This is a genomic window from Inquilinus sp. Marseille-Q2685, assembly GCF_916619195.1.
Classification (GTDB): domain Bacteria; phylum Pseudomonadota; class Alphaproteobacteria; order DSM-16000; family Inquilinaceae; genus Inquilinus.
Genome location: NZ_CAKAKL010000012.1, coordinates 55,762 through 111,000 on the forward strand (window position 1 = coordinate 55,762; position 55,239 = coordinate 111,000).

General features: G+C 71.0%; 57 protein-coding genes (2 of these 57 cut by a window edge). 38 read left to right on the top strand and 19 right to left on the bottom strand.

Going from position 1 to position 55,239, the window contains the following annotated elements:
• The 4 genes in view from LG391_RS31945 to LG391_RS31960 are tightly spaced (at most 59 nt apart) and all read right to left on the bottom strand, a layout consistent with a single transcriptional unit that may run on beyond the window.
• Positions 1–123, bottom strand: partial view of a carbohydrate ABC transporter permease gene (locus LG391_RS31945; RefSeq protein ID WP_225772742.1) — the beginning only. The gene continues 741 nt to the left of window position 1, outside the view; only the first 123 of its 864 coding nucleotides appear in the window; it begins with the start codon at positions 121–123; its stop codon lies beyond the left edge, outside the window.
• The gene (locus tag LG391_RS31950; RefSeq protein ID WP_225772744.1) at positions 116–1,048 is read right to left on the bottom strand and encodes a carbohydrate ABC transporter permease; all 933 of its coding nucleotides are present in this window, start codon (positions 1,046–1,048) and stop codon (positions 116–118) included. The genes LG391_RS31945 and LG391_RS31950 overlap by 8 nt, the downstream gene beginning before the upstream one ends.
• Before the next feature lie 4 nt (positions 1,049–1,052).
• On the bottom strand, positions 1,053–2,348 hold the full coding sequence (locus tag LG391_RS31955) for an ABC transporter substrate-binding protein (protein ID WP_225772746.1): 1,296 nt from the start codon (positions 2,346–2,348) through the stop codon (positions 1,053–1,055).
• A 59-nt stretch (positions 2,349–2,407) separates the two neighbouring features.
• Positions 2,408–2,611, bottom strand: a complete 204-nt coding sequence (locus LG391_RS31960) for a hypothetical protein (RefSeq protein ID WP_225772747.1) — start codon at positions 2,609–2,611, stop codon at positions 2,408–2,410.
• A 208-nt stretch (positions 2,612–2,819) separates the two neighbouring features.
• On the opposite strand from LG391_RS31960, the gene LG391_RS31965 reads away from it, so the two are divergent.
• From LG391_RS31965 to LG391_RS31995, 7 genes are all read left to right on the top strand, one after another.
• A complete protein-coding gene (locus tag LG391_RS31965; RefSeq protein WP_225772749.1) occupies positions 2,820–3,500 on the top strand; it encodes a TetR/AcrR family transcriptional regulator in 681 nt (226 codons plus the stop codon).
• Between the two features lie 106 nt (positions 3,501–3,606).
• Positions 3,607–4,758 (top strand): Gfo/Idh/MocA family protein, encoded by a 1,152-nt coding sequence (locus LG391_RS31970; RefSeq protein WP_225772751.1) that lies wholly within the window; start codon positions 3,607–3,609, stop codon positions 4,756–4,758.
• A 3-nt stretch (positions 4,759–4,761) separates the two neighbouring features.
• Entirely contained in the window at positions 4,762–5,931 is a 1,170-nt protein-coding gene (locus LG391_RS31975; RefSeq protein WP_225772753.1) for a dihydrodipicolinate synthase family protein, read from the top strand.
• Positions 5,932–5,937: 6 nt separating this feature from the next.
• Entirely contained in the window at positions 5,938–7,353 is a 1,416-nt protein-coding gene (locus LG391_RS31980) for a mandelate racemase (protein WP_225772755.1), read from the top strand.
• 2 nt (positions 7,354–7,355) lie between these two features.
• Complete coding sequence (locus LG391_RS31985) at positions 7,356–8,183, top strand: sugar phosphate isomerase/epimerase (protein WP_225772757.1); 828 nt, start codon at positions 7,356–7,358, stop codon at positions 8,181–8,183.
• A gap of 32 nt (positions 8,184–8,215) precedes the next feature.
• The gene (locus tag LG391_RS31990; protein ID WP_225772759.1) at positions 8,216–9,439 is read left to right on the top strand and encodes a Gfo/Idh/MocA family protein; all 1,224 of its coding nucleotides are present in this window, start codon (positions 8,216–8,218) and stop codon (positions 9,437–9,439) included.
• Between the two features lie 102 nt (positions 9,440–9,541).
• Complete coding sequence (locus LG391_RS31995) at positions 9,542–10,462, top strand: DMT family transporter (protein WP_225772761.1); 921 nt, start codon at positions 9,542–9,544, stop codon at positions 10,460–10,462.
• A gap of 12 nt (positions 10,463–10,474) precedes the next feature.
• Here LG391_RS31995 and LG391_RS32000 read toward each other — a convergent pair whose 3' ends face one another.
• From LG391_RS32000 to LG391_RS32010, 3 genes are all read right to left on the bottom strand, one after another.
• Positions 10,475–11,311, bottom strand: a complete 837-nt coding sequence (locus tag LG391_RS32000) for a hypothetical protein (RefSeq protein ID WP_225772763.1) — start codon at positions 11,309–11,311, stop codon at positions 10,475–10,477.
• 467 nt (positions 11,312–11,778) lie between these two features.
• Positions 11,779–13,782, bottom strand: a complete 2,004-nt coding sequence (locus tag LG391_RS32005; protein ID WP_225772765.1) for a calcium-binding protein — start codon at positions 13,780–13,782, stop codon at positions 11,779–11,781.
• Positions 13,783–13,879: 97 nt separating this feature from the next.
• Positions 13,880–14,785: a LysR family transcriptional regulator gene (locus LG391_RS32010; RefSeq protein ID WP_225772767.1), complete on the bottom strand. Its 906-nt coding sequence runs from the start codon at positions 14,783–14,785 to the stop codon at positions 13,880–13,882.
• A gap of 96 nt (positions 14,786–14,881) precedes the next feature.
• On the opposite strand from LG391_RS32010, the gene LG391_RS32015 reads away from it, so the two are divergent.
• The 6 genes from LG391_RS32015 (at position 14,882) to LG391_RS32040 (ending at position 20,058) form a co-directional block, all read left to right on the top strand.
• Complete coding sequence (locus LG391_RS32015; protein WP_225772769.1) at positions 14,882–15,598, top strand: NAD(P)H-dependent oxidoreductase; 717 nt, start codon at positions 14,882–14,884, stop codon at positions 15,596–15,598.
• Positions 15,595–16,170: a short chain dehydrogenase gene (locus LG391_RS32020; protein WP_225772772.1), complete on the top strand. Its 576-nt coding sequence runs from the start codon at positions 15,595–15,597 to the stop codon at positions 16,168–16,170. Before LG391_RS32015 ends, LG391_RS32020 begins: the two co-directional genes overlap by 4 nt.
• Positions 16,171–16,218: 48 nt before the next feature.
• Positions 16,219–16,911 carry a YafY family protein gene (locus tag LG391_RS32025; RefSeq protein WP_225772774.1) on the top strand — a complete coding sequence of 231 codons (693 nt, stop codon included), beginning with the start codon at positions 16,219–16,221 and terminating at the stop codon, positions 16,909–16,911.
• A 62-nt stretch (positions 16,912–16,973) separates the two neighbouring features.
• Complete coding sequence (locus tag LG391_RS32030; RefSeq protein ID WP_225772776.1) at positions 16,974–17,342, top strand: VOC family protein; 369 nt, start codon at positions 16,974–16,976, stop codon at positions 17,340–17,342.
• Positions 17,343–17,535: 193 nt separating this feature from the next.
• The gene (locus LG391_RS32035) at positions 17,536–18,903 is read left to right on the top strand and encodes an amidase (RefSeq protein ID WP_225772778.1); all 1,368 of its coding nucleotides are present in this window, start codon (positions 17,536–17,538) and stop codon (positions 18,901–18,903) included.
• A 192-nt stretch (positions 18,904–19,095) separates the two neighbouring features.
• Positions 19,096–20,058 (top strand): aliphatic sulfonate ABC transporter substrate-binding protein, encoded by a 963-nt coding sequence (locus tag LG391_RS32040; RefSeq protein WP_225772780.1) that lies wholly within the window; start codon positions 19,096–19,098, stop codon positions 20,056–20,058.
• A gap of 204 nt (positions 20,059–20,262) precedes the next feature.
• Here LG391_RS32040 and LG391_RS32045 read toward each other — a convergent pair whose 3' ends face one another.
• Positions 20,263–20,859, bottom strand: coding sequence for a nitroreductase family protein (locus LG391_RS32045; protein WP_225772782.1), 597 nt, complete (start codon positions 20,857–20,859; stop codon positions 20,263–20,265).
• A gap of 316 nt (positions 20,860–21,175) precedes the next feature.
• On the opposite strand from LG391_RS32045, the gene LG391_RS32050 reads away from it, so the two are divergent.
• From LG391_RS32050 to LG391_RS32100, 11 genes are all read left to right on the top strand, one after another.
• On the top strand, positions 21,176–21,973 hold the full coding sequence (locus tag LG391_RS32050; RefSeq protein ID WP_225772785.1) for an ABC transporter permease subunit: 798 nt from the start codon (positions 21,176–21,178) through the stop codon (positions 21,971–21,973).
• A 79-nt stretch (positions 21,974–22,052) separates the two neighbouring features.
• The gene (locus LG391_RS32055) at positions 22,053–22,826 is read left to right on the top strand and encodes an ABC transporter ATP-binding protein (RefSeq protein ID WP_225772955.1); all 774 of its coding nucleotides are present in this window, start codon (positions 22,053–22,055) and stop codon (positions 22,824–22,826) included.
• 4 nt (positions 22,827–22,830) lie between these two features.
• The gene (locus LG391_RS32060; RefSeq protein ID WP_225772787.1) at positions 22,831–24,015 is read left to right on the top strand and encodes an acyl-CoA dehydrogenase family protein; all 1,185 of its coding nucleotides are present in this window, start codon (positions 22,831–22,833) and stop codon (positions 24,013–24,015) included.
• A gap of 17 nt (positions 24,016–24,032) precedes the next feature.
• On the top strand, positions 24,033–25,124 hold the full coding sequence (locus tag LG391_RS32065; protein WP_225772789.1) for an LLM class flavin-dependent oxidoreductase: 1,092 nt from the start codon (positions 24,033–24,035) through the stop codon (positions 25,122–25,124).
• A 173-nt stretch (positions 25,125–25,297) separates the two neighbouring features.
• Positions 25,298–26,242, top strand: a complete 945-nt coding sequence (locus LG391_RS32070; RefSeq protein WP_225772791.1) for an ABC transporter substrate-binding protein — start codon at positions 25,298–25,300, stop codon at positions 26,240–26,242.
• Positions 26,239–26,796 carry a flavin reductase family protein gene (locus tag LG391_RS32075; protein WP_225772793.1) on the top strand — a complete coding sequence of 186 codons (558 nt, stop codon included), beginning with the start codon at positions 26,239–26,241 and terminating at the stop codon, positions 26,794–26,796. Before LG391_RS32070 ends, LG391_RS32075 begins: the two co-directional genes overlap by 4 nt.
• A 93-nt stretch (positions 26,797–26,889) precedes the next feature.
• Positions 26,890–27,594 (top strand): SDR family NAD(P)-dependent oxidoreductase, encoded by a 705-nt coding sequence (locus tag LG391_RS32080; protein WP_225772795.1) that lies wholly within the window; start codon positions 26,890–26,892, stop codon positions 27,592–27,594.
• Positions 27,595–27,616: 22 nt separating this feature from the next.
• Entirely contained in the window at positions 27,617–27,769 is a 153-nt protein-coding gene (locus tag LG391_RS32085; RefSeq protein ID WP_225772797.1) for a hypothetical protein, read from the top strand.
• 14 nt (positions 27,770–27,783) lie between these two features.
• Positions 27,784–28,746 (top strand): alpha/beta hydrolase, encoded by a 963-nt coding sequence (locus LG391_RS32090; protein ID WP_225772799.1) that lies wholly within the window; start codon positions 27,784–27,786, stop codon positions 28,744–28,746.
• A 99-nt stretch (positions 28,747–28,845) separates the two neighbouring features.
• Positions 28,846–30,273 carry an NADP-dependent phosphogluconate dehydrogenase gene (gene gndA, locus LG391_RS32095; protein WP_225772801.1) on the top strand — a complete coding sequence of 476 codons (1,428 nt, stop codon included), beginning with the start codon at positions 28,846–28,848 and terminating at the stop codon, positions 30,271–30,273.
• 22 nt (positions 30,274–30,295) lie between these two features.
• The gene (locus tag LG391_RS32100; RefSeq protein WP_225772803.1) at positions 30,296–31,066 is read left to right on the top strand and encodes a hypothetical protein; all 771 of its coding nucleotides are present in this window, start codon (positions 30,296–30,298) and stop codon (positions 31,064–31,066) included.
• Here the strand turns inward: LG391_RS32100 and LG391_RS32105 are convergent, their stop codons facing one another.
• The 7 genes from LG391_RS32105 to LG391_RS32135 all read right to left on the bottom strand — a co-directional run bounded on the left by LG391_RS32105 (position 31,067) and on the right by LG391_RS32135 (position 38,281).
• Entirely contained in the window at positions 31,067–31,759 is a 693-nt protein-coding gene (locus LG391_RS32105; RefSeq protein WP_225772805.1) for a CDP-alcohol phosphatidyltransferase family protein, read from the bottom strand.
• Between the two features lie 53 nt (positions 31,760–31,812).
• A complete protein-coding gene (locus LG391_RS32110) occupies positions 31,813–32,388 on the bottom strand; it encodes a cytochrome b (RefSeq protein WP_225772807.1) in 576 nt (191 codons plus the stop codon).
• A 256-nt stretch (positions 32,389–32,644) separates the two neighbouring features.
• Positions 32,645–33,664 (bottom strand): ABC transporter ATP-binding protein, encoded by a 1,020-nt coding sequence (locus LG391_RS32115; protein ID WP_225772809.1) that lies wholly within the window; start codon positions 33,662–33,664, stop codon positions 32,645–32,647.
• The gene (locus LG391_RS32120) at positions 33,661–34,689 is read right to left on the bottom strand and encodes an ABC transporter ATP-binding protein (protein ID WP_225772811.1); all 1,029 of its coding nucleotides are present in this window, start codon (positions 34,687–34,689) and stop codon (positions 33,661–33,663) included. Before LG391_RS32120 ends, LG391_RS32115 begins: the two co-directional genes overlap by 4 nt.
• Positions 34,689–35,438: a copper homeostasis protein CutC gene (locus tag LG391_RS32125; protein ID WP_225772813.1), complete on the bottom strand. Its 750-nt coding sequence runs from the start codon at positions 35,436–35,438 to the stop codon at positions 34,689–34,691. Before LG391_RS32125 ends, LG391_RS32120 begins: the two co-directional genes overlap by 1 nt.
• Positions 35,439–35,664: 226 nt before the next feature.
• Positions 35,665–37,128 carry a M81 family metallopeptidase gene (locus LG391_RS32130; RefSeq protein ID WP_225772815.1) on the bottom strand — a complete coding sequence of 488 codons (1,464 nt, stop codon included), beginning with the start codon at positions 37,126–37,128 and terminating at the stop codon, positions 35,665–35,667.
• A gap of 4 nt (positions 37,129–37,132) precedes the next feature.
• Positions 37,133–38,281: an ROK family transcriptional regulator gene (locus LG391_RS32135; protein WP_225772817.1), complete on the bottom strand. Its 1,149-nt coding sequence runs from the start codon at positions 38,279–38,281 to the stop codon at positions 37,133–37,135.
• Positions 38,282–38,396: 115 nt separating this feature from the next.
• On the opposite strand from LG391_RS32135, the gene LG391_RS32140 reads away from it, so the two are divergent.
• From LG391_RS32140 to LG391_RS32150, 3 genes are all read left to right on the top strand, one after another.
• Entirely contained in the window at positions 38,397–39,947 is a 1,551-nt protein-coding gene (locus LG391_RS32140; RefSeq protein WP_225772819.1) for an ABC transporter substrate-binding protein, read from the top strand.
• Positions 39,948–40,156: 209 nt separating this feature from the next.
• The gene (locus LG391_RS32145; protein WP_225772957.1) at positions 40,157–41,098 is read left to right on the top strand and encodes an ABC transporter permease; all 942 of its coding nucleotides are present in this window, start codon (positions 40,157–40,159) and stop codon (positions 41,096–41,098) included.
• A 4-nt stretch (positions 41,099–41,102) separates the two neighbouring features.
• The gene (locus LG391_RS32150) at positions 41,103–41,975 is read left to right on the top strand and encodes an ABC transporter permease (RefSeq protein ID WP_225772821.1); all 873 of its coding nucleotides are present in this window, start codon (positions 41,103–41,105) and stop codon (positions 41,973–41,975) included.
• Here LG391_RS32150 and LG391_RS32155 read toward each other — a convergent pair.
• A complete protein-coding gene (locus LG391_RS32155) occupies positions 41,972–42,892 on the bottom strand; it encodes a hypothetical protein (protein ID WP_225772823.1) in 921 nt (306 codons plus the stop codon). The genes LG391_RS32150 and LG391_RS32155 overlap by 4 nt on opposite strands.
• 185 nt (positions 42,893–43,077) lie before the next feature.
• Positions 43,078–43,704, bottom strand: coding sequence for a LysE family translocator (locus LG391_RS32160; RefSeq protein ID WP_225772824.1), 627 nt, complete (start codon positions 43,702–43,704; stop codon positions 43,078–43,080).
• A 147-nt stretch (positions 43,705–43,851) separates the two neighbouring features.
• Between LG391_RS32160 and LG391_RS32165 the strand changes: the two genes are divergently transcribed.
• From LG391_RS32165 to mtnC, 8 genes are all read left to right on the top strand, one after another.
• Positions 43,852–44,346 carry a ferritin-like domain-containing protein gene (locus tag LG391_RS32165; protein WP_225772826.1) on the top strand — a complete coding sequence of 165 codons (495 nt, stop codon included), beginning with the start codon at positions 43,852–43,854 and terminating at the stop codon, positions 44,344–44,346.
• 382 nt (positions 44,347–44,728) lie between these two features.
• On the top strand, positions 44,729–45,394 hold the full coding sequence (locus LG391_RS32170; RefSeq protein WP_225772828.1) for a methylthioribulose 1-phosphate dehydratase: 666 nt from the start codon (positions 44,729–44,731) through the stop codon (positions 45,392–45,394).
• A complete protein-coding gene (locus LG391_RS32175; RefSeq protein ID WP_225772830.1) occupies positions 45,391–45,936 on the top strand; it encodes an acireductone dioxygenase in 546 nt (181 codons plus the stop codon). Before LG391_RS32170 ends, LG391_RS32175 begins: the two co-directional genes overlap by 4 nt.
• Before the next feature lie 215 nt (positions 45,937–46,151).
• On the top strand, positions 46,152–47,480 hold the full coding sequence (locus tag LG391_RS32180; RefSeq protein ID WP_225772832.1) for a sugar ABC transporter substrate-binding protein: 1,329 nt from the start codon (positions 46,152–46,154) through the stop codon (positions 47,478–47,480).
• Entirely contained in the window at positions 47,456–48,409 is a 954-nt protein-coding gene (locus tag LG391_RS32185) for a carbohydrate ABC transporter permease (protein WP_225772834.1), read from the top strand. Before LG391_RS32180 ends, LG391_RS32185 begins: the two co-directional genes overlap by 25 nt.
• Positions 48,406–49,248, top strand: coding sequence for a carbohydrate ABC transporter permease (locus LG391_RS32190; protein ID WP_225772836.1), 843 nt, complete (start codon positions 48,406–48,408; stop codon positions 49,246–49,248). Before LG391_RS32185 ends, LG391_RS32190 begins: the two co-directional genes overlap by 4 nt.
• Positions 49,245–50,489, top strand: a complete 1,245-nt coding sequence (gene mtnK, locus LG391_RS32195) for an S-methyl-5-thioribose kinase (RefSeq protein ID WP_225772838.1) — start codon at positions 49,245–49,247, stop codon at positions 50,487–50,489. Before LG391_RS32190 ends, mtnK begins: the two co-directional genes overlap by 4 nt.
• Positions 50,490–50,498: 9 nt before the next feature.
• On the top strand, positions 50,499–51,206 hold the full coding sequence (mtnC, locus tag LG391_RS32200; RefSeq protein ID WP_225772840.1) for an acireductone synthase: 708 nt from the start codon (positions 50,499–50,501) through the stop codon (positions 51,204–51,206).
• A 6-nt stretch (positions 51,207–51,212) separates the two neighbouring features.
• Here mtnC and LG391_RS32205 read toward each other — a convergent pair whose 3' ends face one another.
• Positions 51,213–51,842: an alpha-ketoglutarate-dependent dioxygenase AlkB gene (locus LG391_RS32205; protein WP_225772842.1), complete on the bottom strand. Its 630-nt coding sequence runs from the start codon at positions 51,840–51,842 to the stop codon at positions 51,213–51,215.
• On the bottom strand, positions 51,839–52,591 hold the full coding sequence (locus LG391_RS32210; RefSeq protein WP_225772844.1) for a Crp/Fnr family transcriptional regulator: 753 nt from the start codon (positions 52,589–52,591) through the stop codon (positions 51,839–51,841). Before LG391_RS32210 ends, LG391_RS32205 begins: the two co-directional genes overlap by 4 nt.
• Before the next feature lie 273 nt (positions 52,592–52,864).
• Between LG391_RS32210 and LG391_RS32215 the strand changes: the two genes are divergently transcribed.
• The 3 genes in view from LG391_RS32215 to LG391_RS32225 are tightly spaced (at most 4 nt apart) and all read left to right on the top strand, a layout consistent with a single transcriptional unit that may run on beyond the window.
• Positions 52,865–53,167, top strand: a complete 303-nt coding sequence (locus LG391_RS32215; RefSeq protein ID WP_225772845.1) for a circadian clock KaiB family protein — start codon at positions 52,865–52,867, stop codon at positions 53,165–53,167.
• A gap of 4 nt (positions 53,168–53,171) precedes the next feature.
• Positions 53,172–54,668, top strand: a complete 1,497-nt coding sequence (kaiC, locus tag LG391_RS32220; protein ID WP_225772847.1) for a circadian clock protein KaiC — start codon at positions 53,172–53,174, stop codon at positions 54,666–54,668.
• On the top strand, positions 54,665–55,239 hold the 5' portion of the coding sequence (locus tag LG391_RS32225; protein ID WP_225772849.1) for a nitrogen regulation protein NR(II). The gene runs 574 nt beyond the window's last position; only the first 575 of its 1,149 coding nucleotides appear in the window; its start codon is at positions 54,665–54,667; the stop codon falls past the right edge of the window. Before kaiC ends, LG391_RS32225 begins: the two co-directional genes overlap by 4 nt.

Genomic DNA, 55,239 nt, shown 5'->3' on the forward strand with positions numbered 1-55,239 from the left:
GCTGGCGAGCATCCACAGCAGCGGATACAGCATCGCCAGCGAGCAGGCGCACAGCGCGATGTGGATCAGCAGCGACCGCGACAGCGGGCGGCGGGCGGGGCTCTCAAGAGTGATGTCACTCATCGTAATGCACCCAGTAGCGCGCCGAGAGGAAGGAGAAGGCGGTGAACAGCGCAATGATCACCACCAGCACCCAGGCCAGCGCCGAGGCGTAGCCCATGCGGAAATTGCTGAAGGCTTCCTGGTACAGATAGAGGGTGTAGAACAGGGTGGAGTCGATCGGCCCGCCCGTGCCCTCACTGATGATGAAGGCCGGGGTGAAGGCCTTGAACGCCTCGATCGTCTGGATCACGGCGTTGAAGAACACCACCGGGGTCAGGAGCGGCAGGGTGATGCGCCAGAACCGGTGCCACGGACGGGCGCCGTCGATCGCTGCCGCCTCGTACAGGTCGCGCGGGATCTGCCGCAGGCCGGCGAGGAAGATGATCATCGGCGACCCGAACTGCCAGATGCTGAGGACGACCAGCGTCGACAGCGCGTAGTTCGGGTTGGAGATCCAGCTCGGCCCCTGGATGCCGAAGATGGCGAGGGCCTGGTTGATCAGCCCGTTGCCGGCGAAGAGCTGCCGCCACAGCACGGCGATGGCGACGCTCGCGCCCAGAAGGGACGGCAGGTAGAACAGGGCGCGGTACACCGGCAGGCCGGCGATGCCCTTGTTCAGCATCATCGCCACGCCGAGGGCGAAGGCCAGCTTCAAGGGCACCGCGAACAGCACGAACAGGAAGGTGACCTGCATCGAGGACAGGAACTTCGGATCGGCCGTGGCGATCCGGACGTAGTTCGCCGCCCCGACCCAGTTGGGGGCCTGCAGCAGGTCGAAATCGGTGAAGGACAGGTAGAGCGAGACCAGGATCGGCCCGGCCGTCAGGCCGATGAAGCCGATCAGCCATGGCGTCAGGAACAGATAGCCCGAGAGGGTGCGGGATGTGATCCGCCGCCTCCCCCGCGCCGGTTCCGCCCGCCCCGAGGCCTGCACCGCAATGGTCATGTCGTCACCCGCGATCGAGGATGCTGTTGGCTTCGTCGACGAACTGCTTGGCGCCGTCCGCCGGCGACGCCTGCTCGAAGCCGACCTGCTCGTTCACCCGCTTCAGCAGGAAGTTGATCTCGCCGGCGCCCTTCGGCGGCGACGGCGGCAGGTCGCCGACCTTGTCGGTGATGAAGGAGACGTAGTCGAGCATCGCCCGGCTGAGCTCATCCAGCGTCGGCGCCACCGCTTCGCGCAGCGCCTTCGACGCCGGCACGCCGCGCTCGACGCCCAGCACCTTCCCGGCCTCGACATCGGTGACGTAGAAGTTGGCGACCCGCACCGCCTCCTCGGCGACCTGGCTGCGCGCGGCGATGCTGAACAGCATCGACGGCTTCAGATACTGGCCGGGCTTGGCGCCGGGGCCGCCGCTCGGCTGCATCGTCATCTTCAGCTTGGTCTTGCTCAGCACCTGATGCGCCACCAGCTGGTTCGAGTTGGTGATGATCGCGGCGGAGTGGAGCAGAGCCAGCATGCTGGTCTCCGGCGACTGCTTGTCCAGCGCCTGGATGTCGGCCGGCGGGATCGCCTTCTTCTGGCGCAGCTCATGCCAGAAGCCGAACCACTCGGTCATCTCCTCGACGCCGAAGCCGGGGCGGCCCTCGGCGGTGTACAGCGCCTTGTCCTTCTGGCGCAGCCAGCAGTCGAGCGCCGGCTCGATGCCGCCGCAATCGCCGATGCCCCAGAACCCGTCGCGCTTGGAGGCCTGGGCGACCTTGAGCGACCAGTCGCCCCATTGCGCCCAGCTCCAGTCCCACTGCGGCTCCTCGACGCCGATCTGCTGCAGCGTCTCGGCGTCGTAGACGATGGCGGTGGAGTTGTTGCCGAGATTGACGCCGTAGAGCTTGCCCTCGACCCGTCCGCAATCGATCGCCGGCTTGCCGAAATCCTCGATCTTCAGCACCGACGGCAGGTATTCGTCGAGCGGCAGCAGCGCCCCGCGCCGGGCATATTCGACGATGTAGCGGTAATCCATCTGGATCACGTCGGGCGCGTTGCGGCCGGCGGTCTGGGTGGCCAGGCGCGGCCAGTAGTCCGGCCAGCCCAGCGTCTCGCCGTTGATCGACGTACCCGGATGCGCGGCCTCGTACAGCTTGTTGACCTTGGCCGTGCGGTCGGCCCGCTCCTTCGAGCCCCACCAGAACATGCGCACGCGCTTGTCCTGGGCCAGGGCCGGCATGGACAGCCCGGAAGCGGCCAGCCCGCCCAGGGCGGCGCCCAGCTGCAACACCTGCCTGCGGTTGGTGATCAGCCTCGCCATCTCGTGTTCCTCCTGTCGATCGCGCCTCTTCTCTCCGAAGGCGCTGGGTGATGTCGGGGTCAGCTGCGGCCGAGGATGGCGGCAGCCTCGCCGGCGCCCTCGGGCGGCGGCGCAATCCTGTCGGCTATGAAGTGGGTGTCGTCGGGTCCGGCCCGATCCGGCGCCGCGAGCCCGGGCGCGATCGTCACGCGAGCCCTGGCGAGACCGGCGACGCCGATCCCGACCTCCAGGGCGTGCCTGCGGGTCAACCGCAGCGGCGTCATCGCGTTCCTCCTGATGCCCCGCCCCGTCGATCGGCGCGGCGTTGCAAGCGGTGGTCGGTTGGTGCCTGAAGCAGGCCTTCGACCGAAGGCCGGCGAGACGATGTTATAACCAGTTGGTTACAAGCTAGATCGATGCGATGATGGCTGTCAACACGAACCCCGGCAGCGACGCTGCGTCGCCTCCGGCCCTGATCGAGGCCGCCACACCGTGAGCATCAGCGACGAGACCATCGACGCCCCGACGAAAGATAAAGCGAAACGCCCCGCCACCAAGGCCGTGCGCGACCCGGAGCGCACCAGCGCCGCGATCCTGGCCGCCGCGGTGAAGGAGTTCATGGAGAAAGGCTACAGCGGCGCACGGATCAACGAAATCGCCAAGCGCGCCGGCGCCAACAAGCGCATGCTGTACCATTATTTCGGCGACAAGGAGGCCCTGTACCTGGCGGTGCTGGAGGGCGCCTATGTCGCCATCCGCTCGGCCGAGAGCAAGCTGCACCTGGCCGATCACGACCCGGTCGACGGCATCCGCGAGCTCGCCCTGTTCACCTGGCGGTACTTCATCGAACACCCGGAATTCCTGAGCCTGCTGCAGACCGAGAACCTGATGAAGGCGCGGCACCTGAAGCGTTCCGCCCGGATCTTCGACCTGCATTCGCCGCTGGTCGCGGTGATCTCCGACCTCCTGAAGCGCGGCGCCGCCAAGGGCGTGTTCCGGGCCGACGCCGATCCGGTGAAGGTCTATGTCAGCATCGCCTCGCTGGGCGCCTTCTACCTGTCGAACCGCTACACCCTGTCGACCATCTTCCGGCGCGAGCTGACCGAACCCAAGGCCCTGGCCGAATGGGGCGAGCACATCGCCCAGATGATCCTGGCTTCGCTGCGCCCCTGATCCGTACCGCGGCCTCTTGACGCGCAGGCCCGTTCCGTGGTCGGCTAGTAACCATCTGGTTACAACAAGGCCGGGGATTCTGCCCGTGCCGCAACGGGAGGGAAGAATGGCCACCCAGCGCCTCGGCCTCATCATGCACGGCGTCACCGGCCGGATGGGCTACAACCAGCATCTGGTGCGTTCGATCTGCGCCATCCGCGACCAGGGCGGCGTGCCGCTGCCCAACGGCGACAAGGTCCTGCCCGACCCGATCCTGGTCGGCCGCAACGCGGAGAAGGTCGAACAGCTGGCCAAGCGCCACGGCATCGCCCGCTGGAGCGACAGCCTCGACCAGGCCCTGGCCAATCGCGACGACACCGTGTTCTTCGACGCCGGCTCGACCCAGATGCGGGCGGAGCTGCTGACCCGCGCCATCGACGCCGGCAAGCATGTCTATTGCGAGAAGCCGATCTCCGAGACGTTGGAGGTGGCGACGAAGCTGGCCCGCCACGCCGACGCCCGCGGCATCCGCCACGGCGTGGTCCAGGACAAACTGTATCTGCCGGGGCTGCAGAAGATCCGCATGCTGCGCGACTCCGGCTTCTTCGGCCGGATCTTCGCGGTGCGCGGCGAGTTCGGCTACTGGGTGTTCGAGGGCGACTGGCAGCCGGCGCAGCGGCCCAGCTGGAACTACCGCAAGGCCGATGGCGGCGGCATCATCCTCGACATGCTGTGCCACTGGCGCTACGTGCTGGACAACCTGTTCGGCGAGGTGAAGTCGGTCAGCTGCCTCGGCGCCACCCATATCCCGGAGCGGGTGGACGAGAACGGCAAGCGCTACGCCGCCGATGCCGACGATGCCGCCTACGCCACCTTCCAGCTCGAAGGCTGCGTGGTCGCCCACATCAACTCCTCCTGGGCCGTGCGGGTGCGGCGCGACGACCTGGTCACCTTCCAGGTCGACGGCACCCATGGCTCGGCGGTGGCCGGGCTGACCCGCTGCTTCACCCAGCACCGGGTGAACACGCCGCGGCCGGTGTGGAACCCGGACCAGCCGCAGACCATGAAGTTCCTCGACCAGTGGGAAGAGGTGCCGGACAACGTCGTCTACGACAACGGCTTCAAGGCGCAGTGGGAGGACTTCATCCGCCACGTCGTCGCCGGCACGCCCTGGAAGTACACGCTGTGGGAGGGCGTGAAGGGCGTGCAGCTGGCCGAGGCCGGGCTGCAGAGCTGGGCCGAGCGGCGCTGGATCGACCTGCCGGCGCTGGAGCGCTGAGCCATGGCTTCCTTGACGCTCCCCCGCGCCGGTGGCGGTCTCGAGAGCTACAACATCAAGAACGCGCCGCTGCCGATCCCGGCGCCGGGCAGCGCCCCGGCCTTCAGCCGGGTCGCCTATGCCGCGGCACATGTCGTGGCCGACCCGCTGGCCGACAACGATCCCTGGCTGGACGCCGCGGTCGACTGGGACCGCACCATCGCGTTCCGCCACTATCTCTGGGACCTCGGCCTTGGCGTGGCCGAGGCGATGGACACTGCCCAGCGCGGCATGGGGCTGGACTGGCCGACCGCCAAGGCGCTGATCGGCCGGGCCCTGGCCGGGGCGAAGGAGCGGCCGGGCGCGGTGATCGCCTGCGGCGCCGGCACCGACCACCTGCCGCCCGGCCCCGGCGTCACCATCGCCGACGTGATCGCCGCCTATGAGCAGCAGATCGAAGCGGTGGAAGGCCTGGGCGGCCGGGTGATCCTGATGGCCAGCCGGGCCCTGGCCACAGCGGCCAAGGGGCCGGACGACTATGTCCGGGTCTATGGCCGGATTCTGGGCCAAGTGAAGCAGCCGGTGATCCTGCACTGGCTGGGCGAGATGTTCGACCCGGCCCTGGCCGGCTATTGGGGCGATGCCGACCACGACCGGGCGATGGACACCTGCCTGGCCGTGATCCGAGACAGCGCCGCCAAGGTCGACGGCATCAAGATCTCGCTGCTGTCGAAGGAGAAGGAGATCGCGATGCGCCGCCGGCTGCCGGCGGGCGTGCGCATGTACACCGGCGACGACTTCAACTATGCCGAGCTGATCGCCGGCGACGAGCACGGCTATTCCGATGCCCTCCTCGGCATCTTCGACGCCATCGCCCCCGCCGCCTCGGCCGGGCTGGCGCGGCTGACCGCCGGGGACGAGGCCGGGTTCCACGATATCCTGGCGCCGACCGTGCCGCTGAGCCGGCACATCTTCAAGGCGCCGACCCGCTTCTACAAGACGGGGGTCGTGTTCCTGGCCTATCTCAACGGCCTGCAGGACCATTTCCTGATGATCGGCGGCCAGCAGAGCACCCGGTCGCTGCCGCATCTGGCCGAGCTGTTCCGCCTGGCCGACACCGCCCGCGTGCTGCGCGACCCGGACCTGGCCGTGCATCGCATGCGCAAGGTGCTGGCGCTGGGCGGGGTGGAATAGAAGATCGTGACCGCCCCCCGCTTGCGCGTCGTCGAGGCCCGGCTGTATGAGCGGCCGGTGCGGTTCCGGCTGCCCTTCCGCTTCGGCGCCGCCACCGTCACCGGCGCGCCGCAGGCCTTCCTGCGGCTGACGGTCGAGGCCGCGGACGGCCGCCGGGCCGAGGGGCAAGCGGCCGAGCTGATGGTGCCGAAATGGTTCGACAAGAACCCGGCCCTGACCGAGGCGCAAAACTTCGACCAGCTGCGCCGGTCGCTCGCCATCGCCCGCCCCTTCTACCTGGAAGCGCCCCCGGCCCCGGTCTTCGCCCTGAGCGCCGCGATCGAGCCGCGCCAGCACGCGGCCTGCGCGGCGGAGGGGCTGGGAGGGCTGATCGCCTCCTTCGGCCTCGCCCTGTTCGACCGCGCCGTGATCGACGCGCTGTGCCGGATCGATGGGATCGACGCGGTCACGGCGGTGCGGGCCAACCGGATCGGGCTGACCGCCGCCACCGCGCCGGACCTCGGCGATTTCGATCTGGACCGGTTCCTGGCCGGGCTGTCGCCGGCCGACCACATCCACGCCCGGCACACGGTCGGCCTGGCCGACCCGATCACCACCGCCGAGATCGCCGATCGGCTCGACGACGGGCTGCCGCAGAGCCTGGAGCAGGCGATCGCCGCCTATCGCCACACCCATTTCAAGCTGAAGCTGAGCGGCAAGGCCGATTCCGACCTGGACCGGCTGCGCCGGATCGCCGCCGTGCTGGAGCGGCTGCCGGACTATCGCGTCACCCTGGACGGCAACGAGACCTTCGCCGAGGCCGGGCCGGTCGCCGAGTTCTGGGACCGCCTCAAGGCCGATCCCGCCCTGGCCCGGCTGCGATCCGCGGTGCTGTTCCTGGAGCAGCCGATCGCCCGCGCCCGGGCGCTGGCCGAGCCGATCCACGCTTTGGCCGAGCGCATACCGGTCGAGATCGACGAATCGGATGCCGAGATCGGCGTGTTCCCGCGCGCCCGCGCCCTGGGCTATCGCGGCGTGTCGTCGAAATCCTGCAAGGGGTTCTACCGGTCGCTGCTGAACCGGGCCCGGATCGCCAAGTGGAGCGCCGAGGACGGCGGCCGCTACTTCCTGTCGGCCGAGGATCTGACCACCCAGGGCGGCGTCGCCCTGCAGCAGGACCTGGTGCTGGCGGCGCTGGGCGGCACCGGCCATGTCGAGCGCAACGGCCACCACTATGTCGACGGCATGGCCGGCGCCCCGGCGGCGGAGCAGCGCGCCTTCCTGGCCGCCCACCCCGACCTCTACGCCGACGCCGGCGGCCGCGCGCGCCTCGCCATCCGCGACGGACGCCTGGCCATCGGCTCGGTGCTGGCCGCGCGCGGGCTGGGCACGGCCCTCACCCCCGACTGGTCGGCCATGGCCGACGGATTCCTGGAGACCTGACCATGGCCGAGGGCCTGTCCATCAACCTCGCCACCGTCCGCCAGCAATGGGACATGCGCCAGGCGGCCGAGGCCTGCCTGGGGCACGGCATCACCGCCATCGCCCCCTGGCGCGACCAGGTGCAGAAGATCGGCCTGGCCGAGGCGGCGCGGATCGTGCGCGACAACGCCTTCCAGGTCACCGGCCTGTGCCGCGGCGGCATGTTCCCGGCCGGCGACCCGGAGGCGCGGAAGGCCGCGATCGACGACAATCTGCGCGCGGTGGACGAGGCGGCAGCGCTGGGCGCGGACTGCCTGGTGCTGGTGGTCGGCGGCCTGCCGCAGGGCTCGCGCGACATCGGCGCCGCGCGGCAGATGGTGGCCGACGGCATCGCCGCCATCCTGCCACATGCCCGGGCCAGCGGCATCCCGCTGGCGATCGAGCCGCTGCACCCGATGTACGCGGCCGACCGCGCCTGCGTGAACACGCTGAAGCAGGCGCTGGACATCTGCGACCTGCTGGGCGAGGGCATCGGCGTCGCCATCGACGTCTACCACGTCTGGTGGGACCCGGAGCTGATGCCGCAGATCGCCCGGGCCGGCGCCGAGGGGCGCATCCTGGCGCATCACATCTGCGACTGGCTGGTGCCGACCAGGGACCTGCTGCTGGACCGCGGCATGATGGGCGACGGGGTGATCGACCTGCGCGGCATCCGCGCCGCGATCGAGGCCGCCGGCTTCGCCGGCCCGCAGGAGGTCGAGATCTTCTCGGCCGAGACTTGGTGGAAGCGCCCGGGCGACGAGGTGCTGAAGACCTGCATCGAGCGGTATGAGACGCATTGCACGCTGTAATGGGCACCGTGTAACGGGGTCTGGAGGCGGAAATGGGCAAGACGAGGGTCGCGCTGGTCGGAACCGGCCATCGCGGCGCGGGGACCTGGGGGCGGGAGCTGCTGGCCCAGGTCGGCGACGTGGTCGAGATGGGGGGGCTGTGCGACCAGAACCCGCTGCGGCTGGAGCGGGCGCGGGCGGCGATCGGCGTCGACGCGCCGGCCTTCACCGATCTCGGCGCCATGCTGCGCGAGACCCGGCCGGACCGGCTGATGGTGTGCAGCCGCGACAGCGCCCATGACGAGCACATCGTCCAGGCGCTGGAGGCCGGGGTCGACGCCATCACCGAGAAGCCGATGACGACTACGGCGGAGAAGTGCCGCCGCATCCTCGACGCCGAGAAGCGCACCGGCCGGCGGGTCGACGTCACCTTCAACTATCGCTACGCCCCGACCTCGCAGCGGATCAAGCAGCTGCTGCTGGACGGCGCCATCGGCGAGGTCGTGTCGGTCGACTTCCACTGGTATCTCGACACCAAGCACGGCGCCGACTATTTCCGCCGCTGGCACGCCTATCGTGCCAATTCCGGCAGCCTGTTCGTGCACAAGGCCACCCACCATTTCGACCTGCTGAACTGGTATCTGGCGTCGGAGCCCGAGGAGGTGTTCGCCCGTGGCGAGCTGCGCCATTACGGCCGCAAGGGCCCGTTCCGCGGGCCGCGCTGCAAGACCTGCCTGCATGCCGGCGAATGCGACTTCCACTTCGACGTCTCGGCCGATGCCTGGCTGACCATGCTGTACGAGGACCCGTCGCGCGAGGACGGCTATGTCCGCGACGCCTGCGTGTTCCGCGAGGACATCGACATCCCGGACACGATGTCGGCGGCGCTGCGCTACCGGAACGGCGTCCAGGTCTCCTACTCGCTCAACACCTTCATGCCGATCGAGGGCCACCACCTGGCGTTCAACGGCACCAGGGGACGGATCGAGGTGCGGCAATACGAGCGGCAGGCCTGGACCGTGCCGCCGGCCGACGAGATCCTGCTGATGCGCAACTTCGGCGCGGTCGAGCACATCTGGGTGCCGCAGGAGGAAGGCGGCCATTGGGGCGGCGACCCCAAGATGCAGGCGATGCTGTTCCGCCCCGGCCTCCCGGACCCGCTGGGCCTGCGCGCCGACGCCCGCGCCGGCGCCCTGGCGGTGCTGTGCGGCGTCGCGGCGCTGGAGAGCATCGACAGCGGCCGCAGCGTCGCGGTGGCGCCGCTGCTGCAGGGCTGAGTCCGCCGCCCCTTCCCGTCCGGCCGGATTTCCGCCACCTTGCCGGCCGAGTGGGAGGAAGCGGACAGTGACCGAATTCGACATCGGGCGGGAGGGGCGCGGATGAGCCCGTCCGCCGACATCGCCGCGGCCAAGGCCTCCGGCAGCGCGCCGCTGCTGGGGCTGCTGCTGCTCTGCTCCTTCCTCTGGGCCACCGCCTATCTGCTGATGAAGGTGCTGGGGACCGACATCGCCCCGGTGCCGCTGGCCGCCATCCGCGGGCTGATGGGCGGCGGCCTGCTGGCGCTGTGGCTGCTGGCCCGCGGCCAGAACATCCTGCCGCGCGGCCGGGAGTGGCGCGATTGGATCGTGCTGGGCATCCTGCAGGGCATCGTCCCGAACACGCTGACCGCCTATGCCCTGGCCGACACCGAGGCCGGGTTGGCGGCGCTGATCGCGGCGTCGAGCCCGCTGATGGTGGCGGTGCTGGCGCATCTGCTGTTCGCCGACCAGCGGCTGACCGGCCGGCGCGCCGGCGGCGTGCTGGCCGGCTTCGCCGGCATGGCGATCCTGATCGGCCCCGCCGCGGTCGGCGACAGCGGGCTGTTCGGGCCGCTGGCGATGCTGGCGACGGCCGCCAGCTACGCCGTCGGCGTGATCTATGTGCGCGGCATGCCGTCGCCGCAGCCGGTGCGGCTGGCGCTGGGCCAGCAGGTCTTCTCCGGCCTGCCGAGCATGGCCTGGGTGCTGGCCGTCACCGGCCCATCGGCCTTCGCCGCGGTGCCGGCGCACGGGCTGGAGCTGCTGGCCTTCGGCGTGTTCTCCACCGCCGTGCCGATCGCGCTGTACATGCAGATCCTGCGCCTGGCCGGGCCGACGCTGGGGTCGATGAACGCCTATCTCACCCCGGTCTGGACCGTGCTGCTGGGCGTGCTGGTGCTGCACGAGACGGTCGGCCCGCGCGAGATCGTCGGCGGCCTGGTGGTGCTGGGCGGGATCGCCATCGCCTCCTTCGCCAATCGTCGCCGAAGCGCCGCGGCCTGAGGCGCCGGCCGGTCACCCGGTGTCGGGTGCGTGAGGTTCGGGGGGCTCCTCGTAGTCGCCGGCGAAATCGACGCCGAGGGAGCGGCAGAGGCGGGCGGCGGCCCGGGCGGGCGGCTCGGTGTCGATCAGCTCTTCGGCATCGGGCTCCTGCAGCCGGGCGTCCATCCCGGCCTCGAGGCCGGGAGCCTTGGCGGGATCGATGGCCCCGAGCGTCCGCTTCATCAGCGCGTGCAGCCGGGCCCGGCGCCGCGCCCGGATCTCGCCCGGGCTGCCGGTCGGCGGCGGCGGATAGGGCGGACCCGACCAGTCGGCCGCCCGGCGGCGCCATTCGTCGGACAGGCCGAGGCCGCAGGCCAGGCCGGTGATCACCGCGCCCACCGGCCGGTCCTCGATCCGGTCCTCCTCGTCCTCGTACAGCGCGTCGAGCCGCTCGTGCAGCATGCCGGTGCGATGGTCGGCCTCGTCGAGCTCCTCGATCGACTGGGCGGGGTCCCAGATCAGGGCGTAGAGGGCCTCGGTGACATGGTTGCGCTGGCGGGCCCGGCGGGCGCGCCGGGCGGCCCTGTCGCGGGCGCAGAGGTCGGCGGCGGCGCGGGCGCGCTGCATGAGGGCCCGCTGCACCGTGCCGGCATGGCGGGCGAAGGCAAGGCCATGGTCCTTGGCCGCCGGGGGCTCGGCCCCGGGCGCTTCAGCCTCAGGCTGCTCGGCCTGGGCGATGGCCTTGGCGCCCTCCGCCTCGACCAGCCGCATGCCGATCTCGGCGATGCGCGTCAGCATCCCGATCTGCTGCAGCGCGAGGCTGCGGCAATGCGCCTGGATGTCGAGATCGGAGTCCGTGCCTGCGTCCATGGAACGTATCATGAACGAAGTGCGAGCGGTCAAGCAATGAACATTGCGTTAACCATTCGCCGGCCCGGTGCGGCGGCGGGCCGGATCGCCGCCGGCAAGAGACGACCCGAGGGCGCCCCGATCCGGCAGGCGCCTCTGCATATAGGCCTGGGGGCTGCAGCCCATGTCGATCCGGAACGCTTAGGCGAAGGCGGATGCCGAGCCGTAGCCGAGCTCCATCGTCGCCTGCGTCACGCCCAGGCCGCCGCCCAGCAGCTCGACCGCCTTGAACAGCCGCAGACGCCGCCGTCGTCCGGCCCGGCCGGTTGGGACGGGCCGGGATCGGCCGATCCGGCTGATCTGGTGCCGGCGCGCTCACGTGCTGGACGATCAACCGGCCCGGGAGCCGAGCCGATCCGAGAGGCCTGCAAAGCCGCGCTCCTGCAGGCCTGCGATGTCGGCCGGCTACAGGACGAAATCCGCCGCCGTCAGAGCGTGGTCGGCATAGACGGTGATGATCGAGTCCGGCGTCCTGTCGCCATCGGCGTCGAGATAGACGGCCTGGCGACCGTCACCGAACGCCACCACCCGCACTGACCCGCAACGCCGGTGAAGTTGCCGGTGCCGAAGGCGAAGGCGGTGTCGCCGTTGGCCGCATTGCCGTCGGCATCGATGCCGGACAGATCGATGCGGTCGCCGGCCGAGAAGTCCGCGATCGTGTCCTTGCCCGCCGCGGCCACGGTGCTGTCGGACAGGGCGGTGTAGACGAAGCTGTCGTTGCCGGCCCCGCCCTTCAGCATGTCGGCCCCGCCGCCGCCGTTGATCCGGTCGTCGCCGGCCATGCCCCACAGCGTGCTGGCGCCGGCGTCGCCGATCAGCAGGTCGTCATGGGCCGAGCCCAGCAACTGCTCGACATTCACCAGGATGTCGCCGGCGACATCGCCGCCGGTGCCAATCCCGAGGGCGAGCGAGACCTGCACCGCCGTGGCCGAGCCGGCATAGCTGGCCGTGTCGATCCCGTCCCCGCCATTGATGACGTCGCCGCCGCCCGCCGCCTCGATGAAGTCGTTGCCGCCGCCGCCGTCGATCTGGTCGCCGCCCTCGCCGCCATAGATGGAATCGTTGCCATTCCCGCCGATGATGGTGTCGTTCCCGGTTCCGGCATCGATGGAATCATCGCCGGCGCCGCCCTGGAGGTTGTCGATGCCGTCCCCGCCGACGAGCCGGTCGTTGCCGTCGCCCCCTTCGAGCCGATCGTCGCCGGCCTCTCCCGACAGGGAATCATTCCCGCCATTGCCGACGAGGATATCGTTGCCGAGCTCACCGCCGATGATGTTGCGGACGTCGTTGCCGGTGAGCTGGTCGTCGAAGCTTGACCCGTAGAGATTCTCGATGCCGGTCAGCGTATCGCCCTGGGCATCGCCGCCCGAGGCGGTGCCGGCCAGCAGGTTCACGGTCACCGCCGCCGCCGAGCCCTGGTAATTGGCGAAGTCCGAGCCGTCGCCGCCATCGATCACGTCGGCCCCGCCCCCGCCGCGGAGCGTGTCGTCGCCCGCCCCGCCGGTGAGCGCATTCGCGCCGGCATCGCCGTACAGATGATCGTCGAAGCCGGAGCCGATGACGTTCTCGACTGTTGCCAGCGTGTCGCCCTGGGCGTCGCCGCCGGTGCCGGCACCGGCCGCCAGATCGACGGTGACCCCGGCGCCCGAGATCGAATAGTCGACGGTGTCGACGCCGGCATCGCCGGTCAGCTGGTCCGCCCCGGCACCTCCGGCCAGAACATCGTCGCCGCCGTGGCCGTTGAGGATATCGTCTCCGCTGCGGCCGGTCAGGCGGTTGGCGGCGGCATCGCCGTGCAGCGCGTCGGCGAGGGCCGAGCCGATCAGGTTCTCGATCCCGGTCAGCGTGTCGCCGCCGGCCATCCCTGCCGAGACCTGGCCCCCTGCCAGCCGCAGATCGACCGTCACCCCCGCCTGGGAATCGGCGTAGCTGACCGTGTCCGTGCCGGCCCCGCCGTCCAGCGTCTCGGCGTTGGCGCCGGCGATGACGGTGTCGTCGCCGCCGCCGCCCTGCAGCGACACGGCATCGCCCATCGCATGGATGGTGTCGTCGAAGGCCGTGCCGCGGATCTCTTCGAAGCTGGTGCCGGCCGGCGTCCAGTAGACGGCGATGCGGACGCCGTCGGACTGCCGCAGGATGCTGCTGTAGCCGCCCAGGCTGTCGCTGTTGAAGATCAGGCCCTGGCCGAAGGCGGAATAGTCCAGAAGGTCGTAGCCGCCATAGGGGACATAGATGTTGCCGTTGCCGGCGCCGATGACGATGTCGTCCCCGCCGAGGCGAAGACGTAGTCCCCCGGGTTGTAGGTGATGTCGTTGTAGCCGGAGGGGGCAGTCCTGCCGTCTCCCGCGGCGTGAAAGAAGTCCTGCCCGTCCGTGCCCATCACGTCCGCCATCAAACGCTCCCTGAAAATGCTTAGGGTCGAGTCCGACCAAAACCCCGCCTTCATACGAGATTCGCAGGACCGCCGCATAGATCGAATTTGGCGATTTTCCGATGGATCTCCGCAATCCGGGCGTGCGGCCGGCGGTCCTATCCCGGGCTGCCCGGGCCGGCGCGCAGCACCTCGATGAAGGCGCGCAGCGCCGGGGGCATCTGCCGGCGGCCGGGATGGTAGAGGTAGAAGCCCGGGAAGCGCGGCGACCAGTCGCGCAGCACCCGCTGCAGCCGCCCGGCCTCGACATCGGCCTGCGCCTGGCAGTCGAGCAGATAGGCGATGCCGGCGCCGCCGAAGGCCGCCTGCAGCATCAGCGCGGTGTCGTTGACCACCAGCGGCCCGTCGACCGCCAGCGAGACCTCCTGCCCGCCCTTCTCGAACTCCCAGCGGTAGAGGTCGCCGCCGCCCGGCCAGCGGAAGCGCAGGCAGCGGTGGCGGTGCAGGTCGGCCGGCGTCTTCGGCACGCCATGCTCGGCGAAATAGTCCGGCGTCGCCACCGCCGCCAGCTCAAGCGCGCCGGTCAGCGGCACCGCCACCATGTCGCGCTCCAGCGTCTCGCCCAGCCGGATGCCGGCGTCGAAGCGGCCGGCGACGATGTCGGTGATGGTGTCGTCGACCACCACCTCGAGCTCGACGCCGGGATGGGCATGGTGGAACCGGCCCAGAACCGGCCCGACGAAGAGGGCGGCGGCGAGGCGCGGCACGTTGATGCGCAGCCGGCCGGCCGGCGCGTCGCGGAAGCGGTTCACCTCCTCCACCGCCTGGTCGAACTCGGCGAAGAGCGGCCGCAGCCGGTCCAGCAGGCGCTCCCCCGCCTCGGTCGGGGTGACGCTGCGGGTGGTGCGGTTCAGCAGGCGCACGCCCAGCCGCCCCTCCAGCCCGCGCAGCGTCTGGCTGAGGGCCGAGGGCGAGACGCCGAGGCGCCTGGCGGCGCGGGAGAAGCTCGCCGCCTCCGCCACCGCGGCGAAGGCCTTCAGCTCGGCGAAGTCGCTGCCGCGCATTCTGCACCGTTTCCTTCAAGGCCATTGAAGATCATGGGCCATTCTCTTCAAGGAAGCGAGGCCGCATCCTCGGACCAGGACACCGAGGGGAGCGCCATGAAGATCCTGATCGTCCACGCCCATCCCGAGCCGCGCAGCTTCAACGGCGCGCTGACCGATGCCGCCCGGCGCTGCCTGCCCGAGGCCGGGCACGATCTCGTGGTCTCCGACCTCTATGCCATGGGCTGGGATCCGCGCTCCGGCCGCCACAACTTCACCGGCGCGCTGGACCCGGACACGTTCAGGCAGCAGCAGGAGGAGGCGCATGCCAGCGCCACCGGCGGCTTCGCCCCGGAGGTGCAGGCGGAACTGGACAAGCTGGCCTGGTGCGACGCGTTGGTGTTCCAGTTCCCGCTGTGGTGGTTCGGGCTGCCGGCGATGCTGAAGGGCTGGGTCGACCGGGTCTTCGCCATGGGCGCGGTCTATGGCGGCGGGGTCTGGTACGACCGCGGCCGCTTCGCCGGGCGCCGGGCCATGCTGTCGCTGACCGTCGGCGGCCCGGCCTCGATGTACGGGCCAGACGGGCTGAACGGCGAGATCGGCCAGCTGCTGTACCCGATCCAGCACGGCATGCTGCGCTTCACCGGCTTCGACGTGTTGCCGCCCTTCATCGCCTGGCAGCCGGCCCGCATCGGCGAGGAAGGCCGGCGCGCGTCTCTGGAGCAGTACCGGCAGCGGCTGCTGACCCTGGCGACCACCGAGCCGCTGCGCTTCCCGAGCCTCGACGACTACGATCCCGAAACCTATGCGCTGAAGGCGGAGGCGGCGGCATGAAGATCATCGTCATCGGCGCGACCGGCACGATCGGTTCGGCCGTGGCCGCGGCGCTGGAGGCGCGGCACGAGGTGCTGCAGGTATCGCGGAGCGGGTCGCCTTCGGTCGACATCGAGGACCCGGCGTCGATCGCGGCGCTCGTGCGATCGGCCGGCCCGGTCGACGCCGTCGTCTGCTGCGCCGCCAGCGCCCGGATGGCGCCGCTGGACGCGCCGGACGCGGCCTTCCTGCAGGGGCTGCAGGGCAAGCTGCTGGGCCAGGTGGCGCTGCTGCGCCTGGCCCTGCCGCAGCTGCGCGACGGCGGGTCCGTGACCCTCACGGCCGGGACCATCGACCCGGCGATGGCCGGCGCCGCCTTCGGCGCGCTGGTCAACGCCGGGCTGGAGGCCTTCGTCCGCGCCGCGGCGCTGGAGCTGCCGCGCGGCCTGCGGGTCAACGCCGTCAGCCCCGGCTGGGTGCGCGAGACGCTGCAGGCGATGGGCCGGGACGGCGGCACGCCCGCGGCCGAGGTCGCCCGCGCCTATGTCGACGCGGTGGAGGGCACGGCACAGGGGCAGGTGATCAGGCCCTGACGCTGCTGCCAGGATCTGGCAGCATAGGCCTCTCGGGAGGAAGAGGCCGTGTCGCGATCCGAACGCCTGCTGACGCTGATCCAGGTGCTGCGCCGCCACCGCCGGCCGGTCAGCGGGCGCACGCTGGCGGCCGAGACCGGGGTCAGCCTGCGCACGCTGTACCGCGACATCGCCACGCTGCAGGCGCAGGGCGCCGACATCGAGGGCGAGCCGGGCCTCGGCTATGTGCTGCGGCCCGGCTTCATGCTGCCGCCGCTGATGTTCTCGGAGGACGAGATCGAGGCGCTGGTGCTGGGCTCGCGCTGGGTCGCGCAGCGCGCCGACGACCGGCTGGGCGACGCCGCCCGCAACGCCCTGGCCAAGATCGCCGCGGTGCTGCCGGACGACCTGCGCCAGGGCCTGGACGCCACCGCGCTGCTGGTCGGGCCCGGCCAGGCGATCGCCGGCGGCAGCATCGACCTCGCCGCCGTGCGCCGGGCGATCCGGGCCGAGCGCAAGCTGGCCATCGCCTATCGCGGCCCGGAGGGGGCGGAGACCCGGCGCGTGATCTGGCCCTTCGCCCTCGGCTTCTTCGACCAGGTCCGCGTGGTGGTGGCGTGGTGCGAGCTGCGCCAGGGCTTCCGCCACTTCCGCACCGACCGCATCCTGGAGCTGGCGCCGGTCGAGGCGCGCACTCCGCGCCGGCGCCAGGCCCTGCTGAAGGAATGGCGGGAGATCCAGGGGATCAGTCCTCGCGACTGATGCTGCCGGAAACTGTCAGCATGGGTGCGCATCCTGGGGCTGTCATCACCCAGGAGAACCCGATGCCCATCCCCAGCTACACCCTGCTCTATGTCGACAACCCGCCGGCCAGCGCCGCCTTCTATGCCGGGCTGCTGGGCCGCGAGCCGGTCGAATCCTCACCGACCTTCGCCCTGTTCGTGCTCGACGGCGGGGCGAAGCTGGGATTGTGGTCGCGGCATACGGTCGAGCCGGCGGCGACTGCGGCCGGCGGGGGCGGCGAGATCGGCTTCAGCGTCGCCGACGCCGCCGCGGTCGATGCGCTGCATGACGAGTGGCGCGGCCGCGGCCTGCCGATCCTGCAGCCGCCGACCACGATGGATTTCGGCCACACCTTCGTCGCCCTCGACCCCGATGGCCACCGGCTGCGGGTGTTCGCGCTGACAGTGTAGAGGGGTCGGGACGGCTCCCCTTTGTCATGCCCGGCAATGACAGAATTGGGATGTTCGGTCCTCTGACTCCTCGGACCCGTGGTCGCGGAAAACCGAACTCGACAAATCTGCCCGCGGCTGGTCGAGTAGCGGATCGTGCCCGGCCGGCGGCCCGCCGGGGCGATGGGGATCACGGGCCGCGGAACCATCGCCCGTGACCGACCTGTCCCAGATCTCCGCCGCCGCCCTCGGCCGCCTCTATCTCGCCGGCACGACCGACCCGGTGGCGGCGGCCGAATTCTTCCTCGACCGTATCCGCGCCTGCCCGGACAAGGCGGTGTTCCTGACCCTGACCGAAGAGCGGGCGCGGCGCGAGGCGGAGGCGAGCCTGAAGCGCTACCGCGCCGGCCGGCCGCTGGGGCCGCTGGACGGCGTGCCGGTCGCCTGGAAGGACCTGGTCGACCTGGAGGGTACCGTCACCACCGCCGGCGCCGAGGTGCTGCGCCACGCCCCGCCGGCCGCGGCCGATGCGCCGATCGCGCGCCACCTGGCCGCCGCCGGCATGGTCAGCCTGGGCAAGGTCAATCTCAGCGAATTCGCCTATTCCGGCCTCGGGCTGAACCCGCATTACGGCACGCCGCTGAATCCCCACGACACGAACACGCCGCGGGCGCCCGGCGGCTCGTCCTCCGGCTCCGCCGTCGCGGTGGCGCGCGGCCTGGCCCCCTGCGCCATCGGCACCGACACCGGCGGGTCGGTGCGCATCCCGGCCGCCTTCAACGGGCTGGTCGGCCTGAAGACCTCCGAAGGCCGGATCGACAAGACCGGCGTGTTCCCGCTGTCCCAGACCCTGGATTCGGTCGGCCCGCTGGCCCGGACGGTGGAGGACTGCATCCTGCTGGACGCCGCGCTGCGCGGCGCCGTCGCCACCGACATCCGCCGCGCCGATCTCTCCGGCCTGCGCCTGGTGGTGCCGGACAACATCGTCTTCGACCAGGCCGAGGACGGCGTGATCGCCAATTTCGAGCGGGCGCTGTCGGTGCTGGCCGCCGCCGGGGCCGAGGTCGAGCGGCGGCGCATCGGCATCATCGACGAGATGGCGGCGGTCGGCGCCGCCCACGGCTCGCTGACGGCCGCGGAGGCCTATGCCTTCCACCGCGAGCTGATGGAGGGGCCGGATGCAACGCGGGTCGACCCGCGCATCACCTCGCGCATCTCCGGCGGCAAGCGGATGACCGCGGCCGACCTGCTGGCGATCCAGGCCATGCGCCGGCGGCTGAGCCCGGCGCTGGCGGCGGAGCTGGACGGCGCCCTGCTGGCCTTCCCCACCGTGCCGCATGCGGCGCCGGAGATCGCGCCCTTGGAGGCCGATGTCGACCTCTACCACCAGATCAACCTGCGCACGCTGCGCAACACCATGATCGGCAACATCCTGACCATGTGCGGCCTGGCGCTGCCGACCGGACGGGACGAGCGCGGCCTGCCGACCAGCCTGCTGCTGTCCGCCCCCGCCGGCGACGACGCCCGGCTGCTGGGGACAGGGTTGGCGGTCGAAGCCGCCGGCATCGACCAGCGCGGCTGATTGTCCGAGAGACGGGGCCGTCCCTAACCGTCATTGCTTCGTCGGCTTCGCCTCCTCGCAATGACGGGAACGGCCTCTTCGGCTCGGCATTCGCGTATCCATAATAGCGATGATTTTTTGTATATTAATTTATCATTCTTATCCTGTATGTATTTATCGCCATATATATACACTTCGAAACTGGATGAGCCGATGACGCTGCTGTCGCGCCGCACCTTCGCGGCCCTCCTGGCCGGGGCGGGAGCCCTCGCGGCCCTGCCCTCCGCCGCCCTCGCCGACGACACGCCGAAGGAGCTGCGGATCGGCTTCCAGAAGGTCGGCCTCCTGGTCGTCGCCCGGCAGCAGAAGCTGGTCGAGGCCAGGCTGGAGCCGCTGGGGGTCAAGGTCAGCTGGGTCGAGTTCGCGACCGGCCCGGCGCTGCTGGAGGCGCTGAACGCCGGCAGCCTGGATTTCGGCTACACCGGCGACGGCCCGCCGATCTTCGCCCAGGCCGCCGGCATTCCCTTCGTCTATGTCGCCGCGATCCCGCCGACGCCGCAGGGCGAGGCGATCATCGTCAAGGAAGCGTCGCCGATCCGCAGCGTCGCCGACCTCAAGGGCAAGCGCATCGGCCTGGCCAAGGGCACCAGCTCGCACAACCTGACCGCGGCGGCGCTGGAGAAGGCGGGCATCGCCTTCGGCGACATCACCCCGGTCTATCTGGGCCCCGCCGACGCCGCTGCCGCCTTCGACACCGACCAGTTCGACGCCTGGACGATCTGGGACCCGTTCCTGGCGCTGGCGCAGCAGCGCACCGGCGTCCGTGTCGTCGCCTGGACCGGCGAGGTGCTGCAGGCGGCGCCGTTCCTGCTGGCCCATCGCGACTATGCCGACGCGCATCCGAAGACCATCCGCCTGGTGCTGGACGCGCTGACCGAGGCGGCGGCCTGGGCCAACGGCCACCGCGACGAACTGGCCAAGGCGATGGCGGCGGTCACCGGCGTCGACCTCGCCGCCCAGACGGTCGCGGCCCAGCGCGGCGCCTTCGGCGTGCTGCCGCTGGACGGCACCATCGTCGCCAACCAGCAGGAATCCGCCGACCGCTTCCACCGGCTCGGCCTGATCCCGGAGGCGATCACCGTGCGGGACAACGTCTGGACGCCGCCCCAGGGGTAAGAGACCATTTGGAAATGCTACTGGCGCGGCCGTCTGACGGCGGTTTCTCCGCTTCCGGTGCTCACGCACCCAATGTGCGCTGCGCTCCGGTTCTCGAAACCACCGCCAGCCGACTCACGCCAGCGCATTTCCAAACGGTCTCTAAGCGCCTCGTCGCGAGGCGCGACAAGGCCCGTCAGGACCGATCCTGACGGGCCGGCCGGGTCATCCGGCCCGGAACGCGCCTTCCGAGACGATGCTGCTCAAGGGCTTGCGGCCGCTGGGCACCTCGCGCGACCGCAGGCTCTCCGGCAGGGCCGCCTTGTCGCCGAGCCGGCCGACGGCGATGGCGGCGTCGGCCCCGTATTCCGCCGGGAGGCCCAGCAGGCTGCGGGCCTTGTCGCGGTCGAAGCCGGCCATGCCGTGGGTGTGCCAGCCGGACAGGAGGGCCTGCAGTGCGAAGTTCGACCAGGCGGCGCCGGCGTCGAAGGAATGGGTCGGCAGCGGGGTCTCGCCCTTGCCGGGCTGGTCGAAGCTGGCCCTGGACGCGACGATCACCAGGGCCGCGGCATGCTGCGCCCAGCCGCGGTTCCAGTCGTTCAGGATCTCGAGGAAGACCGGCCAGCGCTCCGTGCCGCGGCGGGCGTAGATGAAGTGCCAGGGCTGGGCGTTGTAGGCCGAGGGCGCCCAGCGCGCCGCCTCGAAGAAGCGCAGCAGTTCCGCCTCCGGGATCGCCTCCTCGGTGAAGGCACGCGGCGACCAGCGCCGCAGGAACAGGGCATCGATGTCGTGCTCGGCCACGCGGCCGTTCAGGCTGGTCATGTCGACTCCAGGCCGATCCCTCGATCGGCGGCTGCGGCTGGTCTGAAAGGCCATTGTCATAGCGGCCAAAGCGCCGTCAAAACAAATTACCGATGTGCAATTATCCGGCATCGCTGCCATGCGGCGGCGCCCGGGATCGCCGACCCGAACCCCATCGTCGCCGAAGAGCGAAGGAGAATCAGCATCTTAAAAATTATACATTTTATTCTAGATATTAAATTTAGAATCACATTGACTGACGCATACTATTGGTCATTATCTACAGGTCAGCGGCGCCCGCTGTCGCCCCTTCCGCATCCGGCAACAGGACATCGCCTTGACCGCCCTTTCGCCGACCCAGCCTGCCGGCGGCTTCCGGATCGAGCGGTTCCGCCGCTTCATCCCGCCGCTGGCGATCATCCTGCTGTGGCAGGCCGGATCCTCCGCCGGGCTGATCCCGGCCCGGTCGATCGCCTCTCCGGCGACCATCATCGCCACCTTCTGGACTCTGCTGGCCTCGGGCGAGCTGCTGCAGCACCTGCTGGTCTCGCTCGGCCGGGTCTCCGCAGGGCTCGCCATCGGCGTCACCACGGGCGCCGCGCTGGCGCTGATCGCAGGGCTGTCGCGGCGCGGCGAGGACCTGGTCGACGCCACCATGCAGATGCTGCGCACCCTGCCCTTCCTGGCGCTGGTGCCGCTGTTCATCCTGTGGTTCGGCATCGGCGAGACGCCGAAGATCGCGCTGGTCGCGCTCGGCTCCGCCTTCCCGATCTACCTGACGCTGTTCGCCGGCATCCGCGGCGTCGACGCCAAGCTGGTCGAGGCCGCCAGCGTGTTCGGCCTGTCGCAGCGCGAGCTGATCCGCCAGGTGATCCTGCCGGGCGCCCTGCCCTCGGCCCTGGTGGGCCTGCGCTATTCGCTCGGCTCCGCCTGGCTCAGCCTGGTGATCGGCGAGCAGATCAACGCCTCCAGCGGCATCGGCTACCTGGTGATGACGGCGCGCGACTTCCTGCGCACCGACATCATCTTCGTCGGCCTGATCGTCTACGCCCTGCTCGGCCTCGGCGCCGACCAGCTCGTCCGCGGGATCGAGCGCAGCGTGCTGCGCTGGCGCCCCAGCTTCGTGAAGGCCTGAGCTTCAAAGGATACGCCCCGTGCTCCTTTCCGCCGCCCGTCCCCGGGCCGACGCCGAAGACGCCGCCGCACGCCCCGACGTGGTCCGCATCCGCGGCCTGACCCGGTCCTTCGGCGGCCCCAACATCCTCGACGCGCTCGACCTCGACATCGCCGATGGCGCCTTCGTCGCCCTCCTGGGCCGCAGCGGCTCCGGCAAGTCGACGCTGCTGCGCACGCTGGCGGGGCTGGACCCCGCCCCCGCCGGCACCGTCACCGTGCCGTCGGAGCGCACCGTGGTGTTCCAGGAGCCGCGGCTGCTGCCGTGGAAGAGCGTCTGGCGCAACGTCGCGCTGGGCCTGAAGGGGCCGGATGCGCGCGACCGCGCCGTCGCGGCGCTGCAGGAGGTCGGGCTGTCGCACCGGATCGACGCCTGGCCCCTGACCCTGTCAGGTGGCGAGGCCCAGCGCACCGCTTTGGCCCGGGCGCTGGTGCGCGAGCCGCGCCTGCTGCTGCTGGACGAGCCCTTCGCCGCGCTGGACGCCCTGACCCGGATGAAGATGCAGGGGCTGGTCGGGTCGCTGTGGCAGGCGCATCGCCCGGCGGTGCTGCTGGTCACCCATGACGTCGACGAGGCGCTGCTGCTGGCCGACCGGGTGCTGGTGCTGGCCGAGGGCCGGATCGCCACCGACATCCCGATCGCGCTGGACCGGCCGCGCCGCCATGGCGATCCCGGCTTCGTCCGGCTCCGGGCCAGGCTGCTGGCCGATCTCGGCGTCGACGAGTTCGAGGGCGAGGTGGCACCGCCGGCCCCCCGACCCGCCGGCCGGTCCGCGCCCGCCGGCCATGCGGTTCCCGCCCCGGCCGGGGCCTGAGGCCATGGCCCGGCCCGACCAGCCGCTGCGCAGCGTCCCCCTGCATCGTGTCGGGGCACCGCCGCCCCTGGCGGAGACCGTGGCCGGGCTGGCCGCGGAGTTCGCCGCGACGGCGGCGGAGCATGACCGCAGCGGCGCCTTCCCCTTCGCCCATTTCGACCGGCTGGCCGAAGCGGGGCTGCTGGCCCTGGTCACGCCGCGGCGCTTCGGCGGGCTGGGCGGCGGGCTGCAGGAGGCGGCGACGGTGATCGGCGGCATCGCCTGGGGCGAGCCGTCCACCGCCCTGGTGCTGTCGATGCAGTATCTGCAGCACGCCTCGATGGAGGAGCGCGGCTGGCCCGCGCATCTGGCGGAGCGGCTGGGCCGCGAGGCCGCAGCCGGCGTATCGCTGATCAACGCCCTGCGGGTCGAGCCGGAGCTGGGCACCCCCGCCCGCGGCGGCGTGCCGGCGACGGTGGCGCGGCGCACGCCGGAGGGCTGGCGCGTCTCCGGCCACAAGATCTTCGCCACCGGCATCCCGATCCTGTCCTGGCTCGCGGTCTGGGTCGCGACCGACGAGGCCGAGCCGCGCGTCGGCACGATCCTGGTGCCGGCGACGGCGCCCGGCATCCGGGTGGTGGAGAGCTGGGACCAGCTCGGCATGCGCGCCACCAACAGCCACGACGTGATCCTGGAGGACGTGGCGGTGCCGTTCGACCACGCCGTCGACCTGCGCCCGCCCGAGGCCTGGCGCGTGCCGGAGCCGGTGAAGTCGGCCTGGGGCGCGGTGCTGATCGGCGCGCTCTACGACGGCATCGCGCGGGCCGCCCGCGACTGGTTCGTCGGCTTCCTCAAGACCCGTGCCCCGGCCAATCTCGGCGCGCCCCTGGCCACCCTGCCGCGGATGCAGGAGTCGGTGGGCGAGATCGAGGCCCGGCTGGCGGTCAACGCCCGCCTTCTGGCCAGCGCCGCCCGCGACGTCGACGACGGCCGCCCGCCGGCGCCGAACGAGAGCGGCATCGTCAAGCTGACCGTCACCGGCAACGCCATCGCCGCGGTCGAGACGGCGGTGCGGCTGACCGGCAATCCCGGCCTGGCCCGCGCCAACCCGCTGGAGCGGCATTACCGCGACGTGCTGTGCGCCCGCATCCACACGCCGCAGGACGATTCCATCCGACTCGCCGCCGGGCGCCTCGCCCTCGGCCTCTGATTCTCGAGGAACTTGCCATGAGCGTCGAATTCATCGGTTTCATCGGCACCCGCGATTTCTCCGAGACCCGCCCCGCCAGCGGGCCGGTGATCGACGTGCCCTATATCGAGACCGTCGCCCGGGCGCATGAGGCCGCCGGCTTCGACCGCGCTTTGGTCGCCTTCCACTCGACCTCGCCGGAAAGCATCCTGGTCGCCGGGCACGCCGCATCGGTGACCGAGAGGCTGGGGCTGATGATCGCGCACCGGCCGGGCTTCACCGCCCCGACCCTGGCGGCGCGGCAGTTCGCGACGCTGGACCAACTGACCGGCGGCCGGGTCGCCGTGCACATCATCACCGGCGGCGACGACGCCGAGCTGCGCCAGGACGGCGACTTCCTGACCAAGGACGAGCGCTACGTCCGCACCGACGAGTATCTCGGCATCCTGCGGAAGATCTGGACCAGCGACGCGCCCTTCGACCACGAGGGGCCGCACTACCGCTTCGAGCGCGGCTTCTCGACCGTCAAGTCGGTGCGGCCGCCGCACATCCCGGTCTATTTCGGCGGTGCCTCGGACGCGGCGATCGCGGTCGCCGGCAAGCATGCCGACATCTACGCGCTGTGGGGCGAGACCCACGCCCAGGTGCGCGAGCTGACCGGCCGGGTGCGTGCCGCGGCGGCGAAGCACGGACGGCAGCTGCGCTTCAGCCTGTCGCTGCGGCCGATCCTGGCCGAGACCGAGGAAAAGGCCTGGGCCCGCGCCGACGCGATCCTGGAGCAGGCGCGCGCCGTGCAGGACAAGACCGGCTACAAGCGCACCGCCGAGCCCGCCAATGCCGGGTCGCAGCGCCTGCTGGCCGCCGCCGCCCAGGGCCTGCGGCTGGACAAGCGGCTGTGGACCGGCATCGCCGCCCTGACCGGCGCCAAGGGCAACTCGACCGCGCTGGTCGGCACGCCGGAGCAGGTGGCCGACGCGCTGCTGGACTATTACGACCTCGGCGTCACCACCTTCCTGATCCGCGGCTTCGACCCGCTGGACGACGCCATCGACTACGGCCGCGAGCTGATCCCGCTGACCCGCAAGCTGGTCGCCGAGCGGGTGCGCGCCAGCGCCACCGCGGCGGAGTGAGACGCCGGATGGGCCGGGGCTCTCCCCCTCACCCTCCCGCCGCCAACGCGGCGGGCCCCTCCCTCTCCCCGAGGAGAGGGAAACATTACCTCTCCCCAGGGGAGAGGTCGAAATCGCGCAGCGATTTCGGGTGAGGGGGCGGCTCGGTGCCGAGTTAAATTGGAGCATCTGTGATGAAGCGCATTTTGGCCGGCCTTACGGTCGCCTTCGCGATCACCGGCGCGGCCCATGCCGAGACCGTGCTGCGGGTCGGCGACCAGAAGGGCAACGCCCGATCGGTGATGGAGGCGGCGGGCGTGCTGTCCGACCTGCCCTACCGGGTCGAATGGAGCGAATTCCCCGCCGCCGCCCCGCTGCTGGAGGCGCTGAACGCCGACGCCATCGACGCCGGCAGCGTCGGCGACGCGCCCTTCACCTTCGCCGCCGCCGCGGGGGTGCCGGTCAAGGCGATCGCCGCGATCCGGTCGAAGCAGGACGGCCTGGCCATCGTCGTGCCCAAGGACTCGCCGGTGCAGGGGCTGCAGGACCTGGTCGGCAAGACCATCGGCACCGGCCGCGGCTCGATCGGCCACCAGCTGATCCTGGCGGCGCTGGAGCAGGCCGGGCTGAAGCCGGACGCGGTCACCATCGTCTACCTGCTGCCGGCCGAAGCCAAGGCCGCGCTGTCCAGCGGCGCCATCGACGGCTGGTCGACCTGGGAGCCCTACACCTCGCAGCTGGAGCTGCAGGAGGGCGCGCGCCGCGTCGTCACCGGCGTCGGCATCACGCCGGGACTGAGCTTCCTGGTCGCCCGGCCGGATGCGATCGAGGCCAAGCGCGCGGCGCTGCAGGATTTCGTCGGCCGGCTGGCGAAGGCCCGCAACTGGGGCACCAGCAACTACCCCGCCTATGCCAGGATCTGGAGCAGGCTGGTCGGCCTGCCGCAGGAGGTGGCGCTGCAGTACCTGTCGCGCCAGGCCGTGCGACCGGTGGCGATCGACGACGCCGTGCTGGCGGACGAGCAGAAGACCATCGACCTCTATCTCCGCGCCGGGCTGATCCAGACCCGGCTGGACGCAGACACCGTGCTGGACCGCTCGTTCAACGACCCGGTGCTGGCGGAGCTGGCGAAGAAATGAGCCTCGACACCCTTCTTGCCCTGGCCGCGGCCGGGCTGGAGCCCCTGGAGGAACGCCACCCGCCGGTCACCGACGACGCCTTCCGCGGCGCCATGCGCCACCTGGCGGGAGCGGTCAGCATCGTCACCGCCGGGCTGGGGGCGGAGCGCAACGGCCTGACCGCCACCTCGGTGGTGTCGCTGTCGGCCGACCCGCCGACCGTGCTGGTCTGCGTCAACCGCTCGGCCTCGGCCTGGCCGCTTTTTGTGCGGCACGCGCATTTCGGCGTCAACGTGCTGGCGGCGTCGCAGCAGCCGATCGCCGACCGCTTCGCCGGCCGCAACGGCGAGAAGGGCGAGGCGCGCTTCGCCGGCGCCCGCTGGATCCGGCTGGCCAGCGGCGCGCCGATCCTGGCCGACGCGCTGGTCGCCTTCGACTGCACGCTGGAGGAGCGGATCCAGCGCCACTCCCACGACATCCTGATCGGCCGGGTGCAGGCGCTGCACGGCGCCGGAGGCACGGATCCGCTGCTGTACTGGCGCGGCGCCTATGGCGCGATCCGCCCCCCTGTCTGAAAGACCGCCTTGCGGCTGGGGAACCTGCCGACGACATGATAGGACAGGGGTGGAGCCGCACCCGGCGCAGCCATCCCGGTCCTGAGGACAGCCATGAGCCGTGAGAGCTACAAGACCGCCCTGATCGTCGGCACCGGCAGCGGGCTCAGCGCCTCGCTGACCCGGCTGCTCAGCCGCCAGGGCCTGCGCGTCGCCGTCGCCGCGCGCGACACCGACAAGCTGAGGCCGCTGCTGGAGGAGACCGGCGCCGCCGCCTTTTCCGCCGACGCGTCGGACGCCCAGGCGGTGGCCGGGCTGTTCGACGCCGTGCGGCAGCGCTTCGGCGGTGATCCGGACGTGGTGGTCTACAACGCCAGCGGCCGGCTGCGCGGCCCGCTGGCCGACCTGAACCCGGCCGAGGTGCAGCGGGTGCTGGCGGTGACGGCCTTCGGCGGCTTCCTGGTCGGGCAGCAGGCGGCCCGGCGGATGCTGCCGAAGGGCCGCGGCGCCATCCTGTTCACCGGCGCCTCGGCCAGCGTCAAGGGCTATGCCCGCTCCGCCCCCTTCGCCATGGGCAAGTTCGCGCTGCGCGGCCTGGCCCAGAGCATGGCGCGGGAGCTGGCGCCGCAAGGCATCCATGTCGCCCATGTCGTGATCGACGGCCAGATCCGCGAGGCCGGGCGCGAGGACCCGCCCAGCAAGCCGGACAGCACGCTCGACCCCGACGCCATCGCCCAGAGCTATCTCGACCTGCTGCGCCAGCCGCGCAGCGCCTGGAGCTGGGAGGTCGAGCTGCGGCCCTGGGTGGAGACGTTCTGACATCCCGCGCTTCGGAGGGCCCATGGACACGATCGGTTGGTTGATCCACACGCTGGAGAGCCGGTTGCCCGAGACGGCCGAGGATAGGCCCGAGCCGCCGCGCCGGGCGCGGCCGGCCAGGCCCGGCCTGCTGGACCGGTTCCGGGCGGCCGCCCGGCGGCCCCTGCCCCGCTGACGATCAAGACCGCCATGCCGGATGCCCCGACCCCGCCGGGCCTCGCCCCCGAATTCCTCGCCGCCCAGGCGCTGCTGCGCGAGAGTGGCATCGTCCAGGCCGATGTCCTGACGATGCCGGTGGTGGTGGCCCGCGGCCATGCCCTGACGCTGCAGGCCTTCCTGAACCAGGACGCCCCGCCCTTGGCCCGGGTCGAGGAGCATGTCCTCGACCACCTGCCGGTGCCGGTGCGGGTGCGGCTGTACTATCCCGATGGCGCCGCCGGGCCGCTGCCGGCCTATCTGCACGCCCATGGCGGCGGCTTCGCCCTCGGCGGCATCGACTCGCTGGACCGCTGGAAGCGCGAGGTGGCGCGCGACGCCCGGGCGGTGGTGGTCGGCCTGGACTACGCCCTGGCGCCCGAGCACAAGTTCCCGACCGCGCGCGAGCAGGCGGTCAGCGTGGTCCGCTGGCTGCGCGCGAACGCCGCGGCGCTGGGCATCGATGCCGGGCGGATCGGCATCGGCGGCGATTCCGCCGGCGGCAACCTGGCGCTGACCACGCTGCTGCGCCTGCGCGACCTGGGCGAGACGCTGCCGCGCTTCGGCGCGATCGTCTACGGCATGCTGTCGGCCGACCACGACACGCCGTCGCACCGCGACTTCGGCGACGGCCGCTACGGCCTGTCGACCGCCAAGCTGGACTGGTTCTGGACCCAGTACCTGCCCGACCCGGCGCTGCGCACGAATCCGGAGGCGGCGCCCCTGACGGCGGACCTCGCCGGGCTGCCGCCGCTGGTGCTGCTCGCCGCCGGGCTGGACCCGCTGCTCGACGACACGCTGAACCTGGACCGGCGCTTGGCCGCGCTCGGGGCGCCGCACAGCCTCAAGCTCTATCCCGACATGCCGCACGGCTTCCTGGCCCAGACCCGCCTCCTGTCCCGCGCCCGCGAGGCCCGTGACGACGTGGTCGCGGCGCTGCGGCGGCACCTTGTCTGACAAGCCGGCCGCCAGGCATGGACAAGCACGCCATCGGCTACTATCGATAGCCTCATCGATCGGTCGACTGGTCATCAGCGGACAGAGAAGAGGCATCAGATGAGCGACGCGGATATCGCAGTCGTCGGCTTGGCCGTCATGGGCCGGAACCTCGCCTTCAACATGGCGGAGAAGGGTTTCCGGGTCGCGCTGTACAACCGCAGCGTCGAGAGGACCGACGAGGCGATGGCCCTGGCCGGCCCGCTGGCCGACCGCCTGGTGCCCTGCCGCACGCCGGAGGAGCTGGTGGCCGCCGTACGCAAGCCCCGCGCCATCCTGCTGATGGTGCAGGCCGGCGCCGCGGTCGACGAAACCATCGCCCGGCTGCAGCCGCTGCTGGAGAAGGGCGACGCCCTGATCGACGCCGGCAACGCCAATTTCCACGACACCGTGCGGCGCGAAGGCGCGCTGGACAAGGCCGGCCTGGCCTTTCTCGGCGTCGGCGTGTCGGGCGGCGAGGAAGGGGCGCGCCACGGCCCGTCGATCATGGTCGGCGGCAAGCCGGAGGTCTATGGTCGGGTCGACAAGATCTTCACCGCGATCGCCGCCAAGTTCGAGGGCACGCCGTGCTGCGCCCTGCTGGGCACCGACGGCGCCGGCCACTTCGTCAAGACCATCCACAACGGCATCGAATATGCCGACATGCAGATGATCGGCGAGGTCTACGGCCTGCTGCGCCGCGGCCTGGGGCTGACCCCGGCCGAGATCGGCGACGTGTTCGCGCGCTGGTCCAAGGGCCCGCTGTCCTCCTATCTCGTCGACATCACCGCCACGGTGCTGAAGACCACCGACCCGAAGACCGGCAAGCCTCTGGTCGCCGTCATCGTCGAGAGCGCGGGGCAGAAGGCCACCGGCCGCTGGTCGGCGACGGGGGCGCGGGCGCGGGGCGCCCCCGCCTCGTCGATCACCGCGGCGGTCGAGGCGCGCGGCGTCTCGGCCGAGCGCGCCCTGCGCAAGACCCTGTCCGACCGCTTCCCCGGCGCGGCCCAGCCCCTCGAGCTGGCCGGCAGCCGCGAGGCGGCGATCGACCTGCTGGAGAAGGCGCTGCTGGCCGGCAAGATCCTGGCCTACACCGAGGGCTTTGCCATCATGTCGGCGGCGTCGCGCGAGTACGGCTGGAAGCTGCCGCTGGCCGAGGTGGCGCGGATCTGGCGCGCCGGCTGCATCATCCGCTCGACCCTGCTGGACCGCATCGCCTCGGCCTACGACCAGACGCCGGACATCGAATCCCTGGTGCTGGCGCCGGGCCTGACGCCGCTGTTCGAGGGCGCCGCCGGCGCGCTGCCGGAGGTGGTGGCCGAGGCCTTCCGCCACGGCCATGCGGTGCCGGCCCTGTCGGCCGCGACCTCGCGCTGGCTGGCGCTGCGCCAGCCGCGCTCCACCGCCGACCTAACCCAGGGCCAGCGCGACTTCTTCGGCGCCCACGGCTTCGGCCGCATCGACGCCGAGGGCCAGCACCATGGCCCGTGGAGCCAGAGCGGAGGCTGAGCGCGGCGAGGGCTGCCGCCCCTTGACGTCGTTCCCGATCGCCTGGCTCGACCTGCGCGAGCCCGCGGACCACGCCGCCCGAAACCCCACGCTGCGCAGCGCCGCTGCGTCCCTCGTCGAGGCCGGCGGGCTGATCGTGGATCTGGGCTGCGGCGCCGGATCGACCGTCCGGGCGCTGCAGCCCCATCTCTCCCCCTCGGCCCGGTGGCGGCTGGTCGACCATGATGCGGCGGCGCTGCGCGAGGCCGGGCGGAGAACCGGCGCCGCAGCGGAAACGGTGCTCTATGACCTGTCCCGCGGAGATCCGCCGATCGAGGGTGCCGCGTTGGTCACGGCATCGGCGCTGCTGGATCTCGTGTCCGAGGCGTGGGTCGAGCGCCTGGCGGATGCCCTGACAGCCCGTCGATGCCCGTTCTATGCCGCACTCTCCTATGACGGGCGCCTGTCCTTCGATCCGGCGCATCCGGGCGATCAGGCGATGGTCGCGGCCCTCAACGCACATCAGCGGACCGACAAGGGCTTCGGCCCGGCGCTGGGTCCGGAGGGGGCGAAGGCCCTGGCCGCGGCCTTGCGGTCCCGGGGCTTCAGGGTCCGGGTCGAAGAGAGCCCGTGGCGCCTCGGCCCGGGCGACGCCGAGCTGGTCGCCGCGCTGCTGCCCGGGATCGCCGAGGTGGCCGCCGGATGGGGCGGCATCGCCGCGGCGGAGGTCGAAGGCTGGCTGGAATTCCGCCGGGCCCGGGCGGCGGACGGGCACTGCCTGATCGGGCATGTGGATGTCCTGGCGACCCTCTGATCAGGTCGCCGGTCGCGCGCGACGGCGGCGCAGCAGCCATCCCACGTCGACGGCGAAGGACCAGGCCAGGGCCGCGAGCGCGACCGCAGCGACGGCCGTCGTCGCCGGCGGATGCGCGACCGGCAGCAGCAGGACCAGCAGCGCGGCGTATTGGACGATGCAGACGGCCTTCCGGCGCAGCGACGGCGGCAGCGGTTCGGCCAGCGCCGGCCAAGCAATGCCGGCGGCCATGAAGGCGTATCGCATCAGGCCGATCAGCATGACCCAGGCACCGGCCTTCCCCAGCAGGATCGCCAGGATCGAGAGCAGCAGGATGGTCAGCGCGTCGACCTCCATGTCGAACCGCGCCCCGAACCGCGACGCCATGGCCTGCCGGCGGGCCAGCAGGCCGTCGACGCCGTCCAGCACCAGCGCGACCAGCAGCAGGGCGGCGCAGGTCCAGGCGACCCCGGCCGAGATCCGGCTGCGGTCGAGCAGCCCTTCCACGACCACACCGGCGAAGATCGCCGCGATGCCCAGCCGCGTCAGCGTCATCAGATTGGCCGCCCCGAACCGCGGATGCGGGTGCCGGCCTTCGATCGTCAGGACGATCACGGCCGAGACCCCGGCATAGGCCAGGAACGTCGCGGCCAGGAAGGGCCCGGCGACCGGGCTGGCGCCGGCCAGGGCCATGGCGGCGGCGGTCAGCGCCATCCCCACGCCCAGGAGGCACATCCAGGTGGCGAGACGGAGGGGACGACGGCCGTTCAGGATCGCGCCTCGCCGGCCGGCAGGCGCGCCTTCGAGGACAGCATGCGCCGCAAAATGCCGTCGCGGCGGACCAGATGGTGGTGCAGCGCCCCGGCGACATGCAGGACGACGACGGCGAGCAGGACCCAGATCAGGTTGAGATGCACCGCCTTGGCCACGGCCGCGGCCGGCTTGTTCACCGGCACCAGCTCCGCGAGGTTGGCGAGGTAGAACAGCGGCACCGGGAAGCCTTCCATGGCCGTGTAGAGGAAGCCGCTGACCGGCATCGCCAGGATCAGCAGGTACAGCAGCGCGTGCGTGATGCGCGCCAGGGCGGTCTGCCAGGGCGGCAGGTCCGCCGGCAGCACGGGGACCGGGTTGGCCCAGCGCCACAGCAGCCGGACGACCGCCAGCGCGAACACGGTCAGCCCGGTCATCTTGTGCGTGTCGTAGAGGATGTTCTGCAGCAGGCCCGGCCCGACCCGGTTCATGGTGAGGCCGGCCGGGATCTGCACCAGGAGGATGAGGGCCGCGATCGTCCAGTGCAGGGCGATGCTGACCCGCCCCCAACGCTCCGCCGTGTTGCGGTTCATCGACCGCCCTTTCGCCGCCTCGCTTTGGAAGATCTAGTGCGGCGGGGAGGGTGTTCAAATGGTGCGGCTGGGAAGCGCAGGGCGGGCTGAACAACCTTGCACCTGCCTTTTCTGTCATTGCCGGGCTCGACCCGGCAATCCAGGGGCCACCCAGAGCGGCATCGACATTCCCTGGATGCCCGGGTCAAGCCCGGGCATGACAAAACAACAGATGCCCTTTGATCCGACTGCCGCGGCTTGGATGTTCCCCGTAGCCCTACAGGTCGTCCCGGATGCAGGCCTTGGCGTGGCCCGGCGCCACCTCGCGCAAGGACGGCACCACGGTGGCGCAATCCGGGATCGCGTGCGGGCAGCGGGTGCGGAAGACGCAGCCCGAGGGCGGGCTGATCGGGCTGGGGATGTCGCCCTGCAGCAGGATGCGCTCGCGCCGCACCGTCGGGTCTGGCACCGGCGCGGCCGAGAGCAGCGCGCGGGTGTAGGGGTGGCGCGGCGCGGTGTAGAGCGACCGGGCCGGCGCCGATTCCATGATCCGGCCGAGATACATCACGATCACGCGGTCGCAGAGATACTCCACCACCGACAGGTCATGGGCGATGAACAGCATGGTCAGGCCCAGGTCGCGCTGCAGGTCCTGGATCAGGTTCACCACCTGCGCCTGGATCGACACGTCCAGCGCCGAGACCGGCTCGTCCGCCACGATGAAGCTGGGCTCGACCGCCAGGGCCCGGGCGATGCCGATGCGCTGGCGCTGGCCGCCGGAGAATTCGTGCGGATAGCGGGTGATCGCGTCGGGCCGCAGGCCGACCCGGCGCAGCAGCTCGGCGATCCGCTCCGGTCGCTGCCGGCCGCGGGACAGGCCGTGGATGGTCAGCGCCTCGCCGACGATCTCGCCCACCGTCATCCGCGGGTTCAGGCTGGCATAGGGGTCCTGGAAGACGATCTGCATCTCGCGCCGATAGGTCTGGAAGGCCGTACGGGACAGCGTGAGGATGTCGGTGCCGGCGAAGCGCACAGATCCCGCCGTGGGCTCGGTCAGGCGCAGCACAGACCGGCCGACCGTGGTCTTGCCGGAGCCGGATTCGCCGACGAGGCCGACCACCTCGCCCCGCTTCAGCGCGAAGGACACGTCCTCGACCGCGCGGACATGCTGGCCCTTCTTGCCGAACAGCCCGCCGCCGACCGGGAACCAGGTGCGCAGCCCCTCGACCTCGAGCAGGGTCTCGCCCGGCGCCGGCAGGGCAATGGGGCTGCGGCGGTCCTCCACAAGCGTGCTCATGCCAGCTCGCTCCAGCGGATGCAGCGCGACATGTGCCCGCCGCCGGTGTCGGCGAGCGGCGGCACGGCGGCGGCGCAGGCCTCGATGGCGTGGCGGCAGCGCGGCGCGAAGGTGCAGCCGGGCGGCAGCTTGCGCGGGCTCGGCACATTGCCGGGGATCGCCTCCAGCCGCCGGGACTCGCCGCAGTCCAGCGCCGCGTAGTCGGTGTGCGGCACGCTGTTCAGGAGGCCGATGGTGTAGGGGTGGCGCGGCGACTTGAAGATCTCGACCACGCCGCCCTCCTCCACCACCCGTCCGCCATACATGACGGCGACGCGGTCGGCCATCTCGGCCACCACGCCGAGATTGTGGGTGATGAACAGGATCGACATGCCGATCTCGGCCTGCAGCCGGCGCATCAGGTCCAGGATCTGGGCCTGGATGGTGACGTCCAGCGCCGTGGTCGGCTCGTCCGCGATCAGGAGCGCCGGGCGGCAGCACAGCGCCATGGCGATCATCACCCGCTGGCGCATGCCGCCCGACATCTGATGCGGATAGTCCTTGAGGCGCCGGCGCGCGGCCGGGATGCCGACCAGCTCCAGCATCTGCGCCGCCGTTTCCATCGCCTGACGACGGCTCAAGCCCTGGTGCAACTGCACCGCCTCGGCGATCTGGTCGCCGACCGGGTAGACGGGATTGAGCGAGGTCATCGGCTCCTGGAACACCATGGCGATGTCGTTGCCGCGGATGCGGCGCATTTCCGCCTCCGACAGCTTCGCCAGGTCGCGCGGCCGGCCGTCGCGGCCGGCGAACAGCATCTCGCCGCCGGCGATGCGGCCAGGCGGGGTGGGGATCAGCCGCATCAGCGACAGGCTGGTGACGCTCTTGCCCGAGCCGGATTCGCCGACCAGCGCCAGGGTCTCGCCGCGGCGGATGTGGAAGGTGACGCCGTCGACCGAGCGGATCGGCCCGTCCTCGGTATCGAACCAAGTCCGCAGATCCTTGACCGACAGGATCGTGTCGGCGTCTGGCCCGGCCGCCGCCATCAGGCGCGCGCGGCCCGGATGGTGGCGCGCACCCGCTCCGGATCGGTCACGGTGTTGGTGTATTCGCGCTCCAGCTCGGTGCCGCCCATGCTGATCTCCGGGTTGCGATAGACCATGCCGCTCGGCTCGGTGCGCAGCGCCGCGAAGTGCAGCTCCTTCAGGCCGGTGGCGCGGCGGACCTCGGCGATGTTGGCCTCGTCCAGGTCGCCGCAGCCCATGACCACGATGCGGTCGCCGGCCTGCTCCACCGCCCGCTTCAGGATCGCGAGCCCGGCCATGGCGTCCGGCCGTTGGCCCGAGGTCAGAACCCGGTCGACGCCGCAGCGGATCAGCGCCTCCAGCGCCTCCTCCGGGTCGCGGGTCATGTCGAAGGCGCGGTGGCAGGTGACCTTCATCGGCCGCGCCTCGCGCACCAGCTGCGCCGTGCGGTCCTCATCGATCCGGCCGTCCGCGGTCAGGCAGCCGATGACGATGCCGGGCACGCCGAGCTCCCGCAGCGCCTTCACATCGGCCAGCATGCTGGCGAATTCGGTGTCGCTGTACAGGAAGTCGCCGCCGCGCGGCCGGATGATGACGTGGAACGGGATGCGGGCGCGGGCCTTGACCTCCAGGATCGTGCCGATGCTCGGGGTCAGCCCACCCTCGATCAGGCTGGCGCACAGCTCGACCCGGTCGGCCCCGCCCTCCTGGGCCGCCAGGAACCCGTCCAGGCCTTCGACGCAGATCTCGATCAGGGGAGTGGCGGTCATCGGAAGGTCTCTCGCTGCGCTGGGCGTCCCTCGCGGGACGACGATCTCGGGTTGCCTCTCCCGCTTGCGGGAGAGGTCGGGCTCGCGAAGCGAGACCGGGTGAGGGGATTTTGTCGAGGCCGGGGCCAGCCCTCACCCGGACGTCCTGGCGGACGTCCGACCTCTCCCGCCAGGCGGGAGAGGCCATCGGAGCGGGCCGGCATCGGCCGTGCCATCTGCGATGCCATCATCGGCCGAGAGTCTTGAGCGACCGGGCGGACCAGACCGGGCGCGGCTGCCAGTCGAAATCGCGGTCGAAGGGGAAGGTCGGGCGGATGGTGCGCCGGCGCGGCAGGTGCTCGACATCCTGGTCGACCACGCCGGGCGACAGCGCCATCAGGTTCGGATTGGCGATCGGCGCCAGCTCCGGCGACAGGTAGCCGGACTTGACCACCAGGATCGCCACCTCGGCCGGATGCACGCCCAGCCGGGTGAAGTCGGCGATATTGTGGAACGGCCGGCGCCGCGCGGTCAGCACCACCCGGATGCCGCCGATGCGGACCAGCGCCTGGCGATCCGCAGCATCAGCGCCGGGGTCGAGGACCAGCACCTCGGCCTCCGCCTCGACCGGCTGGCTACCCTTCGTATCGAGCGTCGCGCCGATGCTCAGGCGCAGCCGGGCGCCGGTGCCGGCGGCGAAGCAGGACTCGGTGGCCGGGCGGTCGGCGATGCCGGCGATCAGCACGTCCTGCGCGTCGCGCGCCAGCAGCGCCCGCAGCAGGTCGGCCCGGTCGCCGACTCCGCCGCCGGTCGGGTTGTCGCCGGAATCGGCCAGGATCACCGGCCGGGTGGCCGAGGCGACGGCCCAGCCGACGCAGTCCTCCACCGTGCCGGTTCGGCTGCCGAAGACGAAGTCGTCGCGCGCATCCCAATAGGCTTGCGCCAGGCGGGTGCCCTCGCGCTCCATCGCCGCCGGGTCGGTGCCGGTTATGATGACCGCGGCGGTCGCCCGCGGCTCGTCGGCCCAGACATAGCCGACCATCATCGAGGCATCGAGGATGCCGTCGATAGCGTCGACCGCGGGAAGCTGCGCGTAGAGCGACTTCGCCGGCTCGTCCACCGTGCTGGTGCGCTCGCCCGGCCACAGCACCGGCACGGGGACCCACATCAGCAGCGGCTTCACGCCCTCGGTCAGGCGGCGCATCAGCATGCTGCAGGCGCGGCGCTTGGTCTCCTCCACATCGATATGCGGCGCGGTGCGGTAGGTGGAGAACATGTCGAGCGCGTCGATGATGCGCTGGCTGACATTGCCGTGCAGGTCGTAGCTGGCGCTGATCGGGCAGTCCGGCCCCACCGCGGCGCGGGCGGCGGTGATCCAGTCGCCCTCGGCATCCTCCATGCCCTCGACATTCATGGCGCCGTGCATGGCGAGATAGAGGCCATCGATCGGGCCGAGCGCCGCCAGCCGCTCGAGGAACTCGGCCTTGAACGCCTCATAGGTGGCGCGGGCGACCGGACCGCCGGGGATGGCGCGGGCGTGCAGCGTCGGCAGGAAGACGGCGTCGTAGTCCCGCAGCAGGGCGAAGGACGGGTCGGCGGTCAGGACGTCGCCGCGCAGCACGCGGAAATCCGCCTCGGTCGCCAGCACCGGGCTGTAGGTGCTGCATTCGGTGTGGATGCCGCCGACGACGATGCGCGGGAGGGATGCCATGTCTTCAGCCTTCTTCGGCGCGGGTCAGGAAGCGGTGGGCGGCGATGCTGGCGGCGCCGCGGGCCCACAGGGCGCGGGTCGCGTGGTGGAAGCGGATGGTGGTGGAGGCGGCGAGGCGCGGCAGCACATTGGCCTCGATCGCCTGCCGGGTGACGGTGCGGAACAGCGGCCCCATCGCGCCCTCGACATCGACGATCAGCACGAATTCCGGATCGTTGACCTGGATCACATGGGCGATGGCGAGACCCAGCGCGCCGCCGGCCCGGTGCAGGATGCCGATCGCCTCGGCATGCCCCTGGGCCGCCAGCGTTTCGACCTCCGCCGTGGTCGTGGCCTCGAGGCCCAGTGCCCGCGCCTGGGCCAGGATCGCTTGGCGCGGCGCCACGGTGTCGAGGCAGCCGCGCTTGCCGCAGCGGCAGGGCAGCCCGCCCGGCTCGATCGTGCAATGCGCGATCTCGCCGGCGCCGCCGCCATGGCCGCGGTACAGCGCGCCGTCGACGTAATGGGCGCAGCCGATGCTGTCGCCGAAGGTGACGGTGGCGAAGGTGCGGTAGTCGCGCGCCAGGCCGTACAGCCGCTCGCCGGTGGCGACGGCGTTGGCGTCGTTCTCCAGGAAGGTCGGCACGCCGGTCGCCTGCTCCACCACCGCCGCCACCGGCAGGTCGATCCAGCCGAGATTGGCGGAATGCAGGCAGCGGTCCTGGTCGTGGTTGACCAGGCCGGAGAGGGCGACGCCGATGCCGCGCAGCCGGTCGGCCGGGATGCCGGCCTCGCCCAGAAGATGCGGGATCGAATCGCGGATGGTGCCGGCGATCGCCTGGGGATCGTTCGACCAGGAAGCCGTGCGCTGGCCCAACACCGCGCCCTGGAAGTCGGTCAGCACCATCGTCACCGGCTCCTCCACGATCGAGGCGCCGATGAAGTAGCCATGGGCCGGGTTCAGCCGCAGCAGGATCGACGGCCGGCCCTGGCGCGACGGCGCCGTCTCGCTCTCCTCCAGCGCGCCGTCCTCGATCAGCTCGCGGCTCAACCCCGTGATCGCCGCCTTGCTGAGCCCGGTGCGGAGCGCGAGCTCGGACCGGCTGAGCGGTCCGTGGTCGGCCACGGCCTCGAGCAGGGAGCGTTTCGACGGGTTGGCCATAAGCCTCGGCATCCGATGCGTTCGGCTTGACAGTTAGTTTAGAAATTGAATTTAATCAAGGCGAAGGCTTCATCAATCTAACAAAGTCGGCGGAACCCCGGACCGATTCAACCAACGGGAGACGGACATGACCCTCGTGATCGACCGGCGCGGCGCGCTGGCCCTGGGCGGGTCGCTCGGCCTCATGGCGCTGCTTCGCGGCCACAGCGCTTCTGCCGCCGACGCCTCGCAGATCGTGATCCTGCAGAGCGAGGCGCCGCGCAGCATGGATCCCGCGGACCAGACCGCGACCTACACCTCGGCGCTGCTGGAGCCGATGTATGAGGGCCTGACCGGCTACAACGACAAGATGGAGCTGGTGCCGGTCCTGGCGACGAAGTGGGAAGGCGACGCGACGGGAACGGTCTGGACCTTCACCCTGCGCCAGGGCGTCAAGTTCCATGACGGCGAGCCCTGCGACGCCGACGCCGTGATCGCCAGCTTCGCCCGGCACATGGACGAGAAGCGCGGCCTGGCCGCCAGCGGCCGCTTCCGCGCCGTGATCGGCGAGGTCAAGGCGACCGGCGCCGACACCATCCGCTTCACCCTGAAGCGCCCCTACCCCGCCTTCCTGAAGCTTCTGGCCGTGGCCTCGGCCTCGATCGTCAGCCCGAAGGCCGACAAGGCCGGCACGCTGGGCCGCGCCGCCGTGGGCACCGGCCCGTACAGGCTGGCCGAGTACAAGTCGGGGGAATACGTGCTGTCGGAGGCCAATGCCGACTACTGGGGCGAGAAGGCCCCGACCAGGAATCTCAAGTGGATCTGGACCCAGGAAGCGGCGGTCATGAACATGGCCGTGCAGACGGGCGACGCCGACATTGTGGTGCCGCTGCCGCCGGTCTTCGCAGCGCCGATCAAGGCCAACCCCGAGCTGGCACTGATGGAGGGCAACCCGACCGCGGTGTTCTGGGTGGCGCTGAACTGCAAGCTGGCGCCCCTGGACGACGTCCGCGTCCGCCAGGCGCTGAATCTCGCCACCGACCGGGCCGGCCTGGTCAGCAACCTGCTGTACGGCTTCGGCCAGCCGGCGACCTCGCCGCTGTCGCCCGCCGTGTTCGGCTACGACAAGACGGTCGAGGGCTACGGCTTCGACATCGCCAAGGCCAAGGATCTCCTGGCCGAGGCCGGCCATGCCGACGGCATCGCCATCAACGTCGCGGTGCAGGAGCCGGAGGCGAACATCGCCGAGATCCTGCAGGGCATGTGGGCGCAGGCCGGCATCACCCTGAACATCCAGCGGATGGAGAGCGGCGTGTGGACCGCCGCCGCCTTTGGCAAGCCGGAGGAGAAGGCGGCCCAGGGCGTGCACAGCGTCATCGCCTCCTGGTCCACCGGCACCTTCGACGCCGACCTGCAGCTGAAGCCGCTGTACCACACCGACAGCTGGTCGCCGAAGGGCGCCAATCTCGGCTTCTACAGCAATGCCGAGCTGGACGAGATCCTGAACAAGGCCGGGTCGTCGACCGACGAGGCCGAGCGCAAGACGCTCTACGCCAAGGCGCAGCGCCTCATCGTCCAGGATGCGGCGCATGTGCTGCTGTATTATCCGAACGACCTCGCCGCCGCCCGTGCCGAGGTCAAGGGCGCCTGGCTGCAGCCCGGCGGCGCGATCGTCCCGGAACGCGCGACGAAGGCATAAGGACGGATGACTTTCCCCCTCTCGCTCGCCCCTTCCGAGTCCCCCCTCCCCTTGCGGGAGGGGGCCAGGGGGAGGGGGTTGCCGCCGCGCGAGTCGGCGCGGATCCGTTCGCGCATATCCCTTTTTCAGTATCCCCGAGCGACGTCCGCGCCGATGTCGAGAACCCCCTCCCCCTATCCCCCTCCCGCGAGGGGAGGGGGGACTTGTTGGTGCTGCGGTCCGGCAAGCGCATGAAGGCCTATCTCACCCGCAAGCTGGTGGCGCTGCCGCTGATCCTGCTCGGCGTCTCGTTCCTGATCTTCGGCGCGGTGCGGATGCTGCCGGGCGATCCGGCGCGGATCATGGCCGGGCCGCAGGCGACGCAGGACGCGGTCGACGGCATGCGCACCCGGCTCGGTCTCGACCAGCCGTTCCTGCTGCAATACGGGCTGTTCCTCAGCCACGCCGTGCAGGGCGATTTCGGCGAGTCGATCAAGTCGAAGAAGCCGGTGATCGACGAGGTGGCGGAGCGCTTCCCCTACACCCTGTCGCTGGCCGTGGTCAGCTACGCCGCCGCCATCCTGATCGGGGTGGCCGCGGGGATGCTGGCCGCGGTCTACCGCAACGCCTGGCCCGACCAGGCGGTGATGATCGCCGCGATCGGCGGCGCCTCGGTGGCCAATTTCTGGCTGGCGCTGATGATGATGAACCTGCTGGCGGTGCAGTGGAAATGGCTGCCGCTGCTGGGCGCCGGCAGCTGGCAGAACTACGTCATGCCGGCGATCGCCCTCGGCCTCTTGCCGGCGGCGCTGATCGCGCGCATGACCCGGTCGAGCATGCTGGAGGTGATCGGCCAGGACTACATCCGCACCGCCCGCGCCAAGGGGCTGGGGCCGCGGGTGATCTACCGCAAGCATGCGCTGCGCAACGCGCTGATCCCGATCGTCACCATCGTCGGGCTGAACTTCGGCGGGCTTCTGGGCGGCGCCGTGGTCACCGAATCCGTGTTCAACTGGCCCGGCATCGGCCGGCTGCTGGTCGACGCCGTGCGCTACCGCGACTACCCGATCATCCAGGGCGTCACCCTGCTGACCGTGACCTCGGTCGTGGTGGTGAACTTCCTGGCCGACCTGCTGATCGCCGCCATCAATCCCCGCATCCGCTTCGACTAGGACCATGACCAGCCTCGCCGACAGCGACGACCTTCCGGCCGCCCCGTCCCGGGCCAGGCGCCTGGGCCGCATCCTGCGCCGGCACCGCAGCCTGACGATCGGCGGCGCCATGGTGCTGCTGCTGGTGCTGGCCGGCCTGCTGGCGCCGCTCCTGGCCACCCACGACCCGACCCAGCAGTCGCTGGCCCAGGCGCTGCGGCCGCCTTCGGCCGAGCACTTCTTCGGCACCGACCAGTACGGCCGCGACCTCTATTCCCGCATCGTCTACGGCGCCCGGCTCTCGCTGCTGGAGATCGTGCTGGGCGTCGGCATCGCGCTGGCGGCCGGCGTGCCGCTGGGCCTGCTGGCCGGCTATTCCGGCGGCCGGGTCGACCAGGCGATCATCTGGGTGATGGACATCCTGTTCGCCTTCCCGGGCATCGTGCTGTCGATCCTGATCGTCAGCATCCTCGGCACCAGCCTGGTCAACCTGATGATCGGCATCGCCATCTTCTCGATCCCGGTCTATGGCCGGCTGGCCCGCAACCTGGCGCTGGGGCTGATGCAGGTGGAGTACACCGAGGCGGCGCGGGCGCTGGGCGCCGGCCTCTGGCGCATCCTGTCCCAGCACATCCTGCGCAACGCGCTGGGGCCGATCATCGTGCAGGCGACGCTGACCGCCGGCACCGTGGTGCTGACCGCCGCGAGCCTCAGCTTCCTTGGCCTCGGAGCCCAGCCGCCGACGCCGGAATGGGGCGCGATGATGAGCGACGGCCGCAACTTCCTGGGCGTCAACATCTGGCTGTCGCTGTTCCCGGGCCTGGCCATCACCTTCTCGGTGCTGGGCTTCAACCTGTTCGGCGACGGGCTGCGGGATCTGCTGGACCCGCGGCGCTAGCCCGGCAGCATCTCGGTCGAGCCCAGCGACCGCAGGCGGTCGTCGCGCAGATGGCCGCCGAGCGAGGCGCTGACCGCGGCGATGAAGGCGCCGATCAGCAGCGACAGGAAGGCGGCGAAGGCGGTCGACAGCCCGGCCTTGCGGGCGGCGTCCGCCGCCTCGCGCGCCTTGGCCGCGGCGGCGTCGACCTGGGCCACGACCTCGTCGACGCGCTTTTCCGCATCGGCCTGGCTGAGGCCGGTGCGCTGCGCCGCGAGCTGCGCCAGATAGGTCCTGTCGGCCGGCGGCAGGCCGCCATTGGCGACGGCATTGGCCAGGATGCGTGCCACCTCCGGCCGCGGATCGCCGCCATTGGCGGCCGGCGGCGCGGCGTCGGGCGCCGGCCGGAACAGCAGGTCGATGGCATAGCCGGTCGGGTCGGCCGGTGCCGCCGCCGGGGCGGCCGCCGTCGCGCCCTGGGCCGCGCCGGATGCCACGGTCGCCGTGGCCTGGACGCCGGTCGAGGCGGCGCCGTAGCCGACGAAGCCCAGCACCACCGCGACGAACAGGGTGGCGACGCACCAGGTGAGGAAACCGTGCGCCGTGTCGCGGAAGGCGACCTCATCGGTGTGGACGTTCGCCCAGCGCGTGCGCAGCCGCCCGGTGATGTAGCCGCCGAAGCCCGAGGCGATCCACTGGATGACGATCAGCCCGATCGCGGTGGTGACCGCGAAGGCGCCGGCGCCGATGCCGGAGCCCGGCCAGGGCGAGACCAGGGACAGGCCGAAGCCGGTTCCCAGCACCATCAGCGCCAGGGTGATCGCGGCGGCGACCGCCGCCCCGGCGAAGACCGCGCCCCAGGACACGCCGGACGATGCCGCCTCCACCGCCGGGGCGGCGATGCGGGGTTCGGGATAATCAGGATAGGTGCCGACCATCTCGTCCTCCCTCAGCGGAACAGCAGCAGGATGAGGATGATCACCGGGATCGGAACCCCGAGCAGCCAGAGAAGAATGCCGCGGCCCATATCGGCCTCCTGAAGCGGGAACACTCATTCTTCGAATGGCGGCGCGGCGGCTTGCGTTCCGCCGGAGTCCGCAATTTCCCTTCCGGCCGGTGTTCTTTATCGGCCGATCAGCGCCGAGGCGGTGATGGCGACGAGGGCCGCGGCCATGGCCAGGTTGATGAGGCGCGCTCTGACCGGGTCGCGCAGCCAACGGGACAGCGACACGCCGGCCAGCAGCCAAGCGAGATGGATCAGCACGACCATGCCGCCGAGCAGCACCGTCTTCACCGCGGCGTCGAGACCGGGATCCCGGGCGACGGTCGTGCCGGCGAAGACCGCCGCGATCGCGACATAGGCCTTGGGGTTGGCGACGGCGAGCAGGACGCCGCCGAGGAAGGACGGCGCCGGCACCGCCCCCTCCCCGCCTTCCAGCGGCGGCGCGGTCGCGATCCTGCAGGCCAGGAACAGGATGTAGACGGCGGAGACGATGCCGAGCGCGAGCGCCCCGTGCGGGATCGAGGCCACCAGCGCCACCACCCCGGCCGCCACCGCCAGCAGCACCGCGATCGTGCCGGCGATCAGCCCGCAGGCATAGGGCAGCGAGCGGCGGATGCCGAAGGAGGCGCCGACCGCGGTGACGCTGATCGTCGACGGGCCCGGGCTACCCATGACGACCGCGGACGCCAGCAGCAGCGCCGCCAGAGGCCGCCACAGCCCCTGCAGTTCGGCGAGTTGAGCCTCCATCGGCGGCGATGCTAGCGACCTTCGCCGGGCCGGTCTTGGACGGCGGTGCCCTCCGCCATGGCGGAATCGGCGAAGCGGAACGCCGGGGGCGCTGGCCCTGTTGGCCCCCCAAGTCGACCTGCCCAGAGTTCAACCGGAGGAGAGACCATGGCGACCAAGGAAAAGACCCTCGACGATCTGTTCCTCGAGACGCTGAAGGACATGTATCACGCCGAGAAGCAGATCCTGCGCGGCCTGACCAAGATGGCGAAGGCGACCAAGACGCCGGAGCTGGCCCAGGCCTTCGAGACCCACCGCGACGAGACCGACGGCCAGGTGCAGCGGCTGGAGCAGGTGGTCGAGATCCTCGGCAAGCGGGCCCAGACCAAGCCCTGCGAGGCGATCCAGGGGCTGATCGCGGAAGCGGCCGAGGTGATGGACGAGTTCAAGGGCACCCCGGCCCTCGACGCCGGGCTGCTGTCCGCGGCCCAGGCGGTCGAGCATTACGAGATCTCCCGCTACGGCACGCTCAAGGCCTGGGCGCAGCAGCTGGGGATGAAGGATGCGGTGGACCTGCTGGACCAGACCCTGAAGGAGGAGAAGAAGACCGACCAGCTGCTGAACCAGCTGGCGGAGCGCAGCCTGAACAAGAAGGCCGCCTGACCGCGGCACGGCGCCGGGGATCCCGCGATCCCCGGCCGCTCCTTCAGCCGTCGAGCCGGACCGCGCGCAGATGGTGCCGGCCGGCGCCGGCGGCGCGACCCGGTGGTGATGCGCCGAATGGGCGTGGTGGGCGTGCGCCATTCCCTGCTCCCTCTGCTCCATCCCCGGCGAAATGGGGCTTCCAGCAACTGGAAGGTTAACCGCGCCGGCCGGATCCGAGTTCGGGCCCGTCCATTCAACTCGAAATTATGTTATACAAATTGAAATTGACACCGACCGGCGCGCATATAAGGTCTGGACGCTTGCGGCGAGGGGAATTTAGCGAAAATTCCTCGTGCTGCGTTGCGAAATGCAGGACCCGCCGTCTCGCCCCGGATCGATCATGGCCCCGACACCCGACATCCTTCCCGTCTCGCCCGTGTCCCGCCTGCCGCAGAGGCCGGCGGAGCAGGAGGCGGCGATCCAGGCCGTGCTGGACGGCGCCGCCTTCGCCGGCGCCCGTGGCTGGGTGCCGGCCACCAGCGGCAACTTCTCCGCCCGGATCGACGCCGACGGCATCGCCATCACCGCCACCGGCACCGACAAGGCCCGGCTGACCCGCGACGACATCATCACCGTGTCGCTGGCCGACCCGGCGCATCCGCGCGCCTCGGCCGAGGCGCCCCTGCATGTCGATTTGTACCGGGCGTTTCCGGAGATCGGCGCGATTTTCCATGTGCACAGCCCGGCGGCGACGCTGCTGTCGCTGGTCGACGCCCCGAAGGGCGCGGTGCGGATCCAAGGCTTCGAGCTGCAGAAGGCGCTGGCGGGCGTGAAGACCCACGAGGTCGCGCTGGACATCCCGGTCTTCGCCAATTCGCAGGACATGGCGGTGCTGGGCCCGCAGGTGCTGGCGCGGCTGGGCGCCGCCCCCGCCATTCCCGGCTATCTCCTGGCCGGCCACGGGCTCTATGCCTGGGGCCGCACCCCGGCCGAGGCGCGGCGCCATCTGGAGGCGCTGGAGGTCCTGCTGGGATTCGAGTTCGAGCGACGGAGGCTGCAGCCATGACCCGGCTCTATGTCTATGACGAGACCAACCCCGCGGCGCTGCTGGTGGACACCGAGGACGGCGCCGCGATCGCGCGCGAGCTGAACGCCATCGGCGTGCGGTTCGAGCGCTGGGCGGCGAGCGCGCCGCTGGCGGCAGATGCCGACCAGGACGCGGTGATCGCGGCCTACAAGCCGGAGATCGACCGGCTGAAGGCGGAATGCGGCTACAAGTCGGTGGACGTGGTGCGGATGCAGCCGGACCACCCGCAGCGCGAGGCCTTCCGCGAGAAGTTCCTGGACGAGCACACCCACAGCGAGGACGAGGTCCGGTTCTTCGTCGAGGGCTCCGGCGCCTTCTACCTGCGCAAGGCCGGTCGGGTGTTCAAGGTGGTGTGTACCAAGGACGACCTGATCAGCGTGCCGGCCGGCACCACCCATTGGTTCGACATGGGCCCGGCGCCGCGCTTCACCGCGATCCGCCTGTTCGAGAACAGCGACGGCTGGATCGCCAAATTCACCGGCGACACCATCGCCCGCCGCTTCCCGCTCTACGCCGGCTGACGGGTGCCCGGGGGGAAGCACCGCTCTCCCCCTCATCCTCCCGTCGCCAACGCGACGGGCCCCTCCCTCTCCCCGAGGAGAGGGGAATATGAGCTCCGCCCTCTTTACCTCTCCCCCGGCGAGAGGTCGAAATCGCGCAGCGATTTCGGGTGAGGGGGCTGGCACCGGCCCCATCCACCACGGCTCGACGCCCGCGCCCTTCAGGATTCACCGCCATGACCACCGTCCGCGACCACACCTTTCCGATCGGCCGCCGCCGCTTCCTGGCCGGGGCCTCCGCCGGCGCGCTCGGGCTCGGCCTCGCGCCCCTCGGCCGGGCCTTCGCCCAGGGCAGGCGCTTCGACGGCCAGAGCCTGAACCTGATGATCATCCAGCCGCATGTGGTGGCCGGGCGGTATCTGGCCGAGGCCTGGGAGAAGGCGACCGGCGGCAAGATCAACGTCACCGCCGTGCCCTACGACCAGTTGCAGGCCAAGGCGACGCTGGACGTGCAGTCCGGCACCAACAATTTCGACGTGATCGACTACTGGTACACCGGCGTCGGCGCGCTGGCGAATGACGGCATCATCGTCGACGTCACCGAATGGATCGAGCGGGACAAGGCGGAGATCCAGCCGGACGACTATCTGCGCTCGATCTACGATCCCTACACCCTGGCCGACGGCAAGCGCTGGGGGCTGCCCTATGACGGCGACAGCCACCTGCTGTTCTACAACAAGGAGATCTTCGACCGGCACGGGCTGAAGCCCCCGACCACCTGGGACGAGTATCTGGAGCGGTCGAAGGCGATCACCGAGGCCGAGAAGGCCAACGGCATCTACGGCGCCGCGGTGCTGGGCGGCAAGGCGCCGATCATCATCGGCGCGTCCTACGCCAACCGCCTGGCCGGCTTCGGCGGCCGCTACCTGAAGGAGGACGGATCCTCCGCCCTCGACGAGTCCCCGGCGGTCGAGGCGGCCAAGGCGCTGAAGGACGCCGCGCCCTCGGCCCTGCCGACCCCCTTGGAGACCCGCTTCGAGGAAGGCCTGCCGGCCTTCCTGTCGGGCAAGGTCGCGATGATCGAGTTCTGGAGCGACCTCGGCGTCTATGCCCAGGACCCGAAGGGGTCGAAGATCGTCGACAAATGGGACGCGGTGCGGATCCCGGTCGGCGGTTCGAACAAGACCAGCCGGCTGGCGCTGAACTCCGGCTTCGCCTTCGCCATCTCCTCGGGCTCCGAGAAGCAGGAGCATGCGTGGGAGTTCATCAAGTTCGCCACCAGCGCCAAGACCGGCCTCGACCTGCTGCTGACCACCGGCAGCGGCATCGACCCGGACCGCACATCGACGCTGAACGCGCCGGAGTACAAGGCCTTCGCGCCGAAGGTGCAGACCGCGCTGGCCGGGGCGCTGGAGAACGGCCTGCCCTGGCCGAACGGCCCGGAATCGCCGCAGCTGATGCAGGTGCTGGCCGACGAGCTGGCGCTGGTGCTGGCCGACCAGAAGTCGCCCGAGGAGGCGATCGCGGCCGCGCATGAGCAGTGGACCGCGATCATCGGTTCGTGATGGCCCTGGCGGAGAGCATCGACACGGCACGGGCGGCAGCGCCGGCGCGGCGCCGGCGGTGGCGGCCGGGGACCAGGTCCCTGGCCTCGCCGCTGGTGGTGACGCTGGTGCTGACCACGCTCTATCCGCTGGTGGCGCTGGTCGCCCTCTCCCTCAGCAGGAGCACGCTCGGCAAACCGTTGCGCGACTGGGCCGGCATCGCCAATTTCGCGCGGGTGCTGGGCGACCCGGCTTTCCTGGCCTCGCTATGGCGCAGCGCCGCCTTCGCCCTGCCGATGGCGGCGATCGAGCTGGTGCTGGGCCTGGCGCTGGCCCTGCTGTTCCATCGCCTGGTGAAGGCCGGCCGGGTGCTGACCAGCCTGGCGCTGCTGCCGCTGATGACGCCGCCGGTGATGGTCGGCGTCGCCTGGAAGCTGATCTTCGCCGCCGATGGCGGCCTGCTGAACGGCTGGCTGCGCGCCGCCGGGCTGATCGACGCGCCGATGAGCTTCCTCGGCTCCTCCGGCTGGGCCGCCGTCGCCATCGTCGTCGCCGACGCCTGGCAGTGGACGCCCTTCGTCGCCCTGCTGTGCTTCGCCGCGATCAAGGGCCTGTCGGAGGAGGTGATGGAGGCGGCGCGGCTGGACGGCGCCACGGCCTGGCAGCGCTTCCGCCACATCACCCTGCCGCTGCTGGTGCCGACAATGGCTGCGGTGTTCCTGCTGCGGCTGGTGATGGCCTTCAAGCTGTTCGACCTGGTCTATGTCCTGACCTTCGGCGGGCCGGGCTTCGACACCACGACCAGCGGCTTCCAGATCTGGCGCCTGGCCTTCGAGCAGTTCGACGTCGGCCGCGCCGCCGCCGCGACCCTGGTCTTCACGGCGTTCGTCAGCCTGGTGGTCTGGCCGGCCTCGCGCGCGGCGAAGCGGCTGGAGGCGCGGTACACATGACCCCCGCCGCCCACACCGCGCGGCCGGAGGCGCCGCATCGCTGGTCCTGGATCGACCTGGTCGCCGTGCTGGTGGCCGCGGCCTTCCTGCTGCCGCTGGCTTATCTGCTGTCGGTCTCCTTCAAGTCTCCGGACCAGGTGCTGAGCGGTAGCTTCCTGCCGGAGGCGCCGACCCTGGCCAACTGGCCGGCCGCCTTCGGCGCCACGGCGCTGACCCGCTTCATCGTCAATTCGGTGCTGACGGCGGTGCTGGGCGGCGTCGTCACCATCCTGATCGCCCTGCCCGCCGCCTATGCCTGCCTGCGCCTGGACAAAGCGGGCGAACGGCTGGTCTCGATCGCCTTCGGCAGCTTCGTGGCGCCGCCGATCGTGGCCGCGATCCCGTTCTTCTTCCTGCTGAAGGCGACGGGTCTCTTGAACAGCGTGATCGGCCTTGCCCTGGTCTACGGCCTGACCAACGTGCCGGTGGCGTTGTGGCTGCTGATCCCGTTCCTGCGCCGCATCCCGCGCGAGATCGAGGACGCCGCCGCGATCGACGGGGCCGGGCCGCTGTTGACCCTCGCCCGGGTGATCGCGCCGCTGGTCGCCCCGGGCATCGCGGCGACGGCGATCATCGTGATCATCCTCGGCTACAACGAGTTCCTGTTCGCCTCGGTCTTCACCTTCGCCGACGAGACCCGGACGCTGACCGTCGGCATCTCGCTGTTCCAGGGCGACCGGCTGGTGAATTTCGGCCAGATGGCCGCGGCCTCGCTGGTCGGGATCGCGCCGATCTATCTCATCGCCCTGCTGGCCCAGCGCTGGCTGGTGGCGGGGCTGACCGAGGGGAGCGTGAAGTGACTATCCGCCCGCTGGACGTCCCGGCCGCCCGCGCCTATCTCGCCGCCCATCCGGACCTCGCGGCGGTCCTCGGCGGCGACCCGGAGAACTGGGACATCCGCGAGGCCAGCGACGGGTTCCTCAACGTCGTCTTCCTGGTGCGCGGTCCGGCCGGGGGCCTGTGCCTGAAGCAGGCCCTGCCCTGGGTGCGCCATGCCGGCGAGAGCTGGCCGCTGCCGGACAACCGGGCCTTCTTCGAGCAGTCCTACCTCGCCATCGTCGGCCCGCTGGCTGAAGGCGCGCTGCCGAAGCTGTATCACTACGATCCCGGCCGGCAGATCCTGGCGATGGAGCTGCTGACGCCGCACGAGACGCTGCGCTACGCCCTGATCGAGGGCAGGCGCTTCCCCCGCGTCTCGGCCGATATCGGCGCCTTCGTCGCCCGCGCCTGCTACCGCACCTCGCCCTTCCATCAGCCGCTGGAGCGGGTGCGGGAGTGGCAGGCCCGCTTCGCCGCCGGGGTGGAGCTGCAGCGCATCACGCTCGACCTGATCTTCCAGGACGCCTACCGCGACAACCCGCGCAGCTCCTGGACCAGCCCGCAGTTGGACGACCTCGCCTACGGCTTTCGCGAGGACGTGCCTCTCAAGCGCGCCGCCGGCCGCCTGGCCTGGCGCTTCCTGACCGTGGGCCAGGCGCTGATCCATTCCGACCTGCACACCGCGGCGATCATGGTGACCGAGACGGACACCAAGGTGATCGACCCGGAATTCGCCCTCTACGGCCCGATCGGCTTCGACCTCGGCGCCTATCTCGCCAACATCCTGATCAGCCATCTGACGCAGCCGGGCCATGCCGGGCCGGGCGACGACCGCGCCGCCATGGCCGAATGGCTGCTGGAACAGCCGGCGCTGCTGTGGGACAGCTTCAGCCGCACCTTCCGCCGGCTGTGGGAGACCGGAGGCGGCGGCGACGCCTGGCACGACGACCTGTTCCCCAAGCCCGCTTCGGCCGCCCTGCTGCGGCCGGACTACGAGGCGCTGGAGGCAGAGATCTTCGCCGACATGGTGGGATTCGCCGCGCTGAAGATGATCCGCCGGGTGTTCAGCTACGCCCATGTTGCCGACTTCCTGCGGATCGCCGACCCGGACCGCCGGGCCGCCTGCGAGCGCCGCACCGTGCTGCTGGCCCGGCGCATGCTGACGGAGCCCGAGCGCTTCCGGACGACAGCCGATATCGTGGCGGCGACTCGCGCGGCCTGAGAGACCGAGATGACCCTGACCTTCCAGACCCACCCGATCGACCTGATCCTGCTCGACATCGAGGGGACGATCAGCTCGCAGCGCTATGTGCTGGACGTGCTGTACCCCTTCGCGCGGGAGCGCATTCCGGTCTTCGTCGCCAAGCACCCGGACCATCCGGTGGTGCAGCGCGCGCTGAAGGAGACGGCAGAGCGGACCGGGCCCGGCCAGGACCCGGTCGCCGCGCTGATCGACTGGCAGGACGCCGACCAGAAGGTGCCGCCGCTGAAGATGCTGCAGGGGCTGGTCTGGGAGGAGGGCTACAAGGAAGGCGCCTTCAAGGGCCATATCTACGACGACGCCCATGCGGCGCTGGAGGGCTGGTACAAGGCCGGCGTGCCGATGCACATCTTCTCCTCCGGCTCGGTCAAGGCGCAGGTCGAGTTCTTCCAGAACTCCAACCGCGGCGACCTGCGGCCCTATTTCGGCCGGCATTACGACACCGATATCGGCGCCAAGGTGGAACCCGACTCCTACCGGAAGATCGCGGCCGATCTGGGGGCCGCGCCCGAGCGCATCCTGTTCCTGACCGACAATCCGCGCGAAGTCGCGGCGGCGCGCCAGGCCGGCGTGCATGTGGTCCAGGTCATCCGCGACGAGTCGGTAAAGCCGGACGAGGCGGGCGCGCCGATCGTGGCGGAGTTCGACCAGCTGCGCGAGCTGGTGGCGTTCGGCTGAGGGGCGTCAGCGCCGCCGGCCCGACAGGCTGCGGAAGGTGACCGACCAGCGCGTCGCCGCCATCTCCGGGATGCTGTGCTCCCATTCGTGCCGCGCCTCCCCGGACAGGTGGTAGGCGGAGCGCGGCGGCAGCGGCAGGGAGATGCGGTCGAAGCCTCCCTCCGGCCTTCGGCGCCGGAAGCGCATCGTCGCCGTGGCGCCGAGTGACACGCCGACCACGTGCTCGAACACCGGCCGGTCCCGGTGCCAGCCGATGCCGGCGCCGGGGTCGTAGCGGATCAGCAACGCCTGGGCGAGCTCCGCCGCGTCGAGCCCGGCAAAGCGGGCCGCCTTCCCCCGCAGCGGCAGCAGCCAGCCCGGGATCGGCTCTGCCGGCCGGAAGCTGCCGTCGTCGAAATCGTAGCGCCAGCCGAAGGTGGCGGTCAGGCGCCGGCCTTCCCAGCCCTGATAGCGGAAGGGCGACAGCCCCGCCGCGTCGATCGCCGCGGTCAGCCGCCGCTCCTCCTCCGGCGTGACGATGTCCTCGACGGTGGCCAGGCCGGCGAGCGGCGGCGGGCCGAACAGGTCGGGCTGCAGGGCAGGTCTCCGTCGTTGCTCCCGGTCATCCGATATGGGGGCCCGCGGGCTCCGCGTCATTTCCCGAAGGCGAATTCGGACGGGTAGACACCCTGCAGCACGTCGTCGAAGTGGCTGCTGACGGCGGCGTTGCATTCGCAGGCGAGGGCGCGCAGCCCGTCCACGTCGCGGACCCCGATGCGGCCCCGCCGCGTCTCGATCACGCCGCGCTCGCGCAGGTCGTGGATGATCCGGCTGAGATAGGTGCGGCCGACGCCGAGGGTGGCGGACAGCTGCTCCTGCGTCAGCGCCACATCGGGGGAACCGGTGCGCTCGATCGCGGCCAGCAACCATTTCGCCGTGCGCTGCTCGATCGAATGGGCGGCGTTGCAGGCGACCGACTGGAACACCTGCGCCATCATGCAGTCGGCATAGCGCGCGAACAGGTGCCGCAGCGTCTGCGACCGGCTCTTCGCCTGCTCCAGATGATGCAGCTCGGCCGGGAAGAGGGCCCCTCCGAGCTGCCCCCCCGCCCGGGCAGGGGCCGGGAGGCGCCCCGGGCTGACGATCCCGCCGATGGCCCCTTCCCGGCCGACCAGGGCCGTCTCGATGGCCCGGCCGTCCTGAAGCACGACCAGATAGGAGATCAGGCTCGATCCCCGTGGGAAATAGGCGCAGCGGACCGTATCGCCCGGATGGTGCAGGATCGTGCCGGTCGGCGCCGACCACTCCTCCAGCATCGGCCTCAGGATCTCCCAGTCTTCGGCCCTGAGGGCGCGCAGCAGGTTGTTGCCGATCTGGTCGGGCGCGTAGTGCGCTGTGTACCCCATCTTGCAATCCCGTTGCGTTGCGTTCCGCCCAATCAACGCCCCCAGAACGGAAAAAGTGTCCACTACTGCACAGACGCGGGGGTGGATCGGGTCTAGAAAGGCGCATTCGGCGCTGGCCAGAGACCTGTTCGAGCACGAGCGGCGGCGCATCGGCTCCCGGGGCGAGACTCGCGCGCTGCCTCGGGAGAATGGAATGCCGAATATCGGAGATTCCTTGGCGGGGCGCCCGGAGCACGCCAACACCGCTTGTTCGCCCGCAGCCAGGCGTGACCGATGACACCACAGCCGCCGCCCGTCCTGGGACCGATCCCGCTTCTGCGGCTCTACGTGGCCGGGCAGACGCCCGGCGCCCGGCGCGCTCTGGAGGGACGGCAGCGCCTGATCGACGCCATGGGCGGGCAGGTCGAGATCGAGATCGTGGACATCCTGGCGGACGGCCCGGCCGCCGAGGCGGCGGGCATCCTGGCGACCCCGACCCTTTCGGACGAGTCCAGCCGCCCGCCGCGGCGCCTGATCGGCGACCTCGGCGACGTCGACCAGGTCCTCGATTTCTTTGGCCTGAAGAGAAGGATCTAGCGTGATGGTTTCGGAGGAGGAGACCGACCTCGACCCTGTGCTCGGTCGCGTGAGGACGGGCATCGAGGCGTTCGACGACCTGGTGATGGGCGGGCTGCCGCGTGGCCGGATGACGATCGTCGGCGGCACGCCCGGCAGCGGCAAGACCGTGTTCGCGACCCAGTTCCTGGCCCATGGCATCGCCGATCTCGGCGAGGCGGGGGTGTTCGTGACCTTCGAGGAATCGCCGACGGAGATCGCGGTGAACATGGCCAGCTTCGGCTGGGACATCGGCCGCTGGCGCGCTGCCGGCAAGCTGGCCTTCGTCGACGCCAGCCCGCGCGACCGCGACGAGGTGGTGCTGGGCGAGTTCGACCTGTCGGGCCTCCTGGCCCGCATCCTGCACGCGGTCGAGACGGTGGACGCCAAGCGCATCGTGCTCGACTCCCTGACCCAGCTGTTCGACCATTTCATCGCCGACCAGTCGGTGGTGCGGCGCGAGCTGCTGCGCATCGCGTCGGCGCTGAAGCAGCGGGGCCTGACGGTGCTGATGACCGCGGAGCGCAACAGCGAATACGGCGAGATCTCGCGCCACCGGATCGAGGAGTTCGTGGCCGACAACGTCGTCATCCTGCGCAACTCCCTCGACCGCGAGCGCCGCCGGCGCACCATCGAGGTGCTGAAGATGCGCGGCAGCCGTCATGTCGAAGGCGAGGTGCCGATCACCCTGCTCGAGCAGAAGGGGATGGTCGCCGTTCCGCTGTCCTCGCTGCGGCTCGAGCAGGAATCGAGCACCAAGCGCGTGACCAGCGGCAACGAGGAGCTGGACCGGATGTGCGGCGGCGGCTTCTTCCGCGACAGCGTGACCCTTGTCAGCGGCGCCACCGGCACCGGCAAGACCCTTCTGGTCACCAACTTCCTCGCCGGCGGCGTGGCGGCGGGGGAGCGCGCGCTCCTGGTCGGCTACGAGGAAAGCCGCGGCCAGCTGTTCCGCAACGCCCGCGGCTGGGGCGTCGATTTCGAGGCGATGGAGGCCAACGGCCGGCTGAAGATCGTCTGCCTCTATCCCGAGGCCCAGGGACTGCCGGACCACCTGCTGATGATCCGCCAGCTGGTCGAGGAGTTCAAACCCGACCGGATCGCGGTCGACAGCCTCTCGGCGCTGGAGCGCATCGCCCCGGAGACCGGGTTCCGCGAATTCCTGATCAGCCTGACCTCCTTCATCAAGAAGCGCGAGATCGCCGGGCTGTGCACCGCCACCAACAAATCGCTGGTCGGTGGCCAGAGCGCCAGCGAGCAGCACATCTCGACCCTGACCGATTCGATCATCCTGCTCCGCTACATCCAGGAGGCCGACCTGATGAATCGCGGCCTGATGGTGCTGAAGATGCGCGGCAGCGAGCACGACAAGCACGTCCGCCGCTTCGCCATCGACGGCGCCGGCATGCATCTCGGGGAGCCGTTCGGCGGCGCGCCCGACGTCTTCGGCGACTCCTCGCTGGCGACACCCGTCCGCTCATGACGGGCCCGTTCACCCCGGCCATGCGGGCGGCGGAGATCACCGACCTGCGGGACGACCGGCGGCTCGCCGGCCTCAGCGAGCCGAGCTTCCGGCTGCTGATCGAGAACACGGCCGACGGCGTGCTCGTCGTCGACCTCGCCGGCACCGTGCTCTACGCCAACCCGGCCGCGGCCGAGATCTTCGGGCATCCGCGCGACGGGCTGCTGCATGTGCCGCTGGGCCGGCCGGTGGCGTCGGGCGAGACCACGGAGATCACGGTCCACCGTCCCGGCCGCGGCCCGGCCGAGGTCCAGATGCGGGTGGTCGAGGTCACCTGGGACGGCGGCCCGGCGCTGCTGGCCAGCCTGCGCGACGTGTCGGCCCAGCGGGCGCGGGAGGAACGCCGCCGCCAGTCGCAGAAGCTCGAGGCCATCGGCCGGCTGACGGCCGGGATCGTCCATGATTTCAACAACCTGCTCACCGTCATCCAGGCCGGGCTGCGGCTCCTGGAGAAACAGATCGCGCGCGACCCGGCCGGCCCGCAGATCCAGGAGATCATCGAGGAGCTGTCGCGCCGGATCCAGAACGGCGG

Excerpts from the sequence above, each read along its gene's own strand:
- LG391_RS31950 (WP_225772744.1), bottom strand. The coding sequence starts at position 1,048 with ATGACCATTGCGGTGCAGGCCTCGGGGCGGGCGGAACCGGCGCGGGGG.
- LG391_RS31955 (WP_225772746.1), bottom strand. The coding sequence starts at position 2,348 with ATGGCGAGGCTGATCACCAACCGCAGGCAGGTGTTGCAGCTGGGCGCC.
- LG391_RS31960 (WP_225772747.1), bottom strand. The coding sequence starts at position 2,611 with ATGACGCCGCTGCGGTTGACCCGCAGGCACGCCCTGGAGGTCGGGATC.
- LG391_RS31970 (WP_225772751.1), top strand. The coding sequence starts at position 3,607 with ATGGCCACCCAGCGCCTCGGCCTCATCATGCACGGCGTCACCGGCCGG.
- LG391_RS31975 (WP_225772753.1), top strand. The coding sequence starts at position 4,762 with ATGGCTTCCTTGACGCTCCCCCGCGCCGGTGGCGGTCTCGAGAGCTAC.
- LG391_RS31985 (WP_225772757.1), top strand. The coding sequence starts at position 7,356 with ATGGCCGAGGGCCTGTCCATCAACCTCGCCACCGTCCGCCAGCAATGG.
- LG391_RS31990 (WP_225772759.1), top strand. The coding sequence starts at position 8,216 with ATGGGCAAGACGAGGGTCGCGCTGGTCGGAACCGGCCATCGCGGCGCG.
- LG391_RS31995 (WP_225772761.1), top strand. The coding sequence starts at position 9,542 with ATGAGCCCGTCCGCCGACATCGCCGCGGCCAAGGCCTCCGGCAGCGCG.
- LG391_RS32000 (WP_225772763.1), bottom strand. The coding sequence starts at position 11,311 with ATGGACGCAGGCACGGACTCCGATCTCGACATCCAGGCGCATTGCCGC.
- LG391_RS32010 (WP_225772767.1), bottom strand. The coding sequence starts at position 14,785 with ATGCGCGGCAGCGACTTCGCCGAGCTGAAGGCCTTCGCCGCGGTGGCG.
- LG391_RS32015 (WP_225772769.1), top strand. The coding sequence starts at position 14,882 with ATGAAGATCCTGATCGTCCACGCCCATCCCGAGCCGCGCAGCTTCAAC.
- LG391_RS32020 (WP_225772772.1), top strand. The coding sequence starts at position 15,595 with ATGAAGATCATCGTCATCGGCGCGACCGGCACGATCGGTTCGGCCGTG.
- LG391_RS32030 (WP_225772776.1), top strand. The coding sequence starts at position 16,974 with ATGCCCATCCCCAGCTACACCCTGCTCTATGTCGACAACCCGCCGGCC.
- LG391_RS32040 (WP_225772780.1), top strand. The coding sequence starts at position 19,096 with ATGACGCTGCTGTCGCGCCGCACCTTCGCGGCCCTCCTGGCCGGGGCG.
- LG391_RS32045 (WP_225772782.1), bottom strand. The coding sequence starts at position 20,859 with ATGACCAGCCTGAACGGCCGCGTGGCCGAGCACGACATCGATGCCCTG.
- LG391_RS32060 (WP_225772787.1), top strand. The coding sequence starts at position 22,831 with ATGGCCCGGCCCGACCAGCCGCTGCGCAGCGTCCCCCTGCATCGTGTC.
- LG391_RS32065 (WP_225772789.1), top strand. The coding sequence starts at position 24,033 with ATGAGCGTCGAATTCATCGGTTTCATCGGCACCCGCGATTTCTCCGAG.
- LG391_RS32070 (WP_225772791.1), top strand. The coding sequence starts at position 25,298 with ATGAAGCGCATTTTGGCCGGCCTTACGGTCGCCTTCGCGATCACCGGC.
- LG391_RS32075 (WP_225772793.1), top strand. The coding sequence starts at position 26,239 with ATGAGCCTCGACACCCTTCTTGCCCTGGCCGCGGCCGGGCTGGAGCCC.
- LG391_RS32080 (WP_225772795.1), top strand. The coding sequence starts at position 26,890 with ATGAGCCGTGAGAGCTACAAGACCGCCCTGATCGTCGGCACCGGCAGC.
- LG391_RS32085 (WP_225772797.1), top strand. The coding sequence starts at position 27,617 with ATGGACACGATCGGTTGGTTGATCCACACGCTGGAGAGCCGGTTGCCC.
- LG391_RS32090 (WP_225772799.1), top strand. The coding sequence starts at position 27,784 with ATGCCGGATGCCCCGACCCCGCCGGGCCTCGCCCCCGAATTCCTCGCC.
- gndA (WP_225772801.1), top strand. The coding sequence starts at position 28,846 with ATGAGCGACGCGGATATCGCAGTCGTCGGCTTGGCCGTCATGGGCCGG.
- LG391_RS32105 (WP_225772805.1), bottom strand. The coding sequence starts at position 31,759 with ATGGCGCTGACCGCCGCCGCCATGGCCCTGGCCGGCGCCAGCCCGGTC.
- LG391_RS32110 (WP_225772807.1), bottom strand. The coding sequence starts at position 32,388 with ATGAACCGCAACACGGCGGAGCGTTGGGGGCGGGTCAGCATCGCCCTG.
- LG391_RS32115 (WP_225772809.1), bottom strand. The coding sequence starts at position 33,664 with ATGAGCACGCTTGTGGAGGACCGCCGCAGCCCCATTGCCCTGCCGGCG.
- LG391_RS32120 (WP_225772811.1), bottom strand. The coding sequence starts at position 34,689 with ATGGCGGCGGCCGGGCCAGACGCCGACACGATCCTGTCGGTCAAGGAT.
- LG391_RS32125 (WP_225772813.1), bottom strand. The coding sequence starts at position 35,438 with ATGACCGCCACTCCCCTGATCGAGATCTGCGTCGAAGGCCTGGACGGG.
- LG391_RS32130 (WP_225772815.1), bottom strand. The coding sequence starts at position 37,128 with ATGGCATCCCTCCCGCGCATCGTCGTCGGCGGCATCCACACCGAATGC.
- LG391_RS32135 (WP_225772817.1), bottom strand. The coding sequence starts at position 38,281 with ATGCCGAGGCTTATGGCCAACCCGTCGAAACGCTCCCTGCTCGAGGCC.
- LG391_RS32140 (WP_225772819.1), top strand. The coding sequence starts at position 38,397 with ATGACCCTCGTGATCGACCGGCGCGGCGCGCTGGCCCTGGGCGGGTCG.
- LG391_RS32150 (WP_225772821.1), top strand. The coding sequence starts at position 41,103 with ATGACCAGCCTCGCCGACAGCGACGACCTTCCGGCCGCCCCGTCCCGG.
- LG391_RS32155 (WP_225772823.1), bottom strand. The coding sequence starts at position 42,892 with ATGGTCGGCACCTATCCTGATTATCCCGAACCCCGCATCGCCGCCCCG.
- LG391_RS32160 (WP_225772824.1), bottom strand. The coding sequence starts at position 43,704 with ATGGAGGCTCAACTCGCCGAACTGCAGGGGCTGTGGCGGCCTCTGGCG.
- LG391_RS32165 (WP_225772826.1), top strand. The coding sequence starts at position 43,852 with ATGGCGACCAAGGAAAAGACCCTCGACGATCTGTTCCTCGAGACGCTG.
- LG391_RS32170 (WP_225772828.1), top strand. The coding sequence starts at position 44,729 with ATGGCCCCGACACCCGACATCCTTCCCGTCTCGCCCGTGTCCCGCCTG.
- LG391_RS32175 (WP_225772830.1), top strand. The coding sequence starts at position 45,391 with ATGACCCGGCTCTATGTCTATGACGAGACCAACCCCGCGGCGCTGCTG.
- LG391_RS32180 (WP_225772832.1), top strand. The coding sequence starts at position 46,152 with ATGACCACCGTCCGCGACCACACCTTTCCGATCGGCCGCCGCCGCTTC.
- LG391_RS32190 (WP_225772836.1), top strand. The coding sequence starts at position 48,406 with ATGACCCCCGCCGCCCACACCGCGCGGCCGGAGGCGCCGCATCGCTGG.
- mtnC (WP_225772840.1), top strand. The coding sequence starts at position 50,499 with ATGACCCTGACCTTCCAGACCCACCCGATCGACCTGATCCTGCTCGAC.
- LG391_RS32205 (WP_225772842.1), bottom strand. The coding sequence starts at position 51,842 with ATGACGCGGAGCCCGCGGGCCCCCATATCGGATGACCGGGAGCAACGA.
- LG391_RS32210 (WP_225772844.1), bottom strand. The coding sequence starts at position 52,591 with ATGGGGTACACAGCGCACTACGCGCCCGACCAGATCGGCAACAACCTG.
- LG391_RS32215 (WP_225772845.1), top strand. The coding sequence starts at position 52,865 with ATGACACCACAGCCGCCGCCCGTCCTGGGACCGATCCCGCTTCTGCGG.
- kaiC (WP_225772847.1), top strand. The coding sequence starts at position 53,172 with ATGGTTTCGGAGGAGGAGACCGACCTCGACCCTGTGCTCGGTCGCGTG.